Raw genomic sequence first — 56871 nt, forward strand, 5'->3', positions numbered from 1 at the left:
TGGCAAAGGCGGCAAGACGCTGATCGAGCAGACTGGCCCGCTCATTCAAATAGGCGCCCATCTCGACCGTCACTGGCAGGGACTGGGCTTCTGCGGCGACATGGTCCTGCGGGATCAAATAGGGGGCGTCACATAAAACGGGCACAGATATACGCTAAGCCTTTTGGGGCACGGTAGCGCCGATCTTTTGGCGCAGCGGCCGTAGCGTGCCGGTCGTTAAGTCATGATCCGTCCAAAGGTAATCGCCGGTCAGATTGATGTGTTGCCAGCCCAGCGGTGACAGATGTTGGAGAAATTCGGCCGGGATTGCCTTTCCTTGCTGCTCCATATGGCGAAGCACCGCCTCGAGGTAGGTCGTGTTCCAGAGGACAATGGCTCCAGCCACCAGATTGAGCGCGGACGCTCGGTGTCCTTGAGCCTGTAGCCCATGGTCGCGTATCCGGCCGGTGCGGTGAAAGAAGATCGCGCGCTTGAGGGCGTTCTGCGCCTCGCCCTTGTTCAGTTCGCGCGTAGCACGGCGCCGTTCTTCCGGCTTTTCGATCCAGTCTAGGGTGAAAAGCGTCCGTTCAACCCGGCCTATCTCGCGTAGCGCCAGCGCCAGGCCGTTGGCGCGCGGATATGAACCAAGGCGCTCGAGCATGGTGGAGGCACTCGTGACTCCGGTCCGGATAGATGTTGCGAGGCGGACGATGTCTTCCCAGTGGCTAGCGATGAGCTGTTCATCAATGGCTTGCGCGGCCATCGGGGCTATGGTCGGCCCTGGCCGCGCATCGCGGAACAAGTGGAGGCGCCGGGCGGCGATATTGGGAATTCGCGGTGCGAACTGGAACCCCAGCAAATGGCAGAGCGCGAAAACATGGTCGGAAATGCCGCCGCCATCGGTATGGTGGCGTTCAATCGCAAGTTCGGCACCATGATGCAGCAGGCCGTCAAGGACGTGGGCTGCCTCGCTCGCACCGGCGGAAATAACCTTGGCATGAAACGGCGCATAGCGATCCGAGACGTGAGTATAGAAGGATACCGAAGGTTCACTGCCCTTGTGGGGATTAACAGAACCGGTCGCCTGCGCGCGGCGATCAAGTGGAAAGTTCTGGCCATCGGAACTCGACACATTTCCATCGCCGAACACATTTGACAGCGTCATGCGATGCTGAGCATCGGCCAACATCGCCAAGGCGGCGCCGTAGCTGTCTTCGCGTAAATGCCATGCCGCAAGCCAACCGAGTTGGCGCTGGCTCACCAAATCGCAGGCCTCTGCCATGCGGGCGTGGCCGAGATTGGTGGCGTCGGCAAGAACCGCTGTCAGGACAGTGCGGGGATCATCATGTACGCGGCCCGTGGTGAGATGGGTAAAGCATTTCGAGAAGCCGGTCCAACGATCAACCTCCGCCAGCAGGTCAGTAATGCGGATGGCCGGCAAATGGCCATACAAGGGAGAGAGTGCCCTTTCGGCTTCCTCCGGTGTGATGGCTCGAAGTGGCGATATCCGCAGCTTGCCGCCTGAAAAGTGCACATCTTCGAGCGCGTCCGCTTCCACCTTTGCGTCCACCTCGGCCAGCCTTCGGGAAAGGAGCGCCTTGCGCTCCTCGAGCCAGACTGCGGCCGTATCGGCGACCGGGACAGGCAATGGACCAGCGGCCCTCATCGCAGTGAACACCGGGGTGGAGATAAGTTGCTGCTCCACGGCTCTGTATCGCCGGCTGCCTTCGACCCACACGTCACCCGCTCGCAAGCGGTCCCGCAACTCGGCGAGGACACAGAACTCGAAAATACGGCGATCAAGACCGGCTCGGCCAATCCGTCGCCGCCATGCCGGTCGGACGAAACCAAGCGCGGCATCTGCTGGTAGCTTGCGCAGGCGGCCACTTCCGAGATCGCGCATTGTCGCGATGGCTCGAGCAAGACCCACACAGGCAGGCACCGCACCGAAGGTGAAGCTTGCGACGAAGGCCGGACCGATCTGTCGCAGGATCGGCAGGTTCGATCGCGCGAGTTCGACGGGATCGAGCGGATCGGGACGGACAAGTCGCTTGGCTTCCTCGATCTCGGAACCGAGATCGTCCCATCCGATAACCTCTTCAATGGCGCTGAGAGGATCTGCACCGCTGTCCCTTGCATCAATGATCGCAGTTCCGAGACGGGCCAGCAGACGAATTTTGCCATTGATGGTGCGTTTGTCGCGCTTCAGCGCAGCCTCTTCCCGGCGCTCGGCACGCCGGAACATCTGTCCGATCAAACGTTCGAACATCATCACGGCATCGTCAGTCAGGGCGATCTGCATTTCGGCAACGGTGGCAGCCAGAATGGCCCGGCGACGGATCGGGTTCAGGACGGATAGATGTTGCGCAGTGAGCCGCACGCCCTCCTGATTAAGGCGCCGCAGTCGTTCTGGATGGACTGGGGCTACAACTTCAGGCTCCAAGCCGATTGCCCGCAATGTGGACAATCGCTCGAGAATTTCCGCGAAGGCACGTCGTCCCGGTCTACCGGGTGGTTGGCGGATCCAGGCAAGAATGCTGATGCGGCCTGCATTGTGCTGCAGCAGCAGCGAGTCCAGCAGGCCGCATTGCACTGAAGTCAGACTTCCCGTCAGCAGGTTGCCCACGTTCCGCTCGGCATCTAACAGAGCTTTGCTCACCATGCGTTCCAGGGACGTGATACCGGGCACGATTATCTGCCGGCGGCGGAATTCTTCCATCAGGATCCGCGCGAGATCGATTCCACCGGTCATGGTCAGTGCGATCGGCAAGAGCCAAGCCTGCAGTTCTGCATGGATCGGACGGCTCAATTGCCGGAAACCGAATACCTCGCGCAGCGTATCGAGTTGCTCATACCGGGTGGGACCACGCGTGGCATAATCGGCAAGCGCGTCCGGCTCGACGCCGAGCTGATCCCCGACGAACCTGAGAGGAGCATCAGGGATGAATTCGCCGGGTTTCAGCAATCGGCCAGGATATCGCAAGGCGCAGAGCTGCAGCGCAAAACCGAGGCGGTTGTGGGGACGCCTCCGGCTCGTGAAGACGCGCAGATCTGCGGAACTGAGCGTCCAGTATCGCACCAGATCTGGCTCGCTCTCCGGCAAGGCGAACAACTCGGCGTGTTGCGCCTCGGTCAGAACAGAGCGGCGGGGCATCGGGTCAGGCCTTGACCGGTCACGTCCAGCCAATGCGATCGAGCGTGCCGATGAGGGTCGATCGCGGCACCTTGAATGATCGGCACACCGACGCCTTGCTTGCGCCGGCATCGAGGGCTGCCGTGATCTGCTCGATCGTTTCCGCGTCAATGCTGGGCGGCCGGCCCCCGCGCCGGCCCCGTCGTCGAGCTGCGACCAAGCCTGCCATCACCCGCTCACGCGTGAGCGCGCGTTCATATTGGGCGAGCGCGCCGAAGAGCGAAAACAGCAATTCACCATGGGGCGTGCTTGTGTCCATCTGCTCCGTTAGCGATCGGAAGGCCACACCTCGATTTTTCAGATCGGTTATGATCGCCAGAAGATTGGTCAATGATCGCCCGAGACGGTCGAGTTTCCAAACGACCAAGGTGTCGCCGGCCTTCAGGAATTCGAGGCAAGCCTTCAGGCCGGGACGATCATCCCGGGCGCCCGATGCCTTGTCGGAATAGAGATGGCGCTCATCGACACCTGCGGCGAGGAGGGCATCGCGTTGAAGGTCAACCGACTGACGGTCATCGACCGATGAGACACGCATGTACCCGATGAGCATGTGCGACAAACCCTGAAATTGATGTTGTCGCGCACTAGATCAAAGCGACAGGGTTTGTCGTGCAAAATCAACCATGGTTGTCGAGGCGTAGCCTGGTTGCGATGCTACCCTGTCGGAAAACATGTGATTGCCGCCTACCGGAATAGCAGGCAAACTCGGTTAACTATTTGCACTTCCCTGCTGCAACGAGAGCCGCACGATAGCAGCGACCATGTTCGGCCCGCCATGCATTCGCATTCGCGGTTCCCTTTGCAGCTAACCGGCGCTTATATTCGGCTTCCATCGCGCGCCTCTCCGGTCCCGGACCAGAATCAGCAAGACATCGGGCCGATACCGAATTGGACCGCGAGTTCCCGTTGGCGATGTCGCCAGACAGTTTATTCGCCATCGTACTGGTCGCCGTTTGCCCCATTGGCATTGGATCGACGGGCGCATATTGAGCCTGTGCCGACTGATTGAAAAGAAGCAGAGCGGCGCTCACCGCGCTGCTTGTGGCAAGACACCTCATATGGTTCTCCCGATAATCAAAATTCAATATGCAGAAAATGTGCGACGTCGCCCAACAGCGAGCGATGGTAAGCCTCATAATATCGACCGACCACGTCCACTGCAGGGCAGTCAGCACCGAAAATCAGGTGTTTTCCGACGCTCTCAGGCCTTAGCGTATATCTGTGCCCGTTTTATGTGACGCCCCCTCTATGGCCAATATCCGTTGGACGGAAAGTGGAATGATGTCTCGCCCAAGTTCGGCGTGAACTTCGATGTCACTGACCGCATCCTGGCCTACGCGTCCGCCTCCAAGGGGTTCAAGAGCGGCAGTTTCAACGGCCGGGCGACCGGCAGCAGCGCCGACGTCGCGCCCTTCGATCCCGAAGTCGTCTGGAACTATGAAGCCGGCCTCAAATCAGAGCTGTTCGATCACCGACTGGTGCTCAACCTGGCCGCCTATCGGATGAACTACAAGGATATCCAGGTCACCGTTAATCGCACGCCGCTCAACTATGTGGCCAACGCCGCCGAGGCGCGTCTGCAGGGGCTGGAACTGGAGTTCCGGGCCGCGCCGGTGAGCGGCCTGAGGTTCGACGGCTCGATCGGCTATCTGGACGCCCAATACACCAAGGTTGGCGGCAATGGATTGTCCCTCCCCATAACCTTGGACAGCAAGTTGATCCGCACGCCCAAATGGACCGGCAATCTCGGCGCCGACTACAGCTTTCCCGCGGGCGAGGGTGGCGAGGTCACGATCCGCGGCGACTGGGCCTATGTCGCCCGGCAGTATTTTGACGCGGCCAACACGCCGCTGATCTCGCAAGGCTCCTACAGCCTGTTCAATGCGCGGATCACCTATGGCCGTGAAGACGGCGCGTGGAGCATCGCCGCCTTCGGCTCCAATCTTTCGGACAAGCGCTATCTGATCTCGGGCAACGCCGCGAGCGCGGCTTTCGGTCTGCTGACCGAGGGCACCTATGGTCGTCCTCGAGAGTACGGCGTCACGGTTCGTCGCCGCTTCTAGAAGACTGTTCGGGCTTGGCGCAAGGCCAAGCCCGTCAGGCGGCCCGCGCGCAGGGTCGTGGTCGACGCACGGCCCGCCGCCGCCCCAATGGGCAAGGGTCCTGGGTCCACGCGCCCCGGCGTCAGGTCGTTCCCGCGCGGCCGGGGGCGGCCTGACGCCGGGCATGCGCCGCCGCCGGCTTGCCAACCCGCCCCACCGTGGAAAGCCCACGTCCAGGATATAGACCGTCCGTTCGGTCTAATATTGCACCGTTATGCGAAATAGAATAAAAGTCCGACCGGACGGACTGGTAATGACCAGCCGGAATCCTGGGAGGGGACTATGCAAATCATCATGCGCCGTGGCGCTGCCTCGGCTTGCGCCTTGATCACCAGCCTTGCCGCCGGAGCCTGGGGCTCTGGAGTTCTGGCGCAGGACATAGCGCCCGCCGCGCCCGGACAGGACACCGCGCTCAGCGAGATCATTGTCACCGCCAACCGGCGCAACGAGGTCCTGCAGGATGTTCCCGCGGCGATCACCGCCATCACCGGCGAGACCCTGGTTCGCCAGAACATCACCAATCTTTCAGGCATCGCCGACCGCACGCCGGGCCTGACCTTCGCCGCCTTCGCCGCCGGTCAACCGGAAATCGCCATCCGCGGGGTGGGCACCAAGGAAGACGGGCCGGCCGCCAGCGACTCCACGGTCGTCTCCATCGACGGCGTCTACATCGCCGCCCGTTCGGCCCAGGTTTTCGACCTCTTCGACCTGGAGCGGGTGGAGGTGCTGCGCGGGCCGCAAGGCACGCTCTATGGCAAGAACTCCATCGGCGGTTCGATCAACTTCGTGACCCTGCAACCCACCGCCACCCCGGTGTTCCGCGTCCAGGCGCGGGTGGGCAATTTCGGGCGCAAGGACCTCGGCGGCCTGATCAGCGGCCCCCTGAGCGACACGGTGTTCGCCAAGGCCGCGGTCAGCTACCGCTCGACCGACGGCTATCTGCGCAACGTCCTGGTCGGCAGCCCCCACTATGGCGAGCGCTGGGGCGAGACCGAAAGCTTCAGCTATCGCTCGGCCGTGCGCTGGGAGCCCAATGACAAGCTCGACCTGTCTCTGACCGTCGACGGCGCGCGTGATCGCAACGGCGCGACCAACCGCGAACCGGTCGGCAGCGCGGGGCCCCTGCATAACTGCGGCTGCGCCTCCGATCCGGTGGCGGTCAATCAGGCGTTCGGTGGGGCCGCCAGCCCCTACACGACGCTAGCCGATGTGGAGGGCTTCACACGCCGCGACATCTTCGGGGCGAGCCTGAAGTTCGACTATAATTTCGACTTCGCCACCCTGACGGCCATCTCAAGCTACCGCGAAACCACCTACCACTACCTGGAAGATTCCTCGGGTCTGCCGGCGTCGTCGGTCTTCACCGACCTGACCGGCGCGTCGGGCAATCCCAACACCGTCCTGCTGGGCCCGGCGACCCAGGGGTTCACTTTCAAGATCACCGACGGCGTCGACGAGGCGCCCAAGCAATACACCCAGGAGCTAAGGCTGACGTCGCCGTCGGGCGGACGTCTGGACTGGATCACCGGCGCCTTCTACAGCCGCGAAGACAATGCGCGGACCGAGACCTTCAACTTCCCGTCCCTGGGGCGGGCTGATCGCCTGCCCAGCGTCTCGGCCACCCACCAGACCAACCGCGGCACGGCCTGGGCCGTCTATGGCCAGACCTCCTACGCCCTGACTGACCGCCTGAAGCTGACCGGCGGGGTGCGCTATTCCTATGAGAAAAGCGCATCACCTCTGACGGGGTGATCTATTCGGGCCTGCCGCTCCTGCTGCAGCCCTATGCCAAGGTCGGGGCTGAAGAGGGCTGGGGCAACGTCACCTGGAAGGCGGTGGCCGAGTACAAGTTCACCGATGATGCGATGGCCTATGCCAGCGTCGCCACCGGCTTCAAGAGCGGCGGCTTCACCGGCAGCGCCTCGACCGCGGCCACGGCTACAACGCCTTTTGATCCGGAAAAGGCCACCAGTTACGAGGTCGGCGCCAAGACCGAACTATTTGATCACCGGCTTCGCTTGAATAGCTCGGTGTTCTACACCGATTATCGGGACCTGCAGGTCACCCGCTTCTTCCAGCCAGCGGGCTCGGGCTTTGGCCAGTTCATCACCGAAAACGCCGGCAAGGCGCGGATCAAGGGCCTGGAAGTGGAGGCCACCGCCCGTCCGGTCCGGGGGCTGGAGGTGGGCGGCGCGGTCTCTCTGCTGGACGCCAAGTACGTCAAGTTCACCGGCACGCCGTCGCAAAACAACGCCGGCTCGTTTGACGGCAACCGACTTCGACAGGCGCCCAAGTTCGCGCCCAGCGCCTTTGCCAGTTACGATCTGACCCTGGACAGCGGCGCGGCGCTGTCAGTGCGCGGCAGCTGGAAGCACCAGTCCAAGAGCTTCTACGACGCCGACAACAATCCCATCACCGTGATCCCCGGCTACAGCCTGTTCGAAGGGGCCCTGGCCTATACCGCGCCGGACGGCCGCACGACCTTGAGCCTGTGGGGTAAGAACCTGGCCGACAAGGCCTACAGGACTCACGTTTTCTCTCAACGCGACAGCCGCGTGGCGTTCGCGTTGTTTGGCGAGCCTCGCACCTTCGGTCTGAGCCTGGACTACAGGCGCTGATGTGCGGTCGGGGCGGCGGACGGCGTCCGCCGCCCCGACCAGATCGTCGTCGACAGGGCCTGTACGCCCCGCGCCCTTGACGCGACAGGCAGCGGCGCGACGCCGTCAGCTGGACGCGGGACGCAAACCTTTGAGGAAGCTCTCGGCGGCCAGGGCGGCAAACCGCGCCGGCGTCACAGGACCTGCGGGGTCGTACCAGGTGTGGGTCCAGTTGAGCATGCCAAACAGCAGCATCATCATGGCGCGCCGCTCGGCGCGGTGCTTGGCCAGGTCAGGGCGGATCTCGATGATCTGGCGATCGACGATATCGAGCAACTGGCGCTGGTGGTCGATGATGATCCGCCGGCGATCCTCGGGCAGATTGACCAGTTCGTTGAGCAGCACCTTCTGATGGGCCTGGGCCCCGACATAAACCGCCATCAGGTCGTCGGCGAGGCGGCGGATCTTGTCGGCGGCCGAGATTTCCATCTCCTCCACGCGCTTGGCCGCTTCGACCAGGGCCTGCACGTGCGAATCCATCACATCGAACAGGATGTCTTCCTTGGACGGGTAGTAGTGATAGAGCAGCGACTTGGACGTCTCGCAAGCAACGGCGATCTGGGCCACGGACGTCCCTAAAAACCCCTTGGCCGCATAGAGCTTGGCCGCGGTTTCCATGATGGCCTCACGCCGCCTATCGTAGTCGATCGCTTGCGTGCGCGCCATCTATCGCCTCGTTTGATGCGGAACTGGCCTAGGACTAAGGCATCGTTTGCGCCTGCGCCAGTCCGGCAAGACCTTCCGGCTAGAGGGCGTTCATGGTCAGAAGTTCGTAGGTGGCGACCAGGTCGCCGTCCTGGTTGGTGACCTGGGCGTTCCAGCGCACCTCGCCATACTCGTCGTTGCGGCGACTTTTCGACATGGCGGTCAGGGCCACGGCGATGGTGTCTCCCGGCGAGACCGGCTTGAGGAAGCGCAGGTTGTCCAGACCGTAATTGGCCAGCACAGGGCCCGGCGCGGGATCGACGAACAGGCCGGCGGCGAACGACAGGATCAGGTAGCCGTGGGCGACCCGGCCTGGGAAGAACGGGTTGGCCTTGGCCGCCTCCTCGTCCATGTGGGCGTAGAAGGTGTCGCCGGTGAATTCCGCGAAATGCTCGATGTCGGCCAGGCTGATGGTCCGGGGCGCGCTGTCGAAGGTCTTCCCCAGCGCCAGCTCGTCGAACTTCAGGCGGAAAGGGTGTGGGCCTTCGGCGATTTTCGGCGCGCCAGGCAGCCAGCGATGGCCAATGGCGGCCAACATGCGGGGCGAGCCCTGCAACGCGGTGCGTTGCATATAGTGGCTCATGCCGCGCAGGCCGCCCATTTCCTCGCCGCCGCCGGCGCGTCCCGGTCCGCCGTGAACCAAGCCGGGCAGGGGCGAGCCGTGGCCGGTGGATTCGCGGGCGCAATCGCGGTCGGCGATCAGCACCCGGCCATGGAAGGCCGCTGCGCCGTCGATGACGGCGATGGCCACCTGCGGGTCGTAGGTGAACAGCGACATCACCAGCGAGCCCTGACCTTCGCGGCACAAGGCCACGGCGTCGGCGAGGTCGGTGTAGGGCATCAAAGTTGAAACTGGCCCGAACGCCTCGGTGGCGTGGATATGCGGCGCGGCCCACGGCGTGTCGCACCGCAGGAGAACGGGGCTCATGAACGCGCCGTCGGCGCTGACGCCCTCGGGTTGCGCCTGCGGATCGCCAAACACGATCCGGGCGTCTTGAGCCATTTCGGCGACCTTGGCGCGGACGTCGGCGCGTTGGCCCTGGCTGACCAAGGCTCCCATGGTGACGCCTTCGTTGGCGGGATCGCCGACCACAACAGCGGCCAGGCGCTGCGAGACCGCCTCCTGCACGGCGTCGATCAAGGCGGCGGGGACGAAGACGCGGCGGATGGCCGTGCACTTCTGGCCGGCCTTGACCGTCATTTCCCGGACGATTTCCTTGGCGAACAGCTCGAACTCGGGGGTGTCGGGGGTACAGTCCGGACCCAGCACCGTGGCGTTGAGGCTGTCGCACTCGGCGATGAAGCGCACGCTCTGGCCCACCACGTTGGGATGGCTGCGCAGCTTGTTGGCCGTGGCGGCCGAGCCGGTGAACGAGATGACGTCCTGTCCGGTCAAGTGATCAAACAGGTCGCCGGTCGAGCCGACGATCAGTTGCAAGGCGCCGGCCGGCAGAGCGCCGGACTCGATCATGATCCGCACGCACTGCTCGGTGACATAGGCGGTCGAGGACGCCGGCTTGACGATGGCAGGGACGCCGGCCAGCAGAGTTGGGCCAAGCTTTTCGAGCATGCCCCAGACCGGGAAGTTGAAGGCGTTGATGTGCAGCGCCACGCCTTGCAGGGGGCTCAGAATGTGCTGGCCGACAAACGTGCCGCGCTTGGACAGCGGCTCCAGGGCGCCGTCCAACAAGATGGTGTCATTGGGCAGCTCGCGCCGACCCTTGGACGAATAGGCAAAGAGAGTGCCGGCGCCGCCTTCGATATCGACCCAGCCATCGGTTCGGGTCGCGCCCGTCTGGGCTGACAGGGCGTAGAGCTCCTCCTTGCGGGCGATGATCGCCTCGGCCAGGGCTTTGAGCATGCGGGCGCGTTCGTGGAAGGTCATGGCGCGCAGGGCCGGGCCGCCGGTGTTGCGCGCGTGAGCGGCCATCGCCGCGAAGTCGACGCCGCCGGAGCCGAGCTGGGCCGCGATCTCGCCGGTGAGGGCCGAATTGACGTCGGCCAGGCCAGCGTCGGCGCCCTGCCAGGCGTCGCCGACATAGTTGAGAAGCTTGAGGGGTTTCATATCGGCGACTCCGGAAAATCAGCGACCCGTGAAGACGGGCGAACGTTTGTTGAGGAAGGCGTCGACGCCTTCGGCGTAGTCGGCGCTGTGGCCAAGCCGGCGCATGGCGTCGCGCTGCAGGTCGAGCTCTTCGTCGAGCGTATGGGCCCCGCTGGCGCGGATCATCGCCTTGGTCGCGGCAAGGCCCAGGGTCGGGGCTTTGGCGAAGCCGGCGACCAACTTCTCCGACTCCTCAACCAGGGCCTCGTCAGGGACGGCGCGCCAGATCATGCCCCAGGCCTCGGCCTGTTCGGCCGGCACAGGGACGCCGGTCAGCGTGATGGCCAGGGCTCGGGCCTGACCGATCAGGCGTGGCAAGATCCAGGTGCCGCCGCTATCGGGGATCAGTCCGATGTGGGCGAAAGACTGGATGAACTTGGCGCTTTTGGCGGCGATGACGATGTCGGCGGCCAGCGCCAGGTTGGCGCCGGCGCCGGCGGCCACGCCGTTTACCGCGCAGACCACCGGGAAGGGCAGGGCGACCAGACGGCGCACCAGGGGATTGTAGTAGCGCTCCACGGACTGGCCCAGATCCACGGCCGCTCCGCCCGGCGACACGGCGCGGTCGGCCAGGTCCTGGCCCGCGCAAAAGCCTCGGCCCGCGCCGGTCACCAATAGGACGCGCACCGCGCCGTCGGCCTCGATCAGATCCAGGGCGGCGGCGACCTCGCCGTGCATTTGGACCGTGAAGCTGTTGAGGCGGTCTGGGCGATTGAGCACCAGGCGCGCCACGCCCGCCTCAAGGGAAAACTGAATCGTTTCGTAGGCCATGATGGATTCGCCTGCCGCTTTCCTGTCGCGCCTCCCCGACGCCGCATCAGAGATAAAGTAGAACGAACGGTCGGTCAATTATTGCGAGCGGCGACAGCGTCGACTATGGCTTGGGAACAAGACAGATTGGATCAGGTCATGAATCCAGATGAGACCGCGCTTAGGGTCGCGATGAAACTGCGCGCCGGGGAGGGCCCCACGGTCCTCTTCGGGCTTGGCTTGGAAGCCGTCGCCGAAGGGTTCGCCAAGGTCTCCATGCGGGTTGTCGAGGAGATGCTCAACGGTGTGGGCACCTGTCACGGGGGCGTACTGTTCACCCTGGCCGACACCGCCTTCGCCTACGCGTGCAACAGCCGAAACAGCGCCAGCGTCGCCCAGCACGCGGCGATCAGCTTCCTCAACCCTGTGCATCTGGGCCAGACCGTCTGGGCCGAGGCCCGGGAAACGGCCATCGAGGGGCGCACGGGAGTATATTCGGTGATCATCAGAACCGAGGACGGTCAGATCGCGGCGACTTTCGAGGGGCTTTCGCGCACGCTGGGACGATCTATCCTGCCCCTGACGGAAGACCGGCTTGCCGCCGGCGAGCGCGGGGCCGGTCTGTGAGCGGCCAGCCACCCAGGGACGAGCCGGTCATCCGGGTGATCGCCATGCCGGCCGACACCAATCCTAGCGGCGACATTTTCGGCGGTTGGTTGATGTGGCAGATGGATTTGGCCGCCGGCAACGCCGCGGCCCGCCATTGCGAAGGCCGCGCGGTGACCGTGGCCGTGGAGGCCATTTCGTTCCACCGCCCCGTCGTCGTCGGCGACGAGGTGTCGGTCTACGCATCCGTCGTGGCCACCGGGCGCTCGTCCATGAAGATCGCCGTAGAGGCCTGGCGACGGCCTCGCGAAAGCGGCGAACGGATCAAGGTCACTCAGGCGGCCTTCACCTTTGTCGCCGTTGGACCCGACCGCGCCCCGCGTCCGGTGCCGCAAATCATCGCCGTCTCCTAGGAACCGCGCCATGCCCAGCTATGCGTTCGAAAGCCTGCGCCCCGTTGTCGATCCGACAGCCTATGTCCATCCCACCGCCGTGCTGATCGGCGATGTGGTGATCGGGCCCGATTGCTTTGTCGGGCCCAATGCGTCGCTGCGCGGTGATTTTGGCCGGCTGGTGCTGGAGGCCGGGGCCAACCTGCAGGACAACTGCGTCATGCACAGCTTTCCAGGGCGCGAGGTCGTGGTCGAGGCCCATGGCCATGTCGGCCATGGCGCGGTGCTGCACGGCTGCCGCATCGGGCGCAACGCCTTGATCGGCATGAGCGCGGTGATCATGGACAATGTCGTGGTCGGCGACGACAGCATCGTGGGCGCGCTCAGTTTCGTGAAGGCCGGGACGCTCATCGAGCCGCGAACCCTGTGGGCCGGCGCTCCGGCGCGATGCGTGCGAGAGGTCTCCGACAAGGAGCTGGCGTGGAAGACGCGCGGCACCGCCGAGTACCAGGCCCTCGCGCGACGCTGTCTGGAAGGACTGGTGGCGTGCGATCCGCTGTCCAAGGAAGAGCCCGACCGGCCCCGTCTGAAAGGGGACTACCGGCCGCTGTCGGAGAACCTCAGATCCCGCGCCTAGACGCGCCACTGGGCCGGGCGCTTTTCCTTGAAGGCGCGCACGCCCTCGATCTTGTCGGGCGTGCCCAGCAGCGCCACAAAACGCAGACGTTCGGCCAGCAGATGATCCGGTTCACTGAGCGTCTCGGCCTGGTTGATGCTGGCCTTGGCCGCTTGCATGGCGCTGGCCGAACGCGCGGCGATCGTTTGGGCCAGGGTCACGGCGGCGTCCAGCGCCTGGCCGGCTTCGACGACCTCGGAAATCAAGCCCGCGGCACAGGCGGCGGACGCATCGATGGGCTCGCCCGTCAGGACCATGCGCATGGCCATCGCCCGTCCAATCCGCCGGGGCAGGCTCGCCGTACCGCCCGCGCCAGGCATGATGCCCAAATTGGTTTCGGGCAGGCCAAACCTGGCGGTTTGGCCGGCCACGACGATGTCGCAGCACATCATCAATTCGGCCCCCGCGCCCAGGCACCAGCCTTCCACCGCAGCAATCAGCGGCTTGGGAAAAGCCCGCACCATCTTCCAGGCGAGAAATCGGGGACCTTGAACCGGATCCCCCGCATCGGCGGCGGCCAGTTCGTCGATGTCGGCGCCGGCGGCGAAAACAGCGTCGCCGCCCGTCAGCACGACAGCGCGAACCTCGGGCGCGCGGGAGGCCTCTTCGAGGGCCTCGGCCACGGCGCAGAGCAGCGGCGTGGCCAAGGCGTTGCGACGCTCGGGCCGATTCAAGCAAAGCAACAGCACGCCCGGGGCGGCCGTGCTGCACAGCAGCTGCGGGTCAGGCGTCATAGTCGAGCACGACGTCGTCGCTCAGGGGCACGGCCTGGCAGGTGAGCACGTAACCTTCGGCCACCTCCTGGGCGCTAAGGCCATAGTTGGTCTTCATCTCCACCTGGCCGCTGACCACCTTGGCGCGGCATGTCGCGCAGACCCCGGCCTTGCAGGCGAACGGGGCGGCCATGCCGGCGGCTCGCGCGTTCTCCAGGATGCTGCCCTTGTCGGCGTCGAAGGCGATCTGTCGACGACGACCTTCCAACGTCACCTGGACCTTGCGACCGGCCGCCCGCTGCTCGAGGGCCTTGGCGGCGGCCTGTTGAACATCCGACAACTGGCCCACCGTGAACCGCTCGATCAAAATGGCGTCCAGCGGCAAGCCCGCCGCCAGCAACGCGGCTTCCGCCGCGTCCATCATCGCCCCGGGCCCGCAGACGAAAGCGGCTGTCAAGGTTTTGGGATCGACAAAGGCGCGCAGGGCCTGGGCCGTCCTGGCGCCGTCCAGCCGGCCGTTGAAAAGATCGATGTCCTCGGCCTCTTCGGACAGGAAATGGAAGATTTGCAGGCGGCCCATGAACCGGTTCTTCAAGTCGGCCAGTTCTTCCAGAAACATGATCGAGTTGGAGGCCTTGTTGCCATAGAACAGGATAAAGCGGCTTCGGGGCTCGATCGACAGCGCCGATTTCAGCAGCGACAGGATCGGCGTGATGCCCGAGCCTGCCGCAAAACCGGCATAGGTCGCCGCGCGCTGAGGATCAAAGCTCCAGGTGAAACTGCCATGGGGGGCCATCACCTCGACATGGTCGCCGACCTGGACGGCGGTGTTGGCCCAGGCCGAAAACTGCCCGCCGGGGACGTGCTTGATGGCCACGCGAAGTTCATTTTCGTGCGGCGCGGCGCAGATCGAATAATTTCGCCGCACATCCTGGCCGTCGAGACTGGCGCGAAGAGTCAGATGCTGGCCCGGCGTATACCGGAAGGTCTCGCGCAGGGCGTCGGGCAGGTCGAAGGCCAGGGAGACCGCATCGTCGATCTCGCGCCGAACATCGGTGATCTTCAGGGAATGAAACGACGCCGACATGGCAGTCCTCTTTAATGACACTTGAAGCGGTCGAACGGCTCGTGGCAGCTGCGGCACCGCCACAGCGCCTTGCAGGGCGTGGATCCAAAGCGGCTGACCTCGACCGTATCGGTCGAGGCGCAGCGGGGGCAGGCCACGAAGTCCTCGCCGCGCAGAGACCTTGAATCGGCGCCCTTTGGCGGCGGGGCGATTCCATAGTCCAACAGCCGCTGGCGGCCCTGGTCGGTGATCCAGTCGGTGGACCAGGGCGGCGACAAGACCGTCTCGACGGGCACGGCGGCGAAACCGGCTTGATCCAGGGCGATCCGGACGGACGCCTCGATCGCCAGGGTGGCCGGACAGCCCGTATAGGTCGGGGTGATCAACACGGCGGCGGGTTCGGCGCGCACCCCGCGCACGATGCCCAGATCAACCACCGAGACCACCGGAATTTCGGGATCGGGCACCGTCGCCAGAACGGTCATGACGGCGTCGACGAAGGCGGCGCTGGGCACGGTGGACATGGCGCTACCAGACAGCGTCGGGATAGGCGCGTGGAAGATATTGCATCTGCGCCAGAAGGTGGCCCAGATGTTCGGAGTGATGGCCCACGCGGCCGCCTTTGATCCCGCGGGGATAGGTCGGCTCGGGCAGGTCGGCGCGTTTGAGAACCTGGGCGATCTGGGCGTCGAAACCCGGACGCAGAGCCTGCTTGTCGACGGCCACGCCCACCTCGGCCAGGGCGATCTCGGCCTCATCCATCTCGAATAGCTCCTCGACGAACCGCCAGAACCAGTCCAGACCGTCGATCATCCGCTGGCGGCTCTCGTCGGTGCCGTCTCCAAGCCGCACGACCCAGTCGGCCGCCAACTCGGCGTGATAGCGCACCTCCTTGACCGCCTTGGCGGCGATTTCGGCGATGCGCGGATCGGCGGATGCGGTCAAGGCGTCGAACAGGGCCAGCTGAAAGGTCGAAAACAGAAACTGCCGCGCCATGGTCTGGGCGAAATCGCCGTTGGGTTGTTCCACCAGGAGGCAGTTTCGAAACTGCAGGGCGTCGCGATGGAACGCCAACCGGTCGGCGTCGCGGCCCTTGGCCTCGATTTCGCCGGCCAAGCCCAAAAACAGTGTCGCCTGGCCGATGAGGTCCAGGCCCAGATTTGCCAGCGACAGATCGATCTCGACCGCCGGAGCATGACCGCACCATTCGGTCAGGCGCTGGCCCAGGATCAGGCTGTCGTCGCCCAGGGCCAGGAGATAGTCGAAGAGGTCTTGGGTCTGGGTCATGTCAGATATGCTTTACGACGTCAGGGATGTCGTAGAACGTCGGATGGCGATAGACCTTGGACTCGGCCGGCGCGAACAGCGGCCCGGCCTGGGCGGGGTCGGAGGCCACGATGTCGACCGAGCGGACGACCCACAGGCTCACGCCTTCCAGGCGCCGGGTGTAGACATCCCGGGCGTGGCGGACGGCCAGTTCGCCGTCAGGCGCATGCAGGGATCCGACATGTTTGTGCGAGAGCCCGCCCTTGGCGCGGACGAAGACTTCCCACAGAGGCCAATCCTGGCTCATTGCTTCTACCTTGAGACTTAAGCGGCGAGGCGCGCGCGGCGCTTCTGATCGTGGGCGACGGCGGCCTGGCGAACCCAGGCGCCGGCGTTCCAGGCGTTGTTGCGGGCCTTGAGGCGCTCCTTGGCGACGGGGCCTTCGCCGCGCACCACGGCGTAGAATTCTTCCCAATCGATCTGGCCGTAGTCGTGGGCGTCGCGTTCGGGATTCCAGCGCAGGTCCGCGTCGGGGATGGTCAGGCCCAGATAGTCGGCCTGCGGCTTGGTGATATCGACGAACTTCTGGCGCAGCTCGTCATTGGTGTCGCGCTTGATGCGCCAGCGCATCGACTGGGCCGTGTTGGGCGAGTTGTCGTCGGGGGGGCCAAACATCATCAGCGAGGGCCACCACCAGCGGTTCAGGGCGTCCTGGGCCATTGCCCTCTGGTCAGGCGTTCCATTGGCCAGGCCGATCATGATCTCGTAGCCCTGGCGCTGATGGAAGCTTTCCTCCATGCACACGCGCACCATGGCGCGCGCGTAAGGGCCGTAGGAGGTGCGCTGCAGCGGCACCTGGTTCATGATCGCCGCGCCGTCCACCAGCCAGCCGATGGCGCCGATGTCGGCCCAGGTCAGGGTCGGATAGTTGAAGATGGTCGAGTACTTGGCCGCGCCGCTCAGCAACGCCTCGGTCAGCGCGTCGCGGCTGACGCCCAGGGTCTCGGCCGCGCAATACAGATACAGCCCATGACCGGCCTCGTCCTGGACCTTGGCCAGCAGCACGGCCTTGCGGCGCAGGGAGGGGGCGCGGGTCAGCCAGTTGGCCTCGGGCAGCATGCCCACGATCTCGCTGTGGGCGTGCTGGGAGATCTGGCGGACGAGGGTGCGGCGATAGGCTTCGGGCATCCAGTCCTTGGGCTCGACGAACTCATCGGCGGCGACGCGCGCCTCAAAGGCCGCCAGGAGCGCGGGGTCCTCCCCGCGCAAACCGGTCGCGGCGCCGTCCGCCTTGCCAAGCTCGGTGGTGTACATCGCGTCCTCCTTGATGACGTACAGGGACAGTATAATTAGTCGAACGGTCGGTCAATTAATTATCGTCATACCCGTTCCACGGCCAGGGCGATGCCTTGGCCCACGCCGATGCACATGGTGCACAGGGCGGTGCGTTGGCCGGTCCTGGCCAGCTCCTCCACGGCTGTCAGCACCAGCCGCGCGCCGGACATGCCTAGGGGGTGGCCCAGGGCGATCGCCCCACCGTTGGGATTCACGTGCGCGGCGTCGTCGGCCAGTCCCAGGCGGCGCAGCACGGCCAGGCCCTGCGAGGCGAAAGCTTCGTTCAGCTCGATCACGTCGATCTGTCCGATCGTCAGTCCAAGCCGTTGCAGGAGCTTTTCGCTGGCGGGAGCCGGTCCGATGCCCATGATGCGCGGCGCCACGCCGGCGGCGGCGGCGCCAAGAACTCGCGCGCGCGGCGTCAGGCCGTGCCGGGTCACCGCCGCGGCCGAGGCCACGATCAGGGCTGCCGCGCCGTCGTTGACCCCCGAGGCGTTGCCGGCGGTGATCGTGCCGCCCTCGCGCACGATCGGGCGCAACTTGGCCAAGGCTTCGAAACTGGTCTCGCGCGGATGCTCGTCGCGCGAGACCAGCACCGGATCGCCCCGCTTCTGAGCGATGCTCACGGGAACGATCTCGGCGTCGAAGCGCCCGCTCGCCTGGGCGGCGGCGGCGCGGCGCTGGCTCTCGACGGCGAAGCGATCCTGATCCGCGCGAGAAACGCCAAAATCGTCAGCGACGTTTTCGGCCGTCTCGGGCATGGAATCGATGCCGAATTGCGCCTTGAGGGTTCGGTTGACGAAGCGCCAGCCGATCGTGGTGTCGTAGACGGCGTTGTCGCGGGAAAACGCCGACGAGGCCTTTGGCATGACGAAGGGCGCGCGCGTCATGCTTTCGACGCCGCCGGCCACGATCAGATCGGCTTCGCCGGCCTTGATCGCTCGCGCGGCCATGGCCACCGCATCCATGCCCGAGCCGCAAAGGCGATTTACCGTCGTGCCGGGCGCGGTTTGCCCCAAGCCGCCGAGCAGAGCGGCCATACGCGCGACATTGCGATTGTCCTCGCCCGCCTGATTGGCGCAGCCGAGAATGACGTCGTCCACCATCGACCAGTCCACGCCGCCATTGCGCTCGACCAGAGCCTTGAGCGGTATGGCGGCCAGGTCGTCGGGGCGAACTTCGCAGAGCGCTCCGGCGTAGCGACCGATGGGCGTGCGGATCGCGTCGCAGATGAAGGCTTCAGGCATTGATGATCTCCTGCGCGGTCGATGTCGCCGCCGCGATGAAAAAGGCCGCGGGGCGATAGAGCGGATCGCCGGTCGCCTCGGCGATATGGGTAAGAGCGCTGGCCAGCCTCCGAACGCCCAGGCGCCCGGCCCAGGCCAGAGGGCCTTCGGGGTGATTGGCCCCGTGGACCATGGCCTCGTCGACGCCCTGAGGCGTGGCGACCTCGTCGTCGACGGCGTCGGCGGCGGCGTTGGCCAGCTGGCTCAGGGCGCGCAGAACCAACTGGCCGGGACGGTCGGGGACGAACAGCGCGTCGCGGCCGATCGCCTGGGCCAGGCCGGCCGCGGCTTGAGTTGCTTGTGGGCTGGGGGCGGTGAAGACCAGCGTCGGCGCGGCGGCCAGGTCGCGCGCATGGTCCAAAAGGCCGTCGACGCCGGGGCGCGAGGCCAAGGTGCGCCCATCGCCTAGCGCGATGGTGATGTCGTCGATCACCATCGCGCCGGACGCTAGATCGCGTCGACTGGACACCTCCATGCCCGCGCGCGCGGCAGCCTGGGCCAACGGCGCGAGCAGGTCGTCGCCGGCGGCCACGGCCAGCCGGCGAGGAGGAGCCGCCTTGGGCGCCAGATTGGGCGAGGGCAGGGACGCTGCATAGTCGTATACGCCGTGGCCGCTCTTACGGCCCAACCTTCCGCGGGCCACCAGATCGCCCTGCGCGGCCTGGGGGCGAAAGCGCGTCTTGCCGTCATAGGCCTCGTAGACCGATTGGGCGACGGCGTAGTTGACGTCATGGCCTATGAAGTCAGCCAGGGCCAAAGGTCCCATGCGAAAGCCGCCCGCCGCCTTCAGGGCATGGTCGATATCGGCCGCCGGCAAACCCTCGCCGAGCGCGACGAAGCCTTCGGCGTAGTAGGGACGCGCAACCCGGTTGACGATGAAACCGGGGACGTCGGCCACCCGCACGGGGTGTTTGTCCCAGCGTCGCATCAACCGTTCCGCCGCCTCAAGCACGGACGGATCGGTGCTGGGCCCGGCGATCACTTCGACCAGCGTCATCGCCGGAACCGGATTGAAGAAATGCAGGCCCAGGAACCTGTGGGGCCGCAAGACCCCGGCGGCCAGGCGGGCGATCGGCAGCGAGGAGGTGTTGCTGGCCACGACCGCCTCTGGCGCGATATGGCTCGACAGGGCCTGGAAAAGACTGAGCTTGGCGTCGATCTGCTCGACGATGGCCTCGATGACCAGCGCGGCGGGCGCGACCGCGGCAAGGTCGGTCGACCAGCCGATCCTTGCTTGGATCGCATCGCGCAACGCGGGCGCAAGACCGCGCTTTTCGGCTTGCGTCAAGCTCTGGGCGAGCAAATGCTTGCTGCGGTCGAGCGCCTGCGCGTCGCGATCAATGACCACAACGCCATGACCGGCCAGGGCCGCCACTTGAGCAATCCCGGTTCCCATGGCGCCCGCGCCAAGCACCGCGATCGTCGCGTTCGACTGGAATTCCATGACGTGCGCCCATTGCAATTTTGCGCGACTAATAAATAGTCCGACCGGACGGTCAAGAAAAAGGAGGCGATCGGGGACTGAAAAATGAATTTGCCCATGCGTTTGGAAAAGGGCCTTGCCATTAATTAATCGTCCGGTCATTCTACTAATTAGTGGGACGCGCATCGCGGCGATTTGCCGATGACGCCGCCCCGCGCGCGGGTGGCCGAGGGTTTTGCCCGTTGGGCTCGTCAGGCGCCGAGCGATACTGAATTTGCCCGGAACCTGCGCCGCCGGGTGGGTGCGTTTCACCGCGCGCAGATCCACAGACTTGCGACCAACGTGAGCGAGAAGACTGTTTAGGGAGAAGGTCAGACATGGCGGCATCGCTCGCTTTCGAACCAATTGAAACCGCTTCGCGCGATCAGTTGCAGGCTTTGCAGCTGAGCCGCCTGCGTTGGTCGCTGACCCACGCCTATGAAGGCAATCCGCGCTATCGCGAGAAGTTCGACGCGGCCGGCGTCCACCCTGACGACTTGCGCAGCCTTTCGGACCTGGCGCGCTTTCCGTTCACGACCAAGGCCGATTTGCGCGACGCCTATCCCTTCGGGTTCTTCGCGGTTCCCCAAGAACGTCTGGCGCGGATCCACGCCTCGTCGGGCACGACCGGAAAGCCGACGGTGGTCGGCTACACGCGCAAGGACATCGAGACCTGGTCGGGCGTTGTCGCGCGGTCGATCCACGCCGCGGGCGGCCGGCCCGGCATGAAAGTCCAGATTTCCTACGGTTACGGCCTTTTTACCGGCGGCCTTGGCGCTCACTACGGCGCCGAGGCGCTGGGCTGCGCGGTCATTCCGATGTCGGGCGGCCAGACCGAAAAGCAGGTCCAGCTGATCGGCGACTTCAAGCCGGAGCTGATCATGGTCACCCCCAGCTACATGTTGGCGATCCTTGACGAATTCCAGCGCCAGGGGCTGGACCCGCGCGCGTCCTCGCTCAAAACCGGCATCTTCGGCGCCGAACCGTGGACCAACGCCATGCGTGAAGAGATCGAACAGGCCTTCGGTATCGACGCGGTCGATATTTATGGCCTCTCGGAGGTCATGGGTCCCGGCGTGGCGGGCGAATGCGTCGAGGCCAAGGACGGGCCGACGATTTGGGAAGACCACTTCTATCCGGAGATCATCGATCCGGTCACCGGCGCGGTGCTGCCTGACGGGGCCGAGGGCGAGCTGGTGTTCACGTCCCTGACCAAGGAGGCGATGCCGATCGTACGCTACCGTACGCGAGACCTCACACGCCTTCTGCCGGGCACGTCGCGGACCATGCGGCGAATGGCCAAGATCACTGGCCGTTCCGACGACATGCTGATCATCCGCGGCGTCAATGTCTTCCCCAGCCAGATCGAGGAACAGATTCTCTGTTGTCCGGCCCTGACCCCCCACTTCCAGATCGAGCTGACCCGGCCCAGCCGCATGGATCAGGTCCGCCTTCTGGTCGAAGGGCGGGGCGAGGCGGGCGACGAGGCGCGTGTGCGCGACAGCCGCAAACTGGCCGAACGCATCAAGACCCTGATCGGCATCACCGTGGCCATCGACGTGCGCCCGGACGGATCCTTGCCCCGCTCGCAGGGCAAGGCCTCTCGCGTCATCGACCTTCGCCAATCGGCCTGAACCCGGAGACTCGTCGTGAAAAAATTGATCGCGCTCTACAAGACCCCTGACGACATCGACGCCTTCCTGTCGCGCTACCAGGGCGGCCACCTGCCGCTGGTGGCCAAGATCCCCGGCTTGATCAGCGCGGATGTGACCCGGATAGACCGGACCCTGGCCGGCCCGGAGGCGGCGTTCCTGATCTGCGAGATGCGCTTTGCCGACGCCGACTTCGGGCCGGCCCTCAAGAGCCCGCAAATGGCCGCCGCCAGCGCCGACGTCGAGCTGTTCGCCAAGGATCTGGTGACGGTGATGACGGCCAGCGCGCTGGAGCTCTAACCCAGGCCCGGCGCCTTGACGATAAACCGACGCCCACGCCGCGGCGGCGAGGCGCAATTAGGGAGAAGACGATGGACAAAGCTGTCGACAACCTGACCCCGCTGCTGGCTGGGGTTCGCACCTTCGTGGGCCGAACCCATGGCCTGTTCATCGACGGCGACTGGCGAGCCCTGGACGGCAAGGATCGCTTGGCGGTCTACGATCCGGCCAACGGGGCGAAGATCGCCAGCGTCGTGAATGCGAGCGGCGACGATGTGGATCGCGCAGTCAGGTCCGCCCATGACGCGTTCGAAGCGGGCGTCTGGAGCGGCCTGGCGCCAGCCGAGCGCGAGCGGATCCTGCTGCGCTTCGCCGACCTGGTGGAAGCCCACGCCGAGGAACTGGCCCAGATCGAGACCCTCAACCAAGGCAAGTCGATCAACATCGCCCGCTACGTCGATATCGGCGGGGCGCCGGCCTATATGCGCTATATCGCCGGTCTGAGCACCAAGCTCCACGGGGAGACCTTCGACGTCTCCATCGGGGCGGTTCCGGGCGCGCGATACAACGCCTATACGCGCCGTGAGCCAGTCGGCGTGGTCGGCGCCATCGCGCCGTGGAATTTTCCGATGATGATCGGGCTTTGGAAGATCATGCCCGCTTTGGCGGCGGGTTGCACGGTCGTGCTCAAACCCTCGGAGGTCACGCCGCTCACCAGCCTTCGGCTCGTGGAATTGGCCCACCAGGCCGGGTTGCCCGCGGGCGCGCTCAACGTGATCACCGGCGATGGCCGCACGGGGCAGGCGCTCGTCGACCATCCGTTGATCAGCAAGATCACCTTCACCGGCTCGACGGCGACGGGTAAGGCCATCGCCCGCTCGGCGGCCGACCGCATGCTCAGGACATCGCTGGAGCTTGGCGGCAAGAACCCGGCCATCTTCCTGGCCGACGCCCCGATCGAAAAGGCGGTGCAGGGCGCAGTTGTCGGCGGCTTCTTCAACAACGGGCAGGTCTGCGCGGCCGCATCGCGCCTCTATGTCGACCGCACGATCTATGAGCCGTTCGTCGCGGCGCTATCGGAGGCCGTGCGCGGGATGTCCATGGGTCCTGGCCTTGATCCAGGCGCACAGATCAACCCCGTGGTCTCGGCTCAGCACCGTGACAAGATCCTTGGCCATATCGACCAGGCGCGGCGGGACGGGGCTCGGGTCGTGGCGGGGGGCCAGCGCCCCGATCGTCCAGGCTACTATGTCGAACCCACGGTCATCGTCGACGCCGCGCCGCAACTGGCCATTTCCCGTCTGGAGGTGTTTGGGCCCCTGGTGACGGTGACGCCGTTCGACAGCGAGGACGAGGCCATCGCCCTGGCCAACGACAGTCCCATGGGTCTGACCGCGTCGCTGTGGACCAATGATCTGAACAAGACGATGGCCTACATCCCGCGACTGAAGGCCGGCACCGTTTGGGTCAACACCCACAACATGATCGATCCGAACATGCCGTTCGGCGGCTACAAGGAATCCGGCGTTGGCCGTGATTTCGGAATTCATTCGCTCGACAGCTACACCGAGGTCAAATCGGTGTGCATCGCCTACTGACCCTGGATCGGGCGAGGCGTCCGCCTCGCCCGGCGCGCGGCTGCCTGCGGTTCTCTAGGCGCCGCGCCCCGCCGCGGTTTCGCGCGCCAGTTCCGGCACGATATAGTCAATGAAGCTGCGGGCCCGCAGTGAAAGAAACCGGGTCTGCGGATAGACCAGCCGCACGGAGATCGGCGGCAGATAATAGTCGGGCATCAGCGCCACCAGGGCTCCGGTCGCCAAGGCCTTGGCCGTCAGCCAGCTTGGCGCGATCGCCACCCCGTCCCCGGCCAGAGCCGCGTCAAAGACGGCCTCGTCGCTGTTGCTCCTCAGGCGACCATGCGCCCGCACCGCTTGGCGGCCATGCTCGGAATCAAACTCCAGGGGCGCGTCGGCCAGACGCGAGGGCAACAGCAGCGTGTGGTGGTCCAGGTCAATGGGCGCCTCGGGCGCCGGCGCGGCGGCCAGATAGGCGGGGGAAGCCACCACCTGCCAGGCAAAGGTGCGAACGGCGCGACCGACCAGCGAGCTCTCTTGTGGCCGCGAGGCGATGATCGCCAATTCGAAACCCTCGGCGACCAGATCGTGGATCTCATCGGTGAGGATCACCTCCAGCGAGACCCGGGGATGGCCGCGCAGGAAGCCGGCCGCCAGCGGCAGAATACGGCTTCGCCCCAGGGAGACCGGAGCGGCCAGACGCAGCAGACCACTGGCCTCGGGCGTCTGACCGCGCACCGCCGCGCGCGCGGATTCCAGGGACTCGAGCATCCGCTGGACATGCTCCAGAATGGCTGACGCTTCGGGCGTGGGACTGATGCGCCGGGTCGTGCGGGTGAACAGCTGCACGCCAAATTCGGCTTCAAGGCCGGCGATATGTTTGCTGACCGTCGATTGGGAGATCCGCATCTGCCGGCCCACCGCTGAAAAGCTTCTCAGCTCCATCATCCGGGAGAAGGCGGCGTAGGCTTCAAGGCGATCGGGCATCTATTCCAAATCGAATAGGTCATAGTGGATTTGTGTCGTTTACGCCTGACCGTGCGGTCGGTAAATAGAAAAAAAGGCTGCCGCAAAAGGTCGCTTAGGAGAGGAAGCAAAAGCATGGTCAAGCGCATTGGCATCATCGGAGCCGGAACCGCCGGGCTCCAACTGGGGCTCTACCTGCTGCAGAACGGCGTGGAGGCCAAGCTCTTCACCGATCGCCGTCCCGAGGAATATGCGGGCATGCGTCTGCTCAACACCGTCGCCCATCACCATGTGACGGTCGAGCGCGAAGACCTGCTGGGCTGCAATCACTGGCCGTCGGATCAGTACGGCTATTTTGGCCACTACTACTATGTCGGCACGCCCCAGCCGCTCGAATTCTACGGCAACCTGGAAAAGCCTTCGCGGGCGGTCGACTACCGCATCTACCAGCCGCGGTTGCTGGAGGACTTCATCGCCCGCGGCGGTCAGGTCGAGTACGCGCCGGTGGCCCACGAGGATCTGTCGACCATCTCCGAGCAGTTTGACCTGCTGGTGGTCTGCACGGGCAAGGGGCCGTTCGGCCAGATGTTCTCCCCGGTGCCGGAAAGCTCGCCCTTCGATCGTCCCCAGCGCGCGCTGTGCGTGGGCCTGTTCAAGGGCATTCGCGAGCCGGAGACCCGGGCGGTGACCATGTTCTTCTCGCCCGGCGCCGGCGAAATGATCGAAATCCCGACCCTGTCCTTTGGCGGCATGGTCAACGCCCTGGTCATGGAAAACCATGTCGGCGGCGACCTGGAGATCCTGGCCAAGACCAAGTACGACGACGACCCCAAGGCCTTCATCGCCTTGCTGCTGGAAAAATTGCGCAAACACTATCCGACCTGCGCCGCGCGGATCAACGAGGACGAGTTCGACCTGGCCAACGGCCCGCTCGACATCCTGCAGGGTGGGGTCACCCCGACCGTACGCAACAGCTACGCGCGCCTGGACAACGGCCGGCTGGCCGTGGCGCTCGGCGACGTGCAGGCGGTTGTCGACCCGGTTCTGGGCCAGGGAGCCAATATGGCGTCCTACGCCGCGCTGGTCCTGGGCCAAGCCATCGTCGCCGAAGACGTCTTCGACGAACGGTTCATGGAGAAGGTCGACGCGGCCCGCAAGGATCGCGTGCTCTGCGCCACGCGCTGGACCAACTATATGCTCGATGGCCTGGGCAACCTGTCGCCCGACCTGCTCAACTTCATCGGTGCGATCAGTCAAAATCCGCCGCTGGTCGACGAATTCACCGAGAACTTCAACTATCCGGAAAAGCAGTGGGACTGCTTCTCGAGCGCCGAGCGCACCCAGGCCTGGGTCGCCACGCGCTTGGCGTCCAGCACCGTCGATCCCCAGGTGGCGGCCGCCGAATAGAGCGGTCGCCCATCGTCGCCCCACAACCTGCAAGGTCCCGTGATGTCGATCACTAATGACACTTTCAAGCGCGCCCTGGCGCGACTGGCCGCGGGCGTCAGCGTCGTCTCCACGGCGCTGGACGGGGATCGTCGCGGCGTCACCGCCACGGCGGTGTGCTCGGTGTCCGCCGAGCCGCCCACGATCCTGGCTTGCGTCAACACGGCGACCGGGACGTTCAAGATGATCGAGCAGACACGGCGGTTCGCCGTCAACCTGCTGGCCGAGCATCACCGACCGGTCGCCGAGGCCTTCGCCGGCCGAGGCGGCCAGCAGGGCGACGAGCGGTTTCAGCATGGCGACTGGCTCGAGGGCGAGCACCTGGCCGTGCCGATCCTGGCCACCGCCCTGTCGGCCCTGGAGTGCGAGGTGACCCAGGTGGTCATCGCCGGCACCCACGGGGTGGTCTTCGGGGCGGTGCGCAACATCTACTTCGCCGACAAGCCGCCGCTGATCTACCACGACGGCCAATTCCATGTCTTGCCGGGGTCCAAGGCGTTGCAGCGGACCTTGGAGACGCAAGGCTAACCAAAAGCACCGCCTCAGGCGGAAAAAAAGGGAGAAGGGAACATGACGGCAATCAGCGAACGCCTAAGCGGTCTGCTGGACTCGGCGGCGGGCGACGGCCCCCAAAGCGAGGTCAGCAAGATCGCCCTGCGCCGGGTGATGTTGGGCCATGGCGCCCTTATGATCTTCATGGCGCTGGTCGGAGGCCTGGGCCTGTGGATGTTTCTGCTCGGCGGGTTTGAAATCCCCGGCGGAATGCTCCACTTCCAGCTGCCCGGTACGGCCGAGGGGTGGAAGCGCACCCACACAGGGCCGGTGATGAACGGTCTGATGGTGATCGGGGTGGCCTTCACCCTGCCGTTGCTGGACTTCAAGGAACGCACCGCCAGGATCTTGGGTTGGATCATCGCCCTGGATGGCTGGTCCAATGTTGGCTTCTATTTCTTCGGCAACTTCTCGCCCAACCGTGGCTTGGCCTTCGGCCCGAGCCGTCTGGGGGCGGCCGACGTCTTCAGCTACCTGGCCCTGGCGCCGGCCTACCTGTTTGGCGTGCTGGCCATGGGCGCGTTGCTGGTGATCGGCTGGCGGGCGATTTCCGGGCCGCCCAAAGCCAGCACCTAGGCCTGGCCCCCGCGCGCGCAAGCGGGAACCTCAAGCGCACATCGTTACGCAACAACAGAAGGGCGACCCAAGCGCGGTCGCCCCACGGGGAGGAATTGCCATGAAGTCAGCTACCTTATTCGCCGCCGCCGGCCTGTTCCTGGGTTTGGTTGGGGCCGGGCAGGCGGTGGCGGCCGAGCCAGGCCGCCCCGGATCCAGCCCCTGGTACATTCATACCGGGCCGCTGGTGGTCAAATACGACGAAAGCGCCAAGATCTCGGTCGGCGGGGGACAGATCCCCGGAGCCCGCGTCAAGGCCGACTCCAATTATAGCGTGGGCATCGAGGCCGGTTACAAGTTCACCAAGAACTGGGCGGTGTCCTTGACGGTCGGCGCGCCGCCCAACGCCATCCTGGTGGGCACCGGGCCGCTCGAAGGGGTCAAGTTGGGCAAGGTCATGTACGGTCCCGCCGTGCTGTCGGGCCACTATCACTTCACCAATTTTGGTCCGAAGTTCGAGCCGTATGTCGGCGCGGGCGTCAACTACACCATCGTCCTGCGCGACAAGGACGCGGCGGTGCAAAACCTGAAGGTCAAAAGCCCGGTCGGGCTCGTGCTGCAGGCCGGCGTCGAGAGCCAGATCAACGATCGGATCGGCGTTTTTGTCGACGCCAAGCAGATCTTTCTGGACACTGACGCCACCGGAACCGTCGGCGGCGCGCCGGCCTCAGCCGAGATCCAGCTCAACCCGCTGATCGTCATGGCGGGCGTCAGCGTCCACTTCTAGGTCTAGGGAGCCTCCCAAAGCCTGGTCGCGCCACCTCCCAACGCGTGGTCGCGCCGCCCCAGCCCGAAGGTTGGGGCTTTTTTTTGGGCCACGCACCGCGGCGGTGGCGCGCGGATGGTGGCGACGTCCACCGGCAAAGTCACCCCGCGCCTGCTGTCCAGCGGGCTGACGCGGGGTGACTCGGCGCCCAGTTCATCTGGCGGCGGGTGACCAGCTGGTCGGCTGCCTGTCCGTCTCAAGGCCGACCGACCGCAGTGCAAATGGCGGCGCTTGCGGTTGGCTAGGTTGCTCGGTCGAGATGGAGCCGTATGATCTGTGGGCCCCCCGTTCCTGATCGCTTTGGGGATAGAGATCACCGATGCAAGCCGAGCGTCACGTCCGTAGTCAGGCCCGGGAAGATCAGATCGCCCTGGCGGCCGAAGCCTGCTTCCAGCGTGGCGGTTTCCATGGAACGGCCATGTCGGAGATCGCCAAGCAAGCGGGCGTTTCGGTCGGCCAGATCTATCGCCACTTCACGGGCAAGGAAGATCTGATCGCGACCATCGTCAGGCGCGACATGGAACGAACCTTGGCTCTGGTCGAGTCCGCCTTCACGGCCAGCGACGACAAGATAGCGACCCTTGTCGCCCAGGTGAGGCCGGCCGTCGAACGGGCGGCCGACCCCTCGTGGGGCAGGCTGATGCTGGAAATCGCCGCTGAGGCCTCGCGCAACCCCTCCGTCGCCAAGGCTCTGCAAGCGGTGGATGAGGGGGCCAGGCTGCGGCTTCGCGCGATCATGCGGTCGATCAATGGCCCGGACTGCGATCCCGATGAGATCGAGGCGCGCATGGAGGTCCTGACCTTGCTCCTGGAAGGTTTGCCCTGGCGTATGGTGCGCAATCCAGCCATGAATCTGGACCGCTTCACCGAGCATCTCCGCCGTCTGCTGGGCAGCCTGATGCTTATCGCCCCTGCCAAAGGCGGGCGAACGTCATCGTGACCACCCCACAGCGACGCCAAAATCGATCGGATCAAGGCGCACGGCGCGAGATATGGCGTCAATCGCGCATCGACGCCCGATTGCGACCAGGCGGTTGTCGACCTCACCGGCGGGCGCGGCGCGGACCACATCCTGGCGATGGCCGGCGGCGCATTCTCGCCAACTCGGTGGCGGCGATTGCGCATGGGCGGCGGATCTCATTGATCGGGGTGATCGAGGGTTTCGAATCCAGCCTCCCGTCGGGGTGGCCATCCTGGTGCAGGCGACCATTCAGGCCGGCTATGCCGTCCACTACAGGCGTACAGCACGAGGAAGGCATGACTTAGCATTGGCGAAGGGTCCTGATACGACACGAGCCGGTGGCCGACGCCGCTCAGGGCGGCCTGGAGTTCACCCAGGTCATCTCCATGGGGTTGATGCTGACGCTGGAGCGCCTGTCCCCCGCCGAACGGGCCGTGTTCATCCTGCGCGACGTCTTCGACTTCAAGCGCGCCGATATCGCGCGCGCCCTGGGTCTGACTGAAATCCACTGCCGGCAACTGCTAAGCCGGGCCGGGCGCGCATCTAGCCCTCCTGCAACGCTTCCATCGGGCACCGCCAGCGGCGATCTGGCCGAGCTTTTCGGCCTGCTGGCGGCCGACGTGGTTCTGCATTCGGACGGGGGAGGGCGGGCGCCGGCGCTGCCCCGCCCGATCCACGGCCCCGATCGGGTCGCGCGCGCCACGCTGCATGGCCTCAAAAGGCTCCTGTCGCAGGGCGTGGAGCAACGCATCGTGTCGATCAACGGCGAGCCGGGGATCGTCAGCTATCTGGATGGACGCCCGCAGTCGGCGCTAACGCTGCGTGTTGTCGAAGACCGCATCGAAGTCCTCTATATCGTCACCAATCCCGATAAGCTGTCTGGCTTGCCGCGACTGGAGAAACATTGCGTTCCGCGAACTGAAAATCTAACCGCTCCGCCACCGCGGCCAATTTCGATCGGATTGACGTTGGCGGCGATTGATCTTGCGAAGGCGCCGCGCGATGGCCTAGGCCCAAGAGCATGGAACTGAGGCACATCCGCTATTTCCTGGCTGTCGCCGAGGCGGGCAGCGTCAGCAAGGCCGCGCGCGAGCGGTTGCATACCTCCCAGCCGTCCCTGAGCCGGCAACTGCTGGAACTGGAAACCGAGTTGGGTGTGCAGCTGTTTGCGCGCCGCGCCCGGGGCATGGCGCTGACGGAAGCCGGAAAGGTGTTTTTCGACCAATCCCGCCGCGTTCTTGGGGCGCTTGAACAGGCCGTCAGCCTCACACGCAGCGCCCGGCCGATCCTGCGCATTGGCTGCCTGCCGGGTCTGGAAGCGACCGTGCTGGCGCCCGTCAATCGGCTGGCCGCAATCGTCGATTCGGGGGTGGACGTGCAATTGATCAGCGCCTCATCGCCGCGGCTCGTCGAGGAATTGCGGGCTGGGGCCTTGGATCTGGCCTTCATGCGTCAGGACGAGGACGCTGAGGACCTGCACTTCACCCTCGTGGGCGAGCACGAGATCGTCTGCGCCCTGCCGCTAGCCCATCCCCTCGCCAGCGACCAGGCCGTGGCGTTCGACGCCTTGACCGAACACACCTATATCTCGGTCAGCCGCCGGGCCGCGCCAGCGCTGCGTCACGCCATCGACGCCTGGGGACAGCTGCGCGGCATGGCCCTACGGCCAAGCCACACGGCCTCGAACATCGCCTCGGCCCTGTCCCTGGTCATGACGACGGGCGGCTTTTCGCTGATCCCGGACTTTGCGGCGGGCCTGGCGCCGCGTGAGGTGGTTTTTCGGCGGCTGGCGGACGGACCGCGGCCCATGCCGCTGGCGCTCGCCTCGCGGCCCGGCAACGCCTCGGCGGTCAGGCCGCTGGTCGAGGCGATCACGGATGACTGGGCCGGCGGTTACAGGGCAGGCTCGACGACACGCGCCTGAGCGGCGCTCGCCGTCGCCGCTCGCCCGGGGGGCGCGCCGGAGGCTCTTCCTGGGATCGGTCTTCCTGGAAAAAATCGGCCGCGGCCCGATGCTCGCAGGGCCGCGGCCGCGCCGCGTCGTATGGAAGGCCACGATCGCGGCGCTCGCCGGGGAGGCGGCGAGGGGGTCAGGCCGAGCGCGCCGGCCACTCCAGGCGGCTGGCGCCGCGCGGCACGAGCGGCACGGCGTAGTGACCGGGCGTGGCCGACATCGTCACCTGGTCGGTCACGCCCTGATAGTGGCCACAGGGCGTATCGGCCTGGAACAGATCGGGCGGCAGATACTCATGTCCGCCAGGCTGGCCCGCCACGGCCTTGGCGTAAGCCTTGTCGAACACGCCCATTTCGAGCAGCCAAAGCGACAGCCGCGCCAGGCAAATCCGGATCCGATAGCTGCCGCCTTCGAGGGCGCGCCGCTTCAGGGCCGCGGCGACCGCGACCGAGGCGATCCACGACATGGCGTAGTCGTTGACGACGAAGATCTCGGTGAGCCGGGGACGTTGGGGCGAGCCTTCCAGCGCCAGGACGCCGCTGACGCCACCGGCGTTCTGGTCGAAACCCGTGCGCCCCGCCCAGGGACCGTCCCAGCCATAGAGCGACATGTCCACGTGGATCAGGCCTGGATGGGCCTGGGCCATCTGCTCGGCGGTCAGGTCGAACTTTTCCAGATAACCGGGACGCCGATTGGCGAAGAAGACGTCCGCATGGGCGATCATCGCGTCGAGTCGAGCACGTTCGGCAGGCTGGGCGAAGTCGAGGGTCGCCGAGCGCATGCCGACATTGGCGCTGTAGTACACCAGGTCCATCTCAAAATCGTTAGGACGCCAAAGGTTGAGAACGTCCGCGCCGTGGTAGGCCAGGGCCCGCCCTAGACCGGAGCCGGCGATGACGTGCCCCAAGCCGATCGCCCGTACGCCGTCGAGCGGGGTTTTGGCGTCGGGGGTGAAGGCGACCGGCTCGCTGTCGCCGATCTTCAGCACCTCCACCAGCGGCAGGGTCTTCAAATACTGAAACTGTTCGGTCTGAAGGAACTCCTCGACGGTGCGCACGACCGTGGCTTGCAGGCCGGCGCGATTAACCGCCTCTTCGAGCGCAAAGGCGTCCCAGCGCCGCACCGCTTCAGCGATGGCGCGCGGGTCGTCGTTGCAGCCTAGAAAGCCGAGCATCGCGGTCTTGGTGCGCGGATAGATGTTGAGCAGCTGTATCCAGCGCCCGTCGCGCGTCTGGTACATGTGGCTGGGCATGAAAGGGTTGGCCGGGTCGGACGGCGCGCCGGGCGCATAGCCGTTCAACAGCTCCCATTTCTTGTCGTAGAAGGGGCACAGACGGTGCAGGACCTGGCCCAGATTGACTGAAAGGTCCTGGCCTTGACCGGTCCGCAGGCGCCAGAGGTCGGCGACCGCCACCGCCTTGGCCATCAAAGACACCGCGGCCATGGTCGCCAGCGGCCACGGGCTCGAAATGACCGGATCGGCGCCGACAAACCGGATCTCGCCGCCGCTGCCTTCGGGCGCAAGACCAACAGAGGCGAGCACTTGGCGTAGCTGGTCCATGGGGTCCAGGGTGGTGTCGTTGCTCAAGGGGGCCGCCTGGGCGGCCCGAATGCGCTGTTCAATCTGGGACAAGGCGATGGTCCTTGGGCAGGAGGGGGCTAGGGCAGCGGCCGTTGAGCCGCCTTGAGGGTGAGCAGATCGATGAGCACCTCGTCGCGCGCCTCGGTCAGGGCCGCCAGAGACCGGCCGCTCAGAACGGCCTCGACCCCGGCGACGGCCTTGGCGCGCACCTGCGGCGTCAAGGCGATCTGGCCCAGGTCTTGCCACCAGCTCTCAATCGGCGGTCCCAGATGGTCGATGAGGTGGCCGATGCCGCCGTCGCCGCCAGAAAGATGCAGATTGAGAAACGGTCCCAGAAGCGCCCAGCGCAGCCCAGGTCCATGGGCGATCGCCGTGTCCAGATCGGCCACGCTGATCACCCCTTGGTCGAGCAGATAGAAGGCCTCGCGCCAAAGCGCCGCTTGCAGGCGATTGGCGACGTGCCCCTTCATTTCCCGGCGAATGTGGATCGGCTTCTTGCCAATGCGCTCATAGAAATCGAGCGCGGCGGCGACGGCCTCCGGCGCGGTGTCCTGTCCTGCGACCACCTCCACTAGCGGAATGAGGTGAGGGGGATTGAACGGGTGGCCGAGAATGACGCGAGCCGGATTGATCGCCGCGCTCTGGATCTGTGAAATCACGATCCCCGACGAGGAGGTTGCGATCAGTACGTCCTGATCGATGGCGGCGCTGATGCGGGCCAGGAGGTCACGTTTGACGTCGACCCGCTCAGGACCGTTTTCCTGCACGAAGTCCACACCCGCCAGAGCCGCGGCCAGATCGTCGTCAAAGCTCAAGCGGGTCAGCGCCGCGCCCTCGGCCAGGCCGATGCGCGTCAGGGGCGGCCAGGCTTGTTCGACCAGGTCGCGGAGTTTGGCCTGCGCGCCAGGGGCCGGATCGGTGGCGGTCACGTCAAAGCCGCGGGACAGATAATATGCGGCCCACGATGCGCCAATCACGCCGCAGCCGACGATCCCGATCTTGCGAATGGATCGACCATAGGGGGTCATGGGATGTTCCTTTAGGAAATCTAAGCCGCGCGCCCGGCGCCGAGCGACCCGGTCGCTTCAAGCGCGGGGTGGGCGGGGGCGCGGCGCCAGGCCAGGTAGGCCATCTTGAGGCCGCCGTTGAAGGGCATGGGTTCGGCGGGCGCGAGATAGAGCATGTCGCCGTCGATCCGAGCCACGCGCACCTGGCGCTGACCCTGCCAGTTGGGGAAAAAGCTGACGAACATCTCGTGTTCGAGGCGGCCGGTGGCGTCGTCGACGAAGTAACGTCCGGAATAGGCCAGATACGATTGGCCAGCCTGCTCATATTCATCCGCGCGGCCGGCATAGACGTCATCGCTGGCGAAACGGGCGCGCTCGCCCTTCGCCAGCTGGGCCGACATGTATCCATCGGGGGTATACAAGATCACGCCCTTGGGATGCTCTCCCATTGGAAACGACGAGACGCCGGTGGCCATGTCCTGCTCGACATAGGACGCCAGAAGCCAGGCCCCGACCAGCTGCTGCCTGTTGATTTTGGTCATGTTCAGCCTCCTGAGGCGGCCGTGATAGGTCCCCGCGAGGCTGCGCACAAAGACTTAGGCAGTCCTGATGATATGCCTGGAAAGCATGGGTCAGCCCGTGCCACCGCCGCGGGCGGCCCCCGAAGATGGGCAGGCCAGCCGGTGTTTTCGGGCGCGTTCCGTTGGCGTCGCCACCAGCAGAGGCGGCGACGCGCGACGCAGGCCAGCATCGCTGGCGGGCTTATCGATCGCTTTGCGTGCGGCCGCGCCCGCCACCCATTGGAGATCGAACAACTAGTTGTCGAACAGAATGTTTTCGATCAGCGCGGAGGCCTTGGCGTCGATGCCGCCGGGCAGAGCCGCGGCGACGCGCATGAAGCTGTAGGCCAGCACCGCGCGCGCCCGCGAGTGCTCGGGCGAATGACCCAGGGCTTCGATCAACTGGGTGAAATAGCGCAGGCGCAGCTCATCGACCTCCGCCAGGGCGGCCTTGGCCTTCGGATCGCGACGGCCCCACAGCCGTATCGCCAGTTCCACGTCCGCGCCGCGCGCCGAGCGATGGCCGGCCAGCGGCAGATTCAGCAAGGCGTTGAGGCGTTGGCGGGGCCCCTCGCCCGACTGCTCCAGCCGGTCGATGATCGCCAGGGTCGCGCGCTTGCGCCAACCCTCGAGCATGGCGTCGATCAAGGCGGCGCGGTCCTTGAAGTGCCAGTAGAAGCTGCCTTTGGTCACGCCCAAATGCTTGGCCAGCGGTTCCACCCGGACGCCGGCTATGCCCTGATCGGCCAGGATATCCAGTGCGCCGCGAATCCAATCGCGTGCGGTCAGACGCCCCGTCTGGTCGGTGTCCTGTTTCGCGATCGCGGTTCTGGCCAACATCGACTCCTTTGGACGACCCTAGCAAACGCGCTCCTGGTCCGCCACCAGGCCAGGCGCGCGCCAAGGTTCGCCGCCGCACGGGGCGCAGGGGCGACCAAAAGTCAGGGCGGCTTTGATCAGGCCGCCAGGGACGCCGCGCGAGGCCAAAGCGAAAACCGCTGGGTTTCGACTTCCAGCGCCGCATAGTCACCGCACAGCTCCTCGACGATCTGGGCCGTGGTCTGGATCGATTGGGTGGCGCCGATCGCCTGGCCCGCGCCCCAGATGTTCTTCCAGGCCTTGCTCTCACCGTGGAGGTTTGAGAAGTCGATCTTCTTTTTTTCCTCCAGCAGGTCTCCGGACAGGCCGGCTCGCTCGAGACTTTCGCGCATCCAGTTGGCCGGCACGCCGCTGACCGCTGCAGTGGTGACGATGTCGATCATGCTCGATCGCACCAGCATGTCGCGATTGTCGTCCGACACCAGACTCTCTGGCGTGGCGATGAAGCGCGTGCCCATGTAGGCGAAGTCCGCGCCCAGATCGAGCGCCGCCCGAATGGCCCGCGCGCCCCCGATGGCGCCGCCCAGGACAAGCGGCCCATCCCAGAACCGCCGCACCTCCTCGACGAAGGCGAAGGGACTGTAGCGGCCGGTATGGCCGCCAGCCCCCGCGCAGACCAGGATAAGGCCGTCCGCGCCCGCTTCGACGGCCTTGCGCGCCTGGTCGGGCGAGATGACGTCGGCGAACACCACCCCGCCATAGGCATGCACCCGCTCCAGGGGTCGCCGCGGGCTGCCCAACGCCGTGATGACCACCTTGGGCTTGTGTTCGCAGATCAGATCAAGCTCGGCGTCGAAGCGCTCATAGGTGGGGTGGACGATCATGTTGACCGCCCATTGACCCGGCTTGCCCGCCGCTTCCAGTTGCTCGGAAATCGACCCCAGCCAGGCTTGCATGTCTTCGATGGTCCGCGCGTTCGGACCGGGGATGGCGGCCATGACCCCGGCCTTGGCCGCGGCGATCACCAGCTCAGGGCCGGAGATCAGGAACATCGGCGCGACCAGAACCGGCAGGCGCAGGCGTTCATAAAGGTGGTCGACAATGGCGCGATCAGCCATGGGCGCGATCCTTCACCAGATCCAGGGCGACATCGACGATCATGTCTTCCTGCCCCCCGACCATGCGCCGACGCCCCACCTCGACCAGGATCTGGCGGGTGTCCAGACCATGGTCCGCGGCCGCCTTCTCCGCGTGACGCAGAAACGACGAATAGACCCCGGCATAGCCCAGGCTAAGCGTTTCGCGGTCCACGCGCACCGGGCGGTCCTGAAGCGGACGCACCAGGTCCTCGGCCGCATCCATCAGCTTGTAGAGATCGCAGCCGTGGCTCCAGCCCTTGCGGTCGGCCGCGGCGATGAAAACCTCAAGCGGTGCGTTGCCCGCGCCCGCGCCCATGCCCGCCAGACTGGCGTCGATGCGAACCGCCCCGTGCTGGACGCCGACGATCGAATTGGCCACGCCCAGCGAGAGATTGTGGTGAGCATGGATCCCGCGTTCGGTCTCGGGCGCGAGGACGCGATCATAGGCCTGCAATCGCTCGCGATAGCCGTCCATGTCCAGCGCGCCGCCGCTGTCGGTGACATAGACGCAGTGGGCGCCGTAGGTCTCCATTAGCTTGGCTTGGCCGGCCAGGGTTTGCGGGTCGGTCATGTGGCTCATCATCAGAAAGCCGCTGACGTCCATGCCCAGACCGCGCGCATATTCGATATGCTGCCTGGAGATATCGGCCTCGGTGCAGTGGGTGGCGATGCGCACCGAGCGCACGCCTAGCCCGTAGGCGTGCTTGAGATCGTGCACTGTTCCGATGCCCGGCAAGAGCAGGGTGGTGAGCCTGGCCTGATTGACGACGTCGGCCACCGCCTCGATCCACGCCCAGTCGGTGTGGGCGCCAAAGCCATAGTTGAAGGACGAACCGGCCAGCCCGTCGCCATGGGCCACTTCAATGGCGTCGACCCCGGCCTCGTCGAGGGCCTTGGCGATGGCCCGCACGTGATCAAGGCCATACTGGTGACGGATGGCGTGCATGCCGTCGCGCAGGGTGACGTCCTGGATGTAGAGCTTGGGAGAAGGCGAGGTCATGCGGCTGCCCGGTCTTGACGGCGGCGGACGATGGCTTCGGCCGTCCGCAACGCCGCGCTGGTCATGATGTCGAGATTACCGGCATAGGCCGGCAGGTAATGGGCCGCGCCCTCGACCTCGAGGAACACCGACACTTTCAGGCCCGAGAATTCATCATCCATCTCAGGGATCCGAAGCTTGGCGTTGTCGCCGACGCGCTCGAATTGCACCTTCTGCTTGAGGCGATAGCCGGGGACATAGGATTGCACCGTGGCGACCATCTCCAGGATCGAGGCCTCGATCGCGGCGGGGTCGGCCTCGCCGGTCAGGCAATAGACGGTGTCGCGCATGATCAGCGGCGGTTCGGCCGGATTGAGCACGATGATCGCCTTGCCCCGACGCGCCCCGCCGACCCGCTCGATGGCCTGGGAGGTGGTCTCGGTGAACTCGTCGATATTGGCGCGAGTGCCGGGACCGGCCGACTTGCTGGCGATCGAGGCGACGATCTCGCCATAGATCACCGGCGCGACCCGATTGATGGCCGCCACGATCGGGATCGTCGCCTGGCCCCCGCAGGTGACCATGTTGACATTGGGCTCGTCGAGGTTGGCCTCTCCGTTCACCGACGGGATCGTATAGGGGCCGATCGCCGCCGGCGTCAGGTCGATGATCTGCTTGCCATGGGCCCGCAGGATCGCGTCATGCTTGGCGTGGGCCCCGGCCGAGGTGGCGTCGAACACCACGCTGATGTCCTTGAATTGGGGCAGGGCCACCAGGCCGTCGATGCCGTCGGCCGTCGTCGCCACGCCCAGCCGCTGAGCGCGCTTGAGCCCGTCCGATTCCGGATCCACGCCCACCAGCACCGACATCTCAAGGGTGTCGGACAGCCGCATGATCTTGAACATCAGGTCAGTGCCGATGTTTCCCGATCCGATGATGGCGACCTTGCTTTTGTGGGTCACGTCCTGTCCTCCTTGTATCTAAAGCTGACGGCGCCGAGACCGCCGATCTGGGCGGTGACGATGTCGCCCGGCGAGATCGCCGTCATGGGGCCCAGGGCTCCGGTTAGGATGGTCTCTCCAGCGCGCAGGGGCGCGCCCATCTTCGCCAGGGTCCCGGCCAGCCAGGCGGCGGCCTTGAGGGGATGGCCCAGGCACGCCGCGCCCGAACCCACCGAGACGATCTGCTGATTGACCTGCAGGGCCATGCCGCAGGTGAACAGATCCAGCCCCGCCAGACAGCGGGGCGTGGTCCCCAGCACGAAGAAAGCCGACGAGCCGTTATCGGCCACGGTGTCGGCGAAGGTGATCTTCCAGTCGGCGATGCGACTGTCGACGATCTCGATGGCCGGCAGGGCGTAGGCGGTGGCCGCCACCACGTCCTGGATCGTGGCGTCGACCACGTCCAGATCGCGCTCGAGCACCAGAGCCACCTCGGCCTCGGCCTTGGGCTGCAGCACCCTGGAGGCCAGCAGATCGCCATCGTCGTCGATGAGCATGTCGTCAAACAGCACGCCATAATCGGGACGATCGACGCCGAGTTGGGCTTGGACCGCCTTGGCCGTCAGACCGATCTTGCGGCCGATAACGCGACGCCCCTGGCCGCGCCAGATTTCGGTATTGATCGTCTGCACCGCATAGGCGCCGACGGAGTCTACAGGGTCGAGTCCGTCGCGTAGGGGGTCGATCGCACCGCCTTGGTAGGCCGCGCGTAAGCGCGCGGCCAACGCCTCATGAGACGCCATCAGATTGTCTCCGGCTTTGGGGGCGGGGCGGGCGCTGAAAGGTGTGACCCCAGGCGGAATTGGTCTCATGGGTGACCACGTGCCAAGTCTCGTCATCGACCTCCAGGCCGCCCCAGCCATATTCGAGGTCAAAGCCCGAAGGGGTGACCGGATAGAAGGACAGCATCTCGTCGTTGGAGTGGCGTCCCAGGGTGAAGCTCAGGTGGATCTTCTGGTCCAGGCAGCGATAGAGGGCGCGGCCCACGTCATCGACCGACAGGGCCTCGATCATCAGGTGGACGATCTTCTTGGGGATCGGCACGGGCGCCAGGGCCAGGGAATGGTGGCGGCCATTGCAGCGCAGGAAGCTGATCTCCATGGGGCGGCCCGGAATGACTTCGGTGCGGATGTGATCGGACAGGCGAAAGCCCAGCGTCTGGGTGAAGAAAGCCATCATCGCGGCCTTGTCGCGGCAGCTGAGCACCACGTGGCCCAGACCCTGGCGGCCGGTCTTGAACGCCACGCCCAGAGGGCTGACGAACGGCCTGTCGGTCCGTTGCAGCGGGCCGTAGAAAGCCTCGTGCACGGTCCCTTCCGGGTCGCGGAAACTGATCAGGTCGATCACGCGTCGGTCGGCCGCCAGGGCCGGGCCGCCGCGCTGGCTCTCCACGCCCGCCGCCGCCAGGCGGCTCTCGAGCGCGTCGAGCGCCTGAGCGTCGCGAACCTCCCAGCCGCAATAGGCCAGATCGTCCAGCGGCCCTTCGTGCAGTCGAATGCGCGCGGCGTAGGCGTCCAGGCGAAGGTCCACCCCGCCATCTGCGCGGCCGACGGCCTGTACGCCCAGGACCTGGGTGGCGAAGGCCGTCCAGGCGGCCAGGTCGGAGACCTGAAGGCCCAGATAACCTAGCGCCTCGATGTCGGAACGGGCCATGGCTCAGGCCTTCAGGTGGCGACGAGTCAGGGCGACGAAATCCTCGAACCGTTCGGCCTGGACCCAGTGGCCGCAGCGCCCGAACAGGTGCAGATCCGCCTGGGGAGCGGCCTTGGCGATGCGCAGGCCCATCTCCATCGGGATCACCCGGTCTTCGCGCCCGTGCAGCACCAGGATCGGCGCCTGAATCGAGGCCACAACACTCTCGGGCATGCCCGACAGCGGGGTGTCGCCTTCCTCATTGGGCTTGGCCAGCAGCTTGCGCAGGCCCTCCTGGGCGCCGGGGATCAGGCTGGTTTGATAGCGCTCCTCAACCAGCTCGTCGGTGATGAAGGCCGGATCGAACGGGAAATGCGCCATGGCCGCGCGCATGGCCTCGGGCGAGGGGCTGTAGTCCCAGCCCGAGCGCAGGCCCGGCGTCATCATGAACTTGTCGCAGGGCGTGCCCATCACCACCAGACGATCGACGCGATCGGGATAGCGCGCGGCCGTGGCCAGGGCCAGGGAGCCGCCGAAGCTGTTGCCGACCAGGGACGCCTTCTCCACGCCCAGGGCGTCCAGGAAGCCCAGAAGATGCTTGACCCAGTGCTTGATGTCGTAGGTCGCGTCGGGCTTGCGCTCCGTAAAGCCGAAACCCGCCATGTCGGGAGCCAGGACGCGGAAATCATCCGCCAGGCGCGGAATCACCCGTCGCCAGTTGGTCCAGGCCGAAACGCCTGGACCCGAACCGTGCAGCAGCACCACCGGATCACCGGCGCCGGCCTCGTGAAAATTGGTCTCGATCTCGAGCGCGGAGATGGTTTTGCCGCGCCCTGCGATCAATGTCTCTGCCATTGGGAAGGTCCTCTTGGATCGGTCCGACACTGGTCGCAAAGCGCCGGCTCTGTCAATACGGTAGCGTATGGTTATTCAGGCGGCCGCGGAGCCGATCAGCGCCTTGAGCGGCAGGGCCGTGTTGGCCAGGTCAGACGGAGAGGCCATCGCGCGCGCCACGACCAGCGCCTTGCCCTGGACGAAGTCCTTGGGCGTGTTCAGGCAGTCCAGGGCGCAAACCTTGCGATCGCGCAGATAGACGACGGAGAAGGCCCCCGTGGTCGGATCCCCGCGTACGACCGCGGTGTCATGACCGTTGAACAGCCCGACCGTTTGCAGGCGCACGTCGTACTGGTTGGACCAGAACCAGGGCGTGGCGGCGTATGTGGCGGTCTGGCCCAAGACGGTCTTGGCCGCGACCGCGGCCTGGTCATGGGCGTTCTGCACAGACTCAAGACGGATGCGTATGTTGTCGGCATAGGCGTTTTCGTGCGCCGCGCAGTCGCCGATCGCCAGGATGTCCGGCAGGCTGGTTCGGCACGCGCCGTCGATATCGACCCCGTTGAGCCCCCTGGCGCCGGCGGCGAGCAAAGGCTCGACGGCCGGAACTAGCCCAATGCCGACAATCACCAGATCCGCGTCCAGCAGCGCGCCGTCGGCCAGCCGAACGCCCGTGACCCGGCCTTGTGACCCTTCCAGAGCCGAGACGGCGGCGTTGAGGCGCACGTCGACCCCATGCCGGCGATGCAGCCCCTCGAAGAACCGCGAAACCGGCGCGCTGGTCACGCGCGCCAACACCCGGTCCTGGGTCTCCAAGACGGTGACGGACTTGCCAAGCTTGTTGAGAACCGAGGCGGCCTCCAGGCCGATATAGCCGGCGCCGACGACCACCACCCGCTCGGCCCCGACCAGCTGGCGTCTCAGGCGCTCGACGTCGGCGCGGCTGCGGATGGTATGGACCCCGCTCAGATCATGGCCCTGGCAGGTCAGGCGGCGGGCGACGCCGCCGGCCGCCCAGATCAACTGCCCGTAAGCGAAGGTCTCGCCCGCCGAACTGGTCACCCGCTTGGCCGCCGGATCGACGCTGACGATCCGCCGGCCCAGCAGCAGCGTGATGTTCTTGTCCGTCCAGAAGGCGGCCGGGCGGATCAGGATACGCTCAAAGCTCTTCTCGCCGAGCAGAAAGTCCTTCGACAGGGGCGGGCGTTCGTAAGGCGGGTCGGGTTCCTCGCCGATCAGGCCGATGGCGCCGGCCAAGCCGCCTTGGCGTAGACTCGCCGCGACGTGCGCGCCGGCGTGTCCGGCCCCGACGATCAGCACGTCGAAGGCGTTCGAAGGCGGCGGCGTCACGACGCAGCCTGCACGGCTGGGACGGCGAAGAGCAGCGCGACCTCATCGGCCCGGCGGCTGAGCACCGCACGCTGGTTGAGATAGCCCTTTTCGGTGATCTCGTCGTACCTGGCATTGGGCGGGTCGGTCTGCACGCGATAGGCCCTGACACGTGTGCTTGATCCGGTTTGACGGCGGTTATAATCGCCGATCAGGCGCTCCAGCGCCGCAAGCACCGTCTCATGCTGGACCGCCTGGTCCGCCGACGTGTCGCTGACCTGGGGGTCCAGAAGTTGGCGGCAGGCCGCTTCGTTTGGAAACACCAGCAGGCCGATATGGTCCTGGCCTTCGCCGGCGATGACCACGTCCGAGACCAGGGGTTTGGTCGCTGCGATGATCTCCAGACGCAAGGCGCCGACATTCACCCAGGTCCCCGACGAGAGTTTGAAATTCTCCGCGACCCGGCCGTCAAAGAGGATGCCGGCCTCGGGCCGCTGGGGATCGACAAGGCGGCCCGCATCGCCGATCCGAAAAAAGCCCTCCTCGTCAAAGGCCTCCGCGGTGGGCTGGGGCTGGTTCCAATAACCGGGCATCACATTGGGCCCGCGAACCCGAAGCTCATGTCGCTCGGCGAACGGCACCATCTTGATTTCGGTTCCCGGCAGGGGCGCGCCGAGATTGGTCGAATGCTCGGTCGGGAAGTAGACGACGGTCGAAAAGGGCGCGGTCTCGGTGGAGCCCCAGCCGGCGATGATCGGCGGAACCCCGCCCATGGCGCGCATGGCCGCGTCGCTGAGCCGCTGACGTATCGAGGCTGGGAGGGCCGCGCCCGCATTGAACAGAAAGTCGACCCGCGAAAAAAATTGCCGCGCGAAATCGATATCGCCCTCCAGCGTCGGCAGCAGCGCCTCCCAGCCCGCCGGCACGTTGAAGTAGAGGGTCGGGGCGATCTGGCGCAGCGCCTGGACGGTGTGGCCGATCTGGGCGGGCAAGGGTTTGCCCTGGTCGATGTGGAACTGGCCGCCAAAATAGAGCGCCAGGTTAAAGCAGCAATTTCCGCCAAAGGTGTGGTTCCAAGGCAGCCAATCGACCAGCACCGGGGGGCGAGCGTTCAAGAACGGCCACACCAGGGCCAGGGCCTGCATGTTGGAGGTCATCATGCCCTGGGTGTTGATCACCGCCTTGGGCGACCCCGTCGAGCCGGAGGTGAACAGCAGCTTGGCCACGGTGGCGTCGGTGACCCGCGCCAGGGCCGCGTCGAATTGAGCGCGCGAGGCCGGACTGACATCGTCCAGCCAGCTCAGATCCTCGACAGGCTGGATCTCCGCCCTCACGCCAAGGCCCGCGATGATCTGGCCGACAGCGTCGGGGGCCTGGTTGAGGATCAGGCCCGGGCCGACATGGTCCAGGCCCTGCGCCAATTTCGTCCAGGGGCTGGCGGCGGGGGAGGCGTAGGCCGGAGACATCACCGCCGCGGGCGCTCCGATGCTCATCGCCGCCAGCACCGTCAGGGCATGGTTGATGGAATTGCCGGCCAGGATCATCAGCGGCCGGTCGGGGCCAAGGCCGAGCGCCAAGAACCGTCGCCCAAGTTCGACCACCTGGCTCCAGGCTTGGCTGTAGGTGATGGTGCGGCGCCCCTCGGGCGTGGGTTCGCTCAGGAATGGCGCGTTCGGCTGCGCTTGGGCCCAGGCCAACAAACGGTGCGGTATGGTTTCGGGCGCGGGCGGCAAGGGCAGCGCGTTGGTTAGAATGATCGTGCCGTCGGGGCGATCCGCCCGCACCACCTGGGGTGCGGGAAACAGGCTCTGGTCGGCTCGGTTCAACGTGGCTGCTCCCTGTCCTCGCCGGTCTGATTGGCTGAAGGCCGGCGTCATCGCCACATAACATTCTCTAGCGTATGGTCGTCAAGCCGCGCCGTGGGCTGGCTGAGCCCGATGTTCGCGGAGGATTGACGCTATTCCTCGCCATCTAGATACGCGGGCGTATCTTTTTGAGCCTGAGGGCGGGCTCCCCCTCGCCCGATCGGACGTAAAAGGACGCTCGCACCGATCAAGCGCCCCGCGATCGACTCGAGGGTAGACAAGATTCTGAACATGCCATACGGATACGTATGGTTTGAGAAGAGGGCAGGGCCATGAAGGCTGCCGACTATGTGGACGTTCAGTTTGGCGCGATCGATCGTCGGATATTCTGGGATCCGGCGATCTACGAACGGGAGTTGGAGCAGATCTTCGCCCGCTCCTGGCTGTTCGTGGCCCATGAGAGCCAGGTGGCCGAGCCGGGGGCCTTTGTGACCACCTATATGGGCCAAGATTCAGTGATCGTGGCCCGCGGCGACAGCGGCGCGATCAATGTCTTCCTCAATTCCTGCCCCCACCGCGGTAATCGGGTCTGTTTCGCCGACAGCGGCCAGTCACGGGCCTTCACCTGCAACTACCACGGCTGGGCGTTCGGCCTGGACGGCGGCCTCAAGAAGATGCCCAAGATGGGGCTCTACAAGTCCACGCCCGGCTTCCGTATGGAAGATTGGGGCCTAAAGGCCGCGCGCGTGGCCGAATACAAGGGCTTGGTCTTCGCCACGTTCGATCCGGACGCACCGAGCCTGGACGACTATCTGGGTGATTTTCGCTGGTATCTCGACGCGGTGCTCGACGCCGAGGAGGGCGGCACCGAGTTCCTGCCCGGCGGAGCGACCCGATCGGTCATGAACTGCAACTGGAAATTTCCGGCCGACAATTTCGTGGGCGACATCTATCACGCCCTGTGGACCCACCTAGGCGGCGCCGAGCCGACCCTGGGCCGCCACGGCGGCGTCATCGTCGACAACGAAGGCAGCTACCAGGTCTCGGTCAACGGTCACGGCTGGGAATTCAATGACAGCTTCCTGGGCAACGCCGCGACCATGGGCGACCGCGAATTGCTGCGCTACATGAAGTCGCGCCAGGACAAGATCGCCGCGCGGCTGGGGGACTTCCGCATGAAAATGTGGGGCTCGGTGGCGTCGGCCACGGTGTTCCCCAACTTCTCGTTCCTGCCAGGCTATTTCACCTTCCGCACCTTCCAGCCCAAGGGGCCGACCAAGACCGAGATCCATGCCTGGACCCTGGTTCCCAAGACCATGCCCGACGACATCAAGGATCGTTTCCGCCGCGGCTCGATGCGCACCTTCTCGCCTTCGGGCATGCTGGAGATGGACGACGGCGAGAACTGGGAGCACTCCACCTCGGCCAACGCCGGCTTTGTCACCCGCAACCAAAAGCTCTGCTACGCCATGGCGCCGGTGGCCGAGCAGGTCGAGGAGGGACTGCCGGGCCATGTCACGCGCGGTCAATTGTCGGACGCCAATCAGCGCTACTTCTACAAGCGCTGGGCCGAGTTCATGGACGCCAAGTCCTGGAGCGATATCCCGCTGGCGCCTCGGACCCGCGTGCCGGAGGCCGCCGAATGAACGCCCTGGCCGACCGCAAGCCCGACTACGCCGCCCTACCAACCCTGGACAGGGCGGCGGCCCGGGCCGCCGCCGAGAGCCTGCTGGCGATGCGCGGAGACGGCCTCCCCGTCGACGACGCCCTGCTGCTGCAGATCGAGCGTTTCTATCGGCGCGAGGCCAGGCTCCTCGACGAGGAATGCTACGACGCCTGGTACGAAACCCTGGCCGACGATCTCTTCTACTGGATGCCGTTGCGCGAGAACCGTTTCCGGCGTGATAAACGACAACCCCTCGATCCCGACGCCATGGCCATGTTCGATGAGCGCAAGGCCGACATCGCCGTGCGCCTGGGGCGCCTGGCGTCGAATCTGGTGTGGACCGAAGACCCGCCGACCCGCCACGCCTACGTGGTCAGCAACGTCGAGGCCTTCGAGACCCCTGTACCGGGCGAGTTCGAGGTCCATTCGGTGTTCGTGCAATATCGCAATCGCAGCGAGCATGACGACGCGACCTTGACCGGGCGTCGGCGCGACCTGCTTCGCCTGAAGGACGGCCGGTTCCAGATCGCGCGCCGCCTGATCCTGATGCCGCAGTCGGTGCTGCTGACCAAGAACCTGTCGGCCTTCTTCTGATGGCGCGGCTGGAAGGGTATCGGGCCGTCGTCACGGGCGCGGGTTCGGGCATCGGCCGCGCCGTCGTCGCGCGCTTCCTGACCGAGGGCGCCAAGGTCGTGGCCGTGGTCCGCAAGACCGCCGACGCCGAAAGCCTGTCGGCGATGGGCGCGGTGGCGGTGATTGGCGACGTGTCGCAGTACGACACCGCTGAGCGCGCCGTGGCCGCCGCGACGGAGACGTTTGGCGGCCTGGATGTCTATGTCGCCAACGCGGGGCTGTGGGATTTTCACCGCCGGATGGAGAAGCAGTCGCCCGAAGAACTGGCGCGCGGCTTCGACGAGGTGTTCGGCGTCAACGTCCTAGGCGCGCTCTATGGGGCGCGGGCGGCGGTCGAGGCGCTGCGCGCCAGCGGCGGGTCGGTGATCGTCACAGGGTCGAACGCCTGCGTTCTGGGCGGCGGCGGCGGGGTGCTCTACACCGCCTCGAAGTTCGCTCTGCGCGGCCTGGTCATGCAATTGGCCAAGGAACTGGCGCCGCAGGTGCGGGTCAACGGCGTCGCGCCGGGGGCGACCAACACCAGCCTGTCAGGCCCCTTGGCCCTTGGACAGGCCGGCAAGGAATTGAACGCCGACGCTGATCGCATGGCGGTGATGCAGCAGCACATGCTGCTGGGCCGGGTCTCCGAACCCGAGGACCATACCGCGCTCTACGTCCTTTTGGCCTCCAGGACCGAAAGTCCCTATGTCACCGGCGCGATGTTGATGTCCGACGGCGGACTGACGATTTCCATCTGAATTCAAGGAGCAAGCATGCCCACCTTCAACGTCCTCACGCGCGAGGGCCAGGCGCTTTTGGTCGCCGGCGACGAGGGGCTGTCACTCATGGAAGTGCTCAAGGGCGGAGGCGTCGACGAAATCCTGGCCCTGTGCGGCGGTTCTCGTTCCTGCGCCACGTGTCACGTCTATGTCGACGATGCGTTCCTCCAACGGCTGTCGCCGATGTCGTCGGACGAGGACGATCTGCTCGATAGTTCCGATCACCGTCGATCCAACTCGCGCCTGTCTTGCCAAATTCAGGTCAGCGATGCGCTTGACGGGATGCTCGTGACGGTCGCGCCGGAAGATTGATGCCGTCGCCCCACCGGTCCTTGACCATCCCGGCGGCCGCATCGGCGTTACCGCAGGATGGTTGAGCGGGGGGGCAGGCCGGCCTCTTTAGGAAAGCGCGCCGAGGCGGGCGCGGCGCATCGCGCTCGGCGTCGTTCCGTACACTGATCGAAACGCGCGGCTTAAGGCCGCGCCGTCGCCAAGGCCGTGGCGATGGGCGATCTCCGCCAAGCTGAGGTTGGATTGGCCGTGGTCCAGAACAGACTGGTGGGCCTGCTCCAATCGGACCTGACGGATCAACTTGGCGGGCGTTTGATCTTCTGCCGCCAGAGCGGCGTACAGGGACCGACGCGACATGCCCATGTCCCGCGCCAAGTCCGACGGGGTATAGGAATCGGCCAGATGGGCGCGAATGTGCTGGCGGGCGCGGCGCGTCGCGCGCCCAAAAGCGTCCTGAAGCGTTCGCGAGCTCGCCGCGAAGGCGCCATACACCAGGTCAAGGGCGGTGCGGACCAGAAGGGGAGGGTGAACGCTGTCGCCCACACAGCGCAACAGGCAGGCGACGACCGAACCGGCCGCGTCCATGGCGGGATTGTTCGCCAAAAGCACGGGATGTCGACAGGCCGGACCCGCGGGCCAAAGATATCTGGCCGGGGCGATCAACATCGCCGCGCGGTAGTCGGGAAGCACCTCGAGCGCGTATGAAGCGCCGAGCGGCACGATAATGGCCTGGCCGGCGGAAACGGCGATCGTGTCCCGATCGCCGCGATAGATCGAGCCGCCGCGCAACTGCCAGACAATTTTACAATGCCCGCTCAGATCCCCGCCGCGAGCGCGGGTGTGGCTGGCCCGGCCCAGCACGGGCGAACTTTCTATGTGGATGGCCTGGACGTCATTGACCAGGCGATTGGCGATATCACCGCGCGGCGGGTCGCCGTCGCAGCCAAGCTCGAGGTTGGGGAACATCGCGTTGCACTGGCCCAGGAACTGTCCGTCGTCCACTGTACGCTCCTGCCATGCGCCCTCTCAGTCGGCGGCGCTTTGTCCATACGCTACCGTATCCATACCGATGCAGCAACGCCTGGAGCGTGGCGTCGGAAGCCGTCTTGGCCAGGGCGCCGCCCCCCAAAGGGGTCGCGCAGCGGCGGGCGACAAGTTGGTCGGCCCAGCGCAAGCAGCGCTTGTGCCCCATGCGCCGTCGGCGCGAGCCGCGGATGCGGCGATCGCACCGACGGCGACTTGGCTAGAAGTTGACCTGCAGCCCGGCGTTCAGCACCAGAGGGTCAAGATCCACGCGCGCCTTGCCCGGCACAAGACCACCTGGCGTGGCCAGGTCATAGGTTGAATCGGTCTTGATCCAGCCCTTGGAGACCGACCCGAATAGGCTGAACCGGTCGCTGACGGGCGCCACCACGCCCGCCGTGACGGTTGGGCCAAAGGTGTTGGAGGTCTTGAAATTCTGGAGCGCGCGGTCGTCGGTGTCGAACACGATGGTCCAGTTGACCCCAGCGCCGACATAGGGCCGAAGCTTGCCCTCGGGATTGAAATGATAGCGCACCGTATAGACCCCCGGGCCGTAGGTGACCGTGCCCAAGGCGCCGGCGCCCTGCAAAGAGCCCGCGCCGCGCAAGGTAGTCGTGGGCGGAACGCCGATGGTCGCGGCCAAGGAAATATGGGGCGTCAGGAAGTACCCCAATTCGACCGACAGCGGCGTGTTGTTGTCCACCGTCGCATTGCCGCCTGGCACCGGCGCTCCGCCCAACTGAATCTTCGCGTTCTCGCGGAAGTCAAAATGGGCCACGCCAAGGCGCGCATAGAACCTCGGCGAAGCGGAGGGTTCTGCGGCTCGGACGCCCAGGGGCGCGACGAGCATCGAGACCCCGGCCAGGCCGCTGAGCACGGACAGTCGGTTCATTGTTTCTCTCCCTCTGTTGTTGTTTTTGGATCAGCCCGAAGGCGATGACAGCGCCTGTTCAAGAAATTGGCGCGTGGCCCCGCCATAGGGCGGCCGCATCAGCATGACCGCCTCCTGCGCCTGGCTCTGGCGATAGATCGACCTTTGATGGCTGAAGGCGGCAAAGCCCGCGTGGCCGTGATAGGCGCCCATGCCCGAAGGGCCGACACCGCCGAACGGCAGGTCCTCGGCGAACACATGGGCCATGACGTCGTTGATGGTGACCCCGCCCGAGGCGGTGCCGTCGATGACGCGGCGCGCGCGCTCGTCGTCCTCACCGAAATAATAGAGCGCCAGCGGCGAGGGGCCCGATCGGATCTGGCCGGCCAGGTCGTCGAGGACGTCGTAGCCCAGCACGGGCAGGACCGGACCAAAGATCTCTTCCTGCATGGCCAGCATGTCGAAAGTCGCGCCCACCAACAGGGTCGGCGTCATGCGCCGATCATTGGGCCGCGGCTCGGCCGGCAAGGCCTGGACGACGACCGCGCCCTTGGTCCGGGCGTCCTCCACGATCCGCTCAAGCCGGTCGAAGTGGCGTTCGCTGATGATCGCGGTGTAATCGTCCGATGCCAGGCCGTCCGGATACATGCTCTGGACGGCCGACACGCAGGCGTCGGCGAAGGCCTGCTCGCGCCCGCGGGGGACGAAGACATGGTCCGGCGCCAGACAGATCTGCCCGGCGTTGTAGGTCTTGACCGTCATCACGCGCGCCGCCGCTTCGGCCAGGTCGAACTGGTCGGTGAGGATCACCGGCGACTTGCCGCCGAGCTCGAGCGTCACGGGGGTGAGATGGTCGGCCGCCGCCCGCATCACCTGGCGCCCCACCGCGGTCGAACCGGTGAAGACCAGGTGGTCCCACCGGGCGCGGGCGAAGGCCTCGCCCTCCGCCGGCCCGCCCTGAACCACGCTGACTTCTTCCTCGGCGAAGTATCTGGCGACCAAGTGGCCCATCAGCTCGGAGGATCGCGGCGTGAACTCCGACGGTTTGATGACCGCGCGATTGCCGGCCGCCAGCACGCCCGCCAGCGGGGAAAAGACCAGGTTGTAGGGGAAATTCCACGGGCCGATGATCCCGACCACGCCCAAGGGGTGATATTCGATCCGCGCCTGCGCGTCGGGCGCAAGCGCCTGGCGTGATTGCGGCTGCATCCATTGGGCCAGATGCGCGGCGGCGTTCTGCAGCGAACCGGCCGCGGCGAAGATGTCGGCGATGGTGGTTTCGACCCCGCTGCGGTGACCGAAGTCCTCGGACAGAACCGTGGCGATGGCGTCGCGATTTTCAACCAGCAACGCGGTGGCGCGCCGTAGGCGATCGACACGGGTTTCGAGGGTTGGAAATCCGTCGGCGATATAGGACCGCCGCTGCCGATCGATGAGCGATCGCAGCTGAGCGTCGAAATCAGCGGGAAGGGCGTTTGCCATGGTCAAGCTGCTCGGAAAAAAGGGTCAGACCGCGCCGATGCGCAGGACGGGTTTGAGGGTCGCGCCGCTCTCGCTATCGGCTACGGCCTGGTTGATCTGGTCGAAGTCGTAGAAGCGGATAAGCTTGTCGAAGGGGAATTTGCCCTGTCTCCACAACGCGATCATCTGCGGGATGAAGGTCTTTGGCGTCGCCTCGCCCTCCAGCGCCCCGCCGATCGACTGGCCAAACAGCAGGTTCATGACCGGCAGGGTCATTTCGGCGCCGGGCTTGGGAACGCCCACCAGGATGCAGCGCCCGCGCATGCGCAGCACGTCGACGCTTTGGCGGATCACCGCTGGCGCAGCAGTGGTGTCGATGGCGTAGTGCACGCCGCCGCCGGAGACTTCCCGGATGGTCTCCACCGTATCGGTTCCGGCCTTGAGCGCATGTGTCGCGCCCAACTCGCGCGCGAGCTGCAGCCGATTTTCATGCAGGTCCACGGCGATGATGGTGGTGCAGCCCACGACCTTGGCGGCCATGACCGCGGCAAGCCCCACGGCTCCCGCGCCGAAAATCGCGATCGAACTGCCCATCTGCGGCTTGAGCACATTGATCACCGTGCCCGCCCCGGTCTGGATGCCGCAGCCGAGCGGCCCCAGCAGCGCCAGATCGACGTCGGAGGGCACGCGCACGGCGTTGCGCTCGGACGCCAAGGCATGGGTGGCGAACGAGGACTGGCCAAAGAAGCAGCCGCTGATGGGATGCCCCTCGTGGGTCAGCGTCGCCGTGCCGTCCTGGCGCCGCCCGCCGAAATTCAGCGGCATGATCTGATCGCAATAGACCGTGTGGCCCGCGACGCACTGGTCGCACTTGCCGCAGTGGGTCATTGTCAGGACCACGTGATCGCCTGGCTTGAGCGTCGTGACGTCGGGACCCACCTGTTCGATCACGCCCGCGCCCTCGTGGCCGAGCACGGCAGGCAACTGAACGGGCAGATGCTGGTCGCGGACGCTGATGTCCGTATGGCAAACGCCGGTGGCGACGATGCGCACCAGGACCTCGTCGCCGCGCGGTTCATCCAGCGCCACCGAACCCATTTCCCAGGCGCCGCCCTGGCAGGGCGTCAGCGCCGCTTTGATGTCGGTCATCCAACTCTCTTTCAATTGCATGGGGAGAAGGGGAAAAAGCGCGCCGCACCGGACGGCCTCGCCGCCGCCACGCGGGGCTTCACGAACATCTTTCGTCGCGGCGGGGGGCGCGGTCTTGCGGCCTTGGCCAGGCGTTTGAAGACACAGGCTGTCTGGGCCCCGGATGGCGGCATGGCCGAGCGATGTCGTCCGACACGGGACGGGCGCGCCGTGGGGTCGACGCCGGCGCGAGGAAGGCGGCTTGGCCGGCCTGATTTTGAACCCTTGCGCTCATCGGCTCCTCCTCGGCCGCCCCGACGCGCGCTTCATGGGCGGCGTCTTTGTTGTCGAGGTGGGTATCACGGCGGCCGGCCGTTCCGTTGGCGGCGCGTGCAAGCGATTGTCAGCGCGTGCAATTTGTCGATCGAGGCGCTCAGGCGACCACCACCATTTCCCGGCGTGCAAGATCTTGGCAACGCGTGCATTTCTTTGTCTCGCCACGCCCGCGCCACAGGCTGGTCTTGCTAGACAAGCGGGCGGCCAGGCCGGCGCGGGCGCCTTCGCCGCGGCCCGGGCCGGGCCGGGCCGGGCCGGCGACGTTGGTCGACGAGTCGAGGTCATGGTCCAGGCTCCTTCGACGATGATCGACACGGGCCTTGCGCGCCGGCGCGTCATGGATCTGGAGGTGCTTGATGGATTTTCTCAGTCAGAACGTGGACGGCTCCACCATCCGCTACTGCGACACTGGCGGGGACGGTCCCGTCGTTCTTCTTACCCATGGCATCGGCGCGTCGCTTGAGACCTGGAGCGCCCAGTTGGCCGCCGCCGACGGGCGTCTGCGCATGATCGCCTGGGACCTGCCCGGGCACGGACTCTCCGATTTCGGCGACCAGCCTTACAGCCCAGCGAAGTTCGCCAGTTTCGCATGGCGTTTCCTTGATGCGCTGGACGTTGGGAACGTCAGTCTCGCGGGAAATTCCCTGGGCGGCGGCGTCTCCATCGCCATGGCCGATCTTCAGCCGCGGCGTGTCGACAGACTCATCTTGCTCGACGCCGCGACTCTGGGGCGCGCCGCGCCCTTGCCCTTCCGCCTGATGAGCCTGCCCCTTGTCGGGGAAATCCTTTCCAAGCCCAGCGCGCTGTCCATCAACCAGCAACTGGACGCCCTGTTTTACAGGCCGTCCACGATCACCAAAGACATCCGGGCGATCGTCACCCGAAATGTCATGCGGCCCGGCGCGGACAAGGCGTTCATCGCCACCTTGCGGCAAATGACCAACCTGCGCGGCCAGCGCGCGCCGGTGGTGAAAGCCAGTCTGAAAACGCTCTCGGCCCTTCGCGCGCCGGCGCTGTTCATTCACGGTCGCCAGGATGCGGTGCTGCCGCTGGAGCACTCGGTACGGGCCCAGCGCGCCACCCCAGACTTAAGATTGCTCGTGCTCGAAGCTTGCGGCCACACGCCGCAAATCGAAAAGGCCGACGAAATCTCGACGGCGATCCGCCAATTCATCTTGAGTTGAACCGGGCGGCTTAGTCGTCGACCGAAGCGTCTTGGGCCAGGGCTGTATGGTCGGGTCAAATCAAGCTTCGGCAAGGCCCTGACCGGCAGGACGGACCGGACGTCGCCGGGCATGACGATCACTGTTTGGGCCTGGGGAAGCTGTGGCCGACGAATGAATCATTAACCAAGCTTTGATACTGGCTAGCGGCGACAGGTTTGCGGACGCCGGCCGCGCTGGCGGCTCGGGGGATTGATATGTTGGGTCGCCGTCGAGATCAAAGATCCGAACGCGAGAAGGTCGCGGACTTCATCTTCGCCAATTCGCCGGACGCCTATTTTGTCATTGACGGCGGCGTCTACAGCGACTGCAACAAGGCCATGGAGGAGTTGATGGCTCTTCCCAGGGACAAGCTGCTGGGAATGGCTCCGGCCCTTCTGGCGCCTGAACGCCAGCCTGACGGGCAACTGTCCGAAAAGCGGGCTCAAGCTATAATCGCCGACACCATGGCGCAGGGCCAGATGCGGTTTGAGTGGCTCAACCAGCAACTGGACGGTACGCCCTTGCCGGTCCTGGCCACGCTGCTTCGCGCGGAGATCCAGGGCCGCACGGTGCTGATCGGCTTTCTCCAGGACTTGCGCGCGACGGTGGCCTTGCGCGAGGCCGAGCGCACCGCGACCAGGTCGCGTGAAGCCGCCGCCGAAGAACAGGCGCATGTGGTCCAAGTCCTGGCCGAAGCCCTCAAACGCCTCGCCAATCGCGACCTGACCGTGACGATCGACGCCGAATTCACCGGCCAATACCGGCAGATCAAGGCCGACTTCAACTCCGCCATCGACAGCCTGGGAGAGGTGGTTTGCGCCATCTTCGAGGCCACTGGCCGAATCCGCGCCGGCTCCGACGAGATCGCGGCCGCGTCCAGCGACATGTCCAGGCGAACCGAGCAACAGGCCGCCAGCCTGGAAAAGACGGCGGCCGCGCTCGACCAGATCACCGCCACGGTCAGGCGCAGCGCGGGCGGCGCCGAGCAGGCCGCCGTCGCGGCTGGCGGCTCCAAGATCGAAGCCGAACAGTCGGGCGTGGTCATGGGCCAGGCGATCTCGGCCATTTCCGAGATCGAGCAAAGCTCGCGGGAAATCACTCAGATCATCGCCGTGATTGATGAAATCGCGTTCCAGACCAACCTTCTGGCCCTGAACGCGGGCGTGGAGGCCGCCCGCGCCGGGGACGCCGGTCGGGGCTTTGCGGTCGTCGCCCAGGAGGTGCGCGCCTTGGCGCAACGTTCCGCGGACGCGGCCAAGGAGATCAAGACCTTGATCGCCAACTCCTCCTCCCAGGTCGCACGCGGCGTCAAGCTGGTCGGCGACTCCGGCAAGGCCTTGAGCGGCATCGTCAACAAGGCGTCTGAAATCGACCAGCTGATCGCCGAGATCGCCAAGTCCGCCCAGGAACAGTCCACCGCGCTTGCCCAGGTCAATGCGGCGATCAACCAGATGGACCAGGTCACCCAGCAAAATGCGGCCATGGTCGAACAATCCACCGCCGCCGCGGTTGGTCTCAGATCCGAGGCCGGCAATCTGGCCGAACTCGTCGGACGCTTCCAGATGGACGGCAGGAGCCGGACCCAGTCGGTATCGTCGCCCCAGCATCGGGGAGCGGCCGCCTAGCCCGCTCCCGGCGCCCGAGAGCCATTGGTCGCCCGGTTGCCCTGATGGTCGCCAAGGGAGGGTTTTGTCGTGCGGGGGCCGGGGCTTGGTCGCCTTACGCCATGAGCCGGGAGGGCGGGCACGATCCGCCTTCACGAGACTGGACCCATCGGCCGCGCCGCTCCTCACGCGGCCTTGCGCGGGCTCAGGGCCGCGCGCGCGCCGCATGCTGGCCGGGCCTGCTCATCCTCGCCGGGCTCCTGGCCCGTCTTGGAACCTGTCGCGGCCCTGTCGAGCTGAGAACGACGACCTTTCGACCAACATGCGACGCCCAAGCCTACTTCGTCCGGCCTTAAAGGCGCCAAGTCGTGCCCCAGGCTCATTGTGACCCCAGCTCACAGTTCTCCGACAAATTCGTCGATTGCTCGCTGGCCGATTATGACCGATCGAATGGGTTCGCCATCCCCGTTGCAACTCGGGTAAGCGGAAGGAAAATTCGATCATGACGCCGTTTGCCGATCGATATCTCGATCTTGCGCGGACAAGGTCGCCCCTGTGCCTGGGTCTTGATCCTGCCAGCGATCTAATACGTCACTGGGGCTGGAACGATGATCCTGAGGCCTTGCGTCGCTTCTGCGGCGTGGTGCTGGAGGCCGCCGCCGATCGCGTCGCTGTCGTAAAGCCCCAGGCGGCTTTCTTCGAGCGTCTTGGCCCTGCGGGTATGAGCGAAATGGCGGCCGTGGTCGGACGGATCCGCGACCAGGGCGCGCTCAGCCTTGTCGACGCCAAACGCGGCGATGTCCTTGGCACGATGAAGGGCTATGCAGAGGCCATGGTCGGCATCGACAGCGGCTTTGGCGGCGACGCCATGACAGTAAACGCCTACCTCGGCTTCGACGCCCTGCGTCCAGTCCTGGATCGCGCCGCCAGCTGCGGCGCCGCAGTTTTCGTTGTCGTGCGGTCCTCCAACCCCGAAGGGCGCGCCCTGCAGGATGCTCGACATGCCGACGGCCGTACGGTCGCCGAGGCCTTGGCCGACGACATCACCGCCTACAACGCCGGCTTGTCCTCTCGCATCGGCTCCGTCGGCGCCGTGGTGGGCGCGACGATTGATCCGGCCGGCGCGGCCATTCTGACCCGGCTCCCCCAGTCCCTGATCCTGGCCCCTGGGGTGGGCGACCAGGGGGCCAGTTTGGACGACGTGGCGGCTCGGTTCGGGCCAGCGATCGGCCGCACCTTGCCATCGGTTTCCCGGGCGATCCTTCGCCATGGCCCTTCCTTGCCCGCTCTGCGAGACGCGATTGATCGCTTCCGCGATCAGGCCTGGCGAGCCTGCGATGCAGCGGATCACCAACCCAGATAGCCTCGACGACGGAGGTCGCCAGGTCCATCTCCATATGCGAGCTAGCGATGAACAATGGAGACCTTGGTCTCAGAGATTTCCACGCCAATCGGTGTAAACGGCTTTCAGGCACTTGCTTGGCCAGCATCCCAACCATGCAGCGCCTAGGCCCGGCGCGGCGACTCTGGTGTCGCTTGACGTGCCGACACCATCGTCGCCAACCGACAGCATCCAAACGCCGCTCTTGGATGGGTAGTCGACCAGGATCGCGCCAATTGTCAGCTGAGCTCAGCGCAGGGCAGGGACAGGGCAGAGACGAGGAATCCAATGCCTTGACGGCGATCAAGGTCAAACGGCTTTGCCCCTGACATGATGTCGGACCCTATGTGCGGATGCGATGGAGCAAGCCTTTGAACGATCCTCGCACCCATGGCGGCCATGGCTGTTCGGCAAAATCCAATTGGCCTGCGGCCGTGAAGGATTTGGTCTGCGGGGTGAACGTCGATCCCGCGGCGAGCGCGCATCACGCCGAGCATGACGGCGCCATGTATCTTTTTTGCAGCGCGGTCTGTCGGGCCAAGTTCGTCGCCGATCCGGCCAAGTTTGCGGGGGAGGAGGCGGCGGCGCCTGCCGCCTCGCCTTCGACCTTGGCCTGGACCTGCCCGATGCACCCGCAGATCCAGCGTCCTGGGCCAGGCGCCTGTCCGATCTGCGGCATGGCGCTGGAGCCTGCCGAGCCCGCGGCCGAAGCTCACCCCAGTCCCGAATTGGCAGATTTCACACGCCGCTTCTGGCTCAGCGCCGTGCTG

Annotated in this window: 54 protein-coding genes (1 of these 54 only partly in view); 24 read left to right on the top strand and 30 right to left on the bottom strand. The window is 65.8% G+C overall.

The features are described 5' to 3' along the window. Positions 1-154: 154 nt before the first annotated feature. Together FCU40_RS06525 and FCU40_RS06530 are read right to left on the bottom strand one after the other, a co-directional pair. Entirely contained in the window at positions 155-3133 is a 2979-nt protein-coding gene (locus FCU40_RS06525; RefSeq protein ID WP_168073790.1) for a Tn3 family transposase, read from the bottom strand. Between the two features lie 19 nt (positions 3134-3152). Beyond that, positions 3153-3722 (bottom strand): recombinase family protein, encoded by a 570-nt coding sequence (locus tag FCU40_RS06530; RefSeq protein ID WP_168073792.1) that lies wholly within the window; start codon positions 3720-3722, stop codon positions 3153-3155. Between the two features lie 712 nt (positions 3723-4434). On the opposite strand from FCU40_RS06530, the gene FCU40_RS06535 reads away from it, so the two are divergent. The 3 genes from FCU40_RS06535 (at position 4435) to FCU40_RS23505 (ending at position 7892) form a co-directional block, all read left to right on the top strand. Further along, on the top strand, positions 4435-5235 hold the full coding sequence (locus FCU40_RS06535; RefSeq protein WP_275052041.1) for a TonB-dependent receptor: 801 nt from the start codon (positions 4435-4437) through the stop codon (positions 5233-5235). A 333-nt stretch (positions 5236-5568) separates the two neighbouring features. Next, positions 5569-7026: a TonB-dependent receptor gene (locus FCU40_RS23500; protein ID WP_168073796.1), complete on the top strand. Its 1458-nt coding sequence runs from the start codon at positions 5569-5571 to the stop codon at positions 7024-7026. After that, a complete protein-coding gene (locus FCU40_RS23505) occupies positions 7023-7892 on the top strand; it encodes a TonB-dependent receptor (protein WP_168073798.1) in 870 nt (289 codons plus the stop codon). The genes FCU40_RS23500 and FCU40_RS23505 overlap by 4 nt, the downstream gene beginning before the upstream one ends. A 105-nt stretch (positions 7893-7997) precedes the next feature. Here FCU40_RS23505 and FCU40_RS06550 read toward each other — a convergent pair whose 3' ends face one another. The 3 genes from FCU40_RS06550 to paaG form a co-directional block, all read right to left on the bottom strand. After that, the gene (locus FCU40_RS06550) at positions 7998-8597 is read right to left on the bottom strand and encodes a TetR/AcrR family transcriptional regulator (protein WP_168073800.1); all 600 of its coding nucleotides are present in this window, start codon (positions 8595-8597) and stop codon (positions 7998-8000) included. 79 nt (positions 8598-8676) lie between these two features. Continuing rightward, the gene (gene paaZ, locus FCU40_RS06555) at positions 8677-10701 is read right to left on the bottom strand and encodes a phenylacetic acid degradation bifunctional protein PaaZ (RefSeq protein WP_168073802.1); all 2025 of its coding nucleotides are present in this window, start codon (positions 10699-10701) and stop codon (positions 8677-8679) included. 18 nt (positions 10702-10719) lie between these two features. Next, positions 10720-11511, bottom strand: coding sequence for a 2-(1,2-epoxy-1,2-dihydrophenyl)acetyl-CoA isomerase PaaG (gene paaG / locus FCU40_RS06560; RefSeq protein WP_168073804.1), 792 nt, complete (start codon positions 11509-11511; stop codon positions 10720-10722). A gap of 138 nt (positions 11512-11649) precedes the next feature. Between paaG and paaI the strand changes: the two genes are divergently transcribed. The 3 genes from paaI to FCU40_RS06575 are packed head-to-tail and all read left to right on the top strand — an operon-like array spanning position 11650 to position 13125. Beyond that, the gene (gene paaI / locus FCU40_RS06565) at positions 11650-12117 is read left to right on the top strand and encodes a hydroxyphenylacetyl-CoA thioesterase PaaI (protein ID WP_168073806.1); all 468 of its coding nucleotides are present in this window, start codon (positions 11650-11652) and stop codon (positions 12115-12117) included. Beyond that, positions 12114-12509 carry an acyl-CoA thioesterase gene (locus tag FCU40_RS06570; RefSeq protein ID WP_241693558.1) on the top strand — a complete coding sequence of 132 codons (396 nt, stop codon included), beginning with the start codon at positions 12114-12116 and terminating at the stop codon, positions 12507-12509. Before paaI ends, FCU40_RS06570 begins: the two co-directional genes overlap by 4 nt. Positions 12510-12519: 10 nt before the next feature. After that, a complete protein-coding gene (locus FCU40_RS06575; RefSeq protein WP_168073808.1) occupies positions 12520-13125 on the top strand; it encodes a DapH/DapD/GlmU-related protein in 606 nt (201 codons plus the stop codon). On the opposite strand, the gene FCU40_RS06580 is transcribed toward FCU40_RS06575, so the two are convergent. The 8 genes from FCU40_RS06580 to FCU40_RS06615 all read right to left on the bottom strand — a co-directional run bounded on the left by FCU40_RS06580 (position 13122) and on the right by FCU40_RS06615 (position 20580). Continuing rightward, positions 13122-13898 (bottom strand): enoyl-CoA hydratase-related protein, encoded by a 777-nt coding sequence (locus FCU40_RS06580; RefSeq protein ID WP_168073810.1) that lies wholly within the window; start codon positions 13896-13898, stop codon positions 13122-13124. The two genes, FCU40_RS06575 and FCU40_RS06580, sit on opposite strands and share 4 nt — an antisense overlap. Further along, positions 13888-14964, bottom strand: coding sequence for a 1,2-phenylacetyl-CoA epoxidase subunit PaaE (paaE, locus tag FCU40_RS06585; protein WP_168073811.1), 1077 nt, complete (start codon positions 14962-14964; stop codon positions 13888-13890). The genes FCU40_RS06580 and paaE overlap by 11 nt, the downstream gene beginning before the upstream one ends. A gap of 11 nt (positions 14965-14975) precedes the next feature. Continuing rightward, positions 14976-15467, bottom strand: a complete 492-nt coding sequence (gene paaD, locus FCU40_RS06590) for a 1,2-phenylacetyl-CoA epoxidase subunit PaaD (protein ID WP_168073812.1) — start codon at positions 15465-15467, stop codon at positions 14976-14978. Positions 15468-15471: 4 nt separating this feature from the next. Beyond that, a complete protein-coding gene (gene paaC, locus FCU40_RS06595; RefSeq protein WP_168073813.1) occupies positions 15472-16230 on the bottom strand; it encodes a 1,2-phenylacetyl-CoA epoxidase subunit PaaC in 759 nt (252 codons plus the stop codon). 1 nt (position 16231) lies between these two features. Next, positions 16232-16516, bottom strand: a complete 285-nt coding sequence (gene paaB, locus FCU40_RS06600; protein ID WP_168073814.1) for a 1,2-phenylacetyl-CoA epoxidase subunit PaaB — start codon at positions 16514-16516, stop codon at positions 16232-16234. Positions 16517-16533: 17 nt separating this feature from the next. Beyond that, complete coding sequence (paaA, locus tag FCU40_RS06605; RefSeq protein ID WP_168073815.1) at positions 16534-17523, bottom strand: 1,2-phenylacetyl-CoA epoxidase subunit PaaA; 990 nt, start codon at positions 17521-17523, stop codon at positions 16534-16536. A 65-nt stretch (positions 17524-17588) separates the two neighbouring features. Continuing rightward, a complete protein-coding gene (gene pcaF, locus FCU40_RS06610; RefSeq protein WP_168073816.1) occupies positions 17589-18791 on the bottom strand; it encodes a 3-oxoadipyl-CoA thiolase in 1203 nt (400 codons plus the stop codon). Then, the gene (locus FCU40_RS06615) at positions 18784-20580 is read right to left on the bottom strand and encodes a 3-hydroxyacyl-CoA dehydrogenase NAD-binding domain-containing protein (protein ID WP_206677311.1); all 1797 of its coding nucleotides are present in this window, start codon (positions 20578-20580) and stop codon (positions 18784-18786) included. The genes pcaF and FCU40_RS06615 overlap by 8 nt, the downstream gene beginning before the upstream one ends. A 50-nt stretch (positions 20581-20630) precedes the next feature. Between FCU40_RS06615 and paaK the strand changes: the two genes are divergently transcribed. From paaK to FCU40_RS06630, 3 genes are all read left to right on the top strand, one after another. After that, positions 20631-21926: a phenylacetate--CoA ligase PaaK gene (gene paaK / locus FCU40_RS06620; protein ID WP_168073817.1), complete on the top strand. Its 1296-nt coding sequence runs from the start codon at positions 20631-20633 to the stop codon at positions 21924-21926. A 15-nt stretch (positions 21927-21941) separates the two neighbouring features. Next, positions 21942-22244 (top strand): EthD family reductase, encoded by a 303-nt coding sequence (locus FCU40_RS06625; RefSeq protein ID WP_168073819.1) that lies wholly within the window; start codon positions 21942-21944, stop codon positions 22242-22244. A gap of 71 nt (positions 22245-22315) precedes the next feature. Beyond that, positions 22316-23821, top strand: coding sequence for an aldehyde dehydrogenase family protein (locus tag FCU40_RS06630; RefSeq protein ID WP_168073821.1), 1506 nt, complete (start codon positions 22316-22318; stop codon positions 23819-23821). Positions 23822-23875: 54 nt separating this feature from the next. Here FCU40_RS06630 and FCU40_RS06635 read toward each other — a convergent pair whose 3' ends face one another. Beyond that, positions 23876-24784 carry a LysR family transcriptional regulator gene (locus FCU40_RS06635; protein ID WP_168073823.1) on the bottom strand — a complete coding sequence of 303 codons (909 nt, stop codon included), beginning with the start codon at positions 24782-24784 and terminating at the stop codon, positions 23876-23878. Between the two features lie 114 nt (positions 24785-24898). Between FCU40_RS06635 and styA the strand changes: the two genes are divergently transcribed. The 7 genes from styA to FCU40_RS06670 all read left to right on the top strand — a co-directional run bounded on the left by styA (position 24899) and on the right by FCU40_RS06670 (position 31027). Continuing rightward, complete coding sequence (gene styA, locus FCU40_RS06640) at positions 24899-26170, top strand: styrene monooxygenase subunit StyA (RefSeq protein WP_168073825.1); 1272 nt, start codon at positions 24899-24901, stop codon at positions 26168-26170. Between the two features lie 42 nt (positions 26171-26212). Next, positions 26213-26737 carry a flavin reductase family protein gene (locus FCU40_RS06645; protein ID WP_168073827.1) on the top strand — a complete coding sequence of 175 codons (525 nt, stop codon included), beginning with the start codon at positions 26213-26215 and terminating at the stop codon, positions 26735-26737. Between the two features lie 42 nt (positions 26738-26779). After that, a complete protein-coding gene (gene styC, locus FCU40_RS06650; RefSeq protein WP_206677312.1) occupies positions 26780-27337 on the top strand; it encodes a styrene-oxide isomerase StyC in 558 nt (185 codons plus the stop codon). Positions 27338-27437: 100 nt separating this feature from the next. After that, positions 27438-28103, top strand: a complete 666-nt coding sequence (locus tag FCU40_RS06655) for an OmpW family outer membrane protein (protein ID WP_168073829.1) — start codon at positions 27438-27440, stop codon at positions 28101-28103. 358 nt (positions 28104-28461) lie between these two features. After that, the gene (locus FCU40_RS06660; protein ID WP_168073831.1) at positions 28462-29082 is read left to right on the top strand and encodes a TetR/AcrR family transcriptional regulator; all 621 of its coding nucleotides are present in this window, start codon (positions 28462-28464) and stop codon (positions 29080-29082) included. A gap of 359 nt (positions 29083-29441) precedes the next feature. Next, the gene (locus FCU40_RS06665) at positions 29442-30134 is read left to right on the top strand and encodes a sigma factor-like helix-turn-helix DNA-binding protein (protein WP_168073833.1); all 693 of its coding nucleotides are present in this window, start codon (positions 29442-29444) and stop codon (positions 30132-30134) included. Next, a complete protein-coding gene (locus tag FCU40_RS06670) occupies positions 30125-31027 on the top strand; it encodes a LysR substrate-binding domain-containing protein (RefSeq protein ID WP_168073835.1) in 903 nt (300 codons plus the stop codon). Before FCU40_RS06665 ends, FCU40_RS06670 begins: the two co-directional genes overlap by 10 nt. A 166-nt stretch (positions 31028-31193) precedes the next feature. Here the strand turns inward: FCU40_RS06670 and FCU40_RS06675 are convergent, their stop codons facing one another. From FCU40_RS06675 to FCU40_RS06730, 12 genes are all read right to left on the bottom strand, one after another. Continuing rightward, positions 31194-32690: a CoA transferase gene (locus FCU40_RS06675; RefSeq protein WP_168073837.1), complete on the bottom strand. Its 1497-nt coding sequence runs from the start codon at positions 32688-32690 to the stop codon at positions 31194-31196. A 26-nt stretch (positions 32691-32716) separates the two neighbouring features. Beyond that, positions 32717-33667 carry a 3-hydroxyacyl-CoA dehydrogenase NAD-binding domain-containing protein gene (locus tag FCU40_RS06680; RefSeq protein ID WP_168073839.1) on the bottom strand — a complete coding sequence of 317 codons (951 nt, stop codon included), beginning with the start codon at positions 33665-33667 and terminating at the stop codon, positions 32717-32719. 20 nt (positions 33668-33687) lie between these two features. Next, positions 33688-34188, bottom strand: a complete 501-nt coding sequence (locus FCU40_RS06685; protein WP_168073841.1) for a lipocalin-like domain-containing protein — start codon at positions 34186-34188, stop codon at positions 33688-33690. Positions 34189-34461: 273 nt separating this feature from the next. Further along, on the bottom strand, positions 34462-35046 hold the full coding sequence (locus FCU40_RS06690; protein ID WP_168073843.1) for a TetR/AcrR family transcriptional regulator: 585 nt from the start codon (positions 35044-35046) through the stop codon (positions 34462-34464). A 116-nt stretch (positions 35047-35162) separates the two neighbouring features. Then, positions 35163-36143 carry a nitronate monooxygenase gene (locus tag FCU40_RS06695; RefSeq protein WP_168073845.1) on the bottom strand — a complete coding sequence of 327 codons (981 nt, stop codon included), beginning with the start codon at positions 36141-36143 and terminating at the stop codon, positions 35163-35165. Continuing rightward, complete coding sequence (dmpG, locus tag FCU40_RS06700; RefSeq protein WP_168073847.1) at positions 36136-37164, bottom strand: 4-hydroxy-2-oxovalerate aldolase; 1029 nt, start codon at positions 37162-37164, stop codon at positions 36136-36138. The genes FCU40_RS06695 and dmpG overlap by 8 nt, the downstream gene beginning before the upstream one ends. Next, positions 37161-38105, bottom strand: a complete 945-nt coding sequence (locus tag FCU40_RS06705) for an acetaldehyde dehydrogenase (acetylating) (protein ID WP_168073849.1) — start codon at positions 38103-38105, stop codon at positions 37161-37163. Before FCU40_RS06705 ends, dmpG begins: the two co-directional genes overlap by 4 nt. Beyond that, the gene (locus tag FCU40_RS06710) at positions 38102-38887 is read right to left on the bottom strand and encodes a fumarylacetoacetate hydrolase family protein (RefSeq protein ID WP_175582062.1); all 786 of its coding nucleotides are present in this window, start codon (positions 38885-38887) and stop codon (positions 38102-38104) included. The genes FCU40_RS06705 and FCU40_RS06710 overlap by 4 nt, the downstream gene beginning before the upstream one ends. Next, on the bottom strand, positions 38874-39797 hold the full coding sequence (locus FCU40_RS06715) for a VOC family protein (protein ID WP_168073851.1): 924 nt from the start codon (positions 39795-39797) through the stop codon (positions 38874-38876). Before FCU40_RS06715 ends, FCU40_RS06710 begins: the two co-directional genes overlap by 14 nt. Positions 39798-39800: 3 nt before the next feature. After that, positions 39801-40631 (bottom strand): alpha/beta hydrolase, encoded by an 831-nt coding sequence (locus FCU40_RS06720; RefSeq protein ID WP_175582063.1) that lies wholly within the window; start codon positions 40629-40631, stop codon positions 39801-39803. A gap of 75 nt (positions 40632-40706) precedes the next feature. Further along, on the bottom strand, positions 40707-41960 hold the full coding sequence (locus tag FCU40_RS06725; RefSeq protein WP_206677313.1) for an FAD-dependent oxidoreductase: 1254 nt from the start codon (positions 41958-41960) through the stop codon (positions 40707-40709). After that, complete coding sequence (locus FCU40_RS06730) at positions 41957-43765, bottom strand: feruloyl-CoA synthase (protein ID WP_206677314.1); 1809 nt, start codon at positions 43763-43765, stop codon at positions 41957-41959. The genes FCU40_RS06725 and FCU40_RS06730 overlap by 4 nt, the downstream gene beginning before the upstream one ends. Positions 43766-44076: 311 nt before the next feature. Here FCU40_RS06730 and FCU40_RS06735 point away from each other — a divergent pair, with 311 nt between their 5' ends. Genes FCU40_RS06735 through FCU40_RS06750 form a run of 4 tightly spaced genes read left to right on the top strand, consistent with a single transcriptional unit; the run spans position 44077 to position 47113 of the window. Further along, on the top strand, positions 44077-45390 hold the full coding sequence (locus FCU40_RS06735; protein ID WP_168073853.1) for an SRPBCC family protein: 1314 nt from the start codon (positions 44077-44079) through the stop codon (positions 45388-45390). Beyond that, on the top strand, positions 45387-46004 hold the full coding sequence (locus FCU40_RS06740) for a 3-phenylpropionate/cinnamic acid dioxygenase subunit beta (protein ID WP_168073855.1): 618 nt from the start codon (positions 45387-45389) through the stop codon (positions 46002-46004). The genes FCU40_RS06735 and FCU40_RS06740 overlap by 4 nt, the downstream gene beginning before the upstream one ends. Then, positions 46004-46780: an SDR family NAD(P)-dependent oxidoreductase gene (locus FCU40_RS06745; RefSeq protein ID WP_168073857.1), complete on the top strand. Its 777-nt coding sequence runs from the start codon at positions 46004-46006 to the stop codon at positions 46778-46780. The genes FCU40_RS06740 and FCU40_RS06745 overlap by 1 nt, the downstream gene beginning before the upstream one ends. Before the next feature lie 15 nt (positions 46781-46795). After that, entirely contained in the window at positions 46796-47113 is a 318-nt protein-coding gene (locus tag FCU40_RS06750) for a 2Fe-2S iron-sulfur cluster-binding protein (protein ID WP_168073859.1), read from the top strand. A gap of 87 nt (positions 47114-47200) precedes the next feature. Here FCU40_RS06750 and FCU40_RS06755 read toward each other — a convergent pair whose 3' ends face one another. The 4 genes from FCU40_RS06755 to FCU40_RS06770 form a co-directional block, all read right to left on the bottom strand. Continuing rightward, the gene (locus tag FCU40_RS06755) at positions 47201-48094 is read right to left on the bottom strand and encodes an AraC family transcriptional regulator (protein WP_168073861.1); all 894 of its coding nucleotides are present in this window, start codon (positions 48092-48094) and stop codon (positions 47201-47203) included. Between the two features lie 241 nt (positions 48095-48335). After that, a complete protein-coding gene (locus FCU40_RS06760) occupies positions 48336-49007 on the bottom strand; it encodes an OmpW family outer membrane protein (RefSeq protein ID WP_168073863.1) in 672 nt (223 codons plus the stop codon). 30 nt (positions 49008-49037) lie between these two features. Continuing rightward, entirely contained in the window at positions 49038-50468 is a 1431-nt protein-coding gene (locus tag FCU40_RS06765) for a coniferyl aldehyde dehydrogenase (protein WP_168073865.1), read from the bottom strand. Between the two features lie 24 nt (positions 50469-50492). After that, positions 50493-51596 carry an NAD(P)-dependent alcohol dehydrogenase gene (locus tag FCU40_RS06770; protein ID WP_168073867.1) on the bottom strand — a complete coding sequence of 368 codons (1104 nt, stop codon included), beginning with the start codon at positions 51594-51596 and terminating at the stop codon, positions 50493-50495. 671 nt (positions 51597-52267) lie between these two features. Between FCU40_RS06770 and FCU40_RS06775 the strand changes: the two genes are divergently transcribed. The 4 genes from FCU40_RS06775 to FCU40_RS06790 all read left to right on the top strand — a co-directional run. After that, positions 52268-53095, top strand: a complete 828-nt coding sequence (locus FCU40_RS06775; RefSeq protein ID WP_168073869.1) for an alpha/beta fold hydrolase — start codon at positions 52268-52270, stop codon at positions 53093-53095. A gap of 236 nt (positions 53096-53331) precedes the next feature. Beyond that, a complete protein-coding gene (locus tag FCU40_RS06780; protein ID WP_168073870.1) occupies positions 53332-54741 on the top strand; it encodes a methyl-accepting chemotaxis protein in 1410 nt (469 codons plus the stop codon). Positions 54742-55222: 481 nt separating this feature from the next. Further along, positions 55223-56083, top strand: coding sequence for an orotidine-5'-phosphate decarboxylase (gene pyrF, locus FCU40_RS06785; RefSeq protein ID WP_168073872.1), 861 nt, complete (start codon positions 55223-55225; stop codon positions 56081-56083). A 452-nt stretch (positions 56084-56535) separates the two neighbouring features. Then, positions 56536-56871 carry the start of a heavy metal translocating P-type ATPase gene (locus tag FCU40_RS06790; RefSeq protein ID WP_275052042.1) on the top strand. It continues 1962 nt past the right edge of the window, so the window shows 336 of its 2298 coding nt (coding positions 1-336); the start codon lies at positions 56536-56538; the stop codon falls past the right edge of the window.

This window comes from Caulobacter sp. SSI4214 (assembly GCF_012184455.1).
GTDB classification, from domain to species: domain Bacteria; phylum Pseudomonadota; class Alphaproteobacteria; order Caulobacterales; family Caulobacteraceae; genus Caulobacter; species Caulobacter vibrioides_E.

Bases quoted from the DNA above. Each gene is read 5' to 3' on its own strand.
- FCU40_RS06525 (WP_168073790.1), bottom strand. From the start codon at position 3,133: ATGCCCCGCCGCTCTGTTCTGACCGAGGCGCAACACGCCGAGTTGTTC.
- FCU40_RS06530 (WP_168073792.1), bottom strand. From the start codon at position 3,722: ATGCTCATCGGGTACATGCGTGTCTCATCGGTCGATGACCGTCAGTCG.
- FCU40_RS23500 (WP_168073796.1), top strand. From the start codon at position 5,569: ATGCGCCGTGGCGCTGCCTCGGCTTGCGCCTTGATCACCAGCCTTGCC.
- FCU40_RS06550 (WP_168073800.1), bottom strand. From the start codon at position 8,597: ATGGCGCGCACGCAAGCGATCGACTACGATAGGCGGCGTGAGGCCATC.
- paaZ (WP_168073802.1), bottom strand. From the start codon at position 10,701: ATGAAACCCCTCAAGCTTCTCAACTATGTCGGCGACGCCTGGCAGGGC.
- paaG (WP_168073804.1), bottom strand. From the start codon at position 11,511: ATGGCCTACGAAACGATTCAGTTTTCCCTTGAGGCGGGCGTGGCGCGC.
- paaI (WP_168073806.1), top strand. From the start codon at position 11,650: ATGAATCCAGATGAGACCGCGCTTAGGGTCGCGATGAAACTGCGCGCC.
- FCU40_RS06575 (WP_168073808.1), top strand. From the start codon at position 12,520: ATGCCCAGCTATGCGTTCGAAAGCCTGCGCCCCGTTGTCGATCCGACA.
- FCU40_RS06580 (WP_168073810.1), bottom strand. From the start codon at position 13,898: ATGACGCCTGACCCGCAGCTGCTGTGCAGCACGGCCGCCCCGGGCGTG.
- paaE (WP_168073811.1), bottom strand. From the start codon at position 14,964: ATGTCGGCGTCGTTTCATTCCCTGAAGATCACCGATGTTCGGCGCGAG.
- paaD (WP_168073812.1), bottom strand. From the start codon at position 15,467: ATGTCCACCGTGCCCAGCGCCGCCTTCGTCGACGCCGTCATGACCGTT.
- paaC (WP_168073813.1), bottom strand. From the start codon at position 16,230: ATGACCCAGACCCAAGACCTCTTCGACTATCTCCTGGCCCTGGGCGAC.
- paaB (WP_168073814.1), bottom strand. From the start codon at position 16,516: ATGAGCCAGGATTGGCCTCTGTGGGAAGTCTTCGTCCGCGCCAAGGGC.
- paaA (WP_168073815.1), bottom strand. From the start codon at position 17,523: ATGTACACCACCGAGCTTGGCAAGGCGGACGGCGCCGCGACCGGTTTG.
- pcaF (WP_168073816.1), bottom strand. From the start codon at position 18,791: ATGCCTGAAGCCTTCATCTGCGACGCGATCCGCACGCCCATCGGTCGC.
- paaK (WP_168073817.1), top strand. From the start codon at position 20,631: ATGGCGGCATCGCTCGCTTTCGAACCAATTGAAACCGCTTCGCGCGAT.
- FCU40_RS06630 (WP_168073821.1), top strand. From the start codon at position 22,316: ATGGACAAAGCTGTCGACAACCTGACCCCGCTGCTGGCTGGGGTTCGC.
- FCU40_RS06635 (WP_168073823.1), bottom strand. From the start codon at position 24,784: ATGCCCGATCGCCTTGAAGCCTACGCCGCCTTCTCCCGGATGATGGAG.
- styA (WP_168073825.1), top strand. From the start codon at position 24,899: ATGGTCAAGCGCATTGGCATCATCGGAGCCGGAACCGCCGGGCTCCAA.
- FCU40_RS06645 (WP_168073827.1), top strand. From the start codon at position 26,213: ATGTCGATCACTAATGACACTTTCAAGCGCGCCCTGGCGCGACTGGCC.
- styC (WP_206677312.1), top strand. From the start codon at position 26,780: ATGACGGCAATCAGCGAACGCCTAAGCGGTCTGCTGGACTCGGCGGCG.
- FCU40_RS06655 (WP_168073829.1), top strand. From the start codon at position 27,438: ATGAAGTCAGCTACCTTATTCGCCGCCGCCGGCCTGTTCCTGGGTTTG.
- FCU40_RS06660 (WP_168073831.1), top strand. From the start codon at position 28,462: ATGCAAGCCGAGCGTCACGTCCGTAGTCAGGCCCGGGAAGATCAGATC.
- FCU40_RS06670 (WP_168073835.1), top strand. From the start codon at position 30,125: ATGGAACTGAGGCACATCCGCTATTTCCTGGCTGTCGCCGAGGCGGGC.
- FCU40_RS06680 (WP_168073839.1), bottom strand. From the start codon at position 33,667: ATGACCCCCTATGGTCGATCCATTCGCAAGATCGGGATCGTCGGCTGC.
- FCU40_RS06685 (WP_168073841.1), bottom strand. From the start codon at position 34,188: ATGACCAAAATCAACAGGCAGCAGCTGGTCGGGGCCTGGCTTCTGGCG.
- FCU40_RS06690 (WP_168073843.1), bottom strand. From the start codon at position 35,046: ATGTTGGCCAGAACCGCGATCGCGAAACAGGACACCGACCAGACGGGG.
- FCU40_RS06695 (WP_168073845.1), bottom strand. From the start codon at position 36,143: ATGGCTGATCGCGCCATTGTCGACCACCTTTATGAACGCCTGCGCCTG.
- dmpG (WP_168073847.1), bottom strand. From the start codon at position 37,164: ATGACCTCGCCTTCTCCCAAGCTCTACATCCAGGACGTCACCCTGCGC.
- FCU40_RS06710 (WP_175582062.1), bottom strand. From the start codon at position 38,887: ATGGCGTCTCATGAGGCGTTGGCCGCGCGCTTACGCGCGGCCTACCAA.
- FCU40_RS06715 (WP_168073851.1), bottom strand. From the start codon at position 39,797: ATGGCCCGTTCCGACATCGAGGCGCTAGGTTATCTGGGCCTTCAGGTC.
- FCU40_RS06720 (WP_175582063.1), bottom strand. From the start codon at position 40,631: ATGGCAGAGACATTGATCGCAGGGCGCGGCAAAACCATCTCCGCGCTC.
- FCU40_RS06735 (WP_168073853.1), top strand. From the start codon at position 44,077: ATGAAGGCTGCCGACTATGTGGACGTTCAGTTTGGCGCGATCGATCGT.
- FCU40_RS06740 (WP_168073855.1), top strand. From the start codon at position 45,387: ATGAACGCCCTGGCCGACCGCAAGCCCGACTACGCCGCCCTACCAACC.
- FCU40_RS06745 (WP_168073857.1), top strand. From the start codon at position 46,004: ATGGCGCGGCTGGAAGGGTATCGGGCCGTCGTCACGGGCGCGGGTTCG.
- FCU40_RS06750 (WP_168073859.1), top strand. From the start codon at position 46,796: ATGCCCACCTTCAACGTCCTCACGCGCGAGGGCCAGGCGCTTTTGGTC.
- FCU40_RS06760 (WP_168073863.1), bottom strand. From the start codon at position 49,007: ATGAACCGACTGTCCGTGCTCAGCGGCCTGGCCGGGGTCTCGATGCTC.
- FCU40_RS06765 (WP_168073865.1), bottom strand. From the start codon at position 50,468: ATGGCAAACGCCCTTCCCGCTGATTTCGACGCTCAGCTGCGATCGCTC.
- FCU40_RS06770 (WP_168073867.1), bottom strand. From the start codon at position 51,596: ATGACCGACATCAAAGCGGCGCTGACGCCCTGCCAGGGCGGCGCCTGG.
- FCU40_RS06775 (WP_168073869.1), top strand. From the start codon at position 52,268: ATGGATTTTCTCAGTCAGAACGTGGACGGCTCCACCATCCGCTACTGC.
- FCU40_RS06780 (WP_168073870.1), top strand. From the start codon at position 53,332: ATGTTGGGTCGCCGTCGAGATCAAAGATCCGAACGCGAGAAGGTCGCG.
- pyrF (WP_168073872.1), top strand. From the start codon at position 55,223: ATGACGCCGTTTGCCGATCGATATCTCGATCTTGCGCGGACAAGGTCG.